Origin of the sequence: Halpernia humi, assembly GCF_900108025.1 — a bacterium.
Lineage (GTDB): Bacteria > Bacteroidota > Bacteroidia > Flavobacteriales > Weeksellaceae > Halpernia > Halpernia humi.
Map to the genome: position 1 here is coordinate 980,144 of NZ_FNUS01000001.1, position 56,819 is coordinate 1,036,962.

The 56,819-nt window shown below is 33.2% G+C and carries 66 protein-coding genes and 1 riboswitch (2 of these 67 running past the window's edge); of the genes, 14 read left to right on the forward strand and 52 right to left on the reverse strand.

Going from position 1 to position 56,819, the window contains the following annotated elements; translation table 11 throughout:
• From C4S29_RS04520 to C4S29_RS04550, 6 genes are all read right to left on the reverse strand, one after another.
• Positions 1-457 carry the start of a homoserine O-acetyltransferase family protein gene (locus C4S29_RS04520; protein ID WP_233740479.1) on the reverse strand. It extends 491 nt beyond the left edge of the window, so only the first 457 of its 948 coding nucleotides appear in the window; the start codon lies at positions 455-457; its stop codon lies beyond the left edge, outside the window.
• 16 nt (positions 458-473) lie between these two features.
• Positions 474-1,769 carry an O-acetylhomoserine aminocarboxypropyltransferase/cysteine synthase family protein gene (locus tag C4S29_RS04525; protein WP_103912915.1) on the reverse strand — a complete coding sequence of 432 codons (1,296 nt, stop codon included), beginning with the start codon at positions 1,767-1,769 and terminating at the stop codon, positions 474-476.
• 135 nt (positions 1,770-1,904) lie between these two features.
• Positions 1,905-2,010: riboswitch (SAM riboswitch) on the reverse strand.
• 257 nt (positions 2,011-2,267) lie between these two features.
• Complete coding sequence (locus C4S29_RS04530; protein WP_103912916.1) at positions 2,268-3,182, reverse strand: dimethylarginine dimethylaminohydrolase family protein; 915 nt, start codon at positions 3,180-3,182, stop codon at positions 2,268-2,270.
• A 432-nt stretch (positions 3,183-3,614) separates the two neighbouring features.
• Positions 3,615-4,901, reverse strand: a complete 1,287-nt coding sequence (locus C4S29_RS04540) for a citrate synthase (protein ID WP_103912918.1) — start codon at positions 4,899-4,901, stop codon at positions 3,615-3,617.
• An 83-nt stretch (positions 4,902-4,984) separates the two neighbouring features.
• Positions 4,985-6,277: a phosphopyruvate hydratase gene (gene eno, locus C4S29_RS04545; protein ID WP_103912919.1), complete on the reverse strand. Its 1,293-nt coding sequence runs from the start codon at positions 6,275-6,277 to the stop codon at positions 4,985-4,987.
• 140 nt (positions 6,278-6,417) lie between these two features.
• Positions 6,418-7,248 carry a GLPGLI family protein gene (locus C4S29_RS04550; RefSeq protein WP_103912920.1) on the reverse strand — a complete coding sequence of 277 codons (831 nt, stop codon included), beginning with the start codon at positions 7,246-7,248 and terminating at the stop codon, positions 6,418-6,420.
• Between the two features lie 78 nt (positions 7,249-7,326).
• Between C4S29_RS04550 and C4S29_RS04555 the strand changes: the two genes are divergently transcribed.
• Entirely contained in the window at positions 7,327-7,686 is a 360-nt protein-coding gene (locus C4S29_RS04555; protein WP_103912921.1) for a hypothetical protein, read from the forward strand.
• Positions 7,687-7,705: 19 nt separating this feature from the next.
• Here the strand turns inward: C4S29_RS04555 and C4S29_RS04560 are convergent, their stop codons facing one another.
• Positions 7,706-8,677 carry a serine hydrolase domain-containing protein gene (locus C4S29_RS04560; protein WP_159969824.1) on the reverse strand — a complete coding sequence of 324 codons (972 nt, stop codon included), beginning with the start codon at positions 8,675-8,677 and terminating at the stop codon, positions 7,706-7,708.
• A gap of 335 nt (positions 8,678-9,012) precedes the next feature.
• On the opposite strand from C4S29_RS04560, the gene C4S29_RS14910 reads away from it, so the two are divergent.
• From C4S29_RS14910 to C4S29_RS04585, 5 genes are all read left to right on the forward strand, one after another.
• A complete protein-coding gene (locus tag C4S29_RS14910; RefSeq protein WP_233740480.1) occupies positions 9,013-11,064 on the forward strand; it encodes a sensor histidine kinase in 2,052 nt (683 codons plus the stop codon).
• Positions 11,065-11,110: 46 nt separating this feature from the next.
• Positions 11,111-14,764, forward strand: coding sequence for a sensor histidine kinase (locus C4S29_RS04570; RefSeq protein ID WP_103912923.1), 3,654 nt, complete (start codon positions 11,111-11,113; stop codon positions 14,762-14,764).
• A 96-nt stretch (positions 14,765-14,860) separates the two neighbouring features.
• A complete protein-coding gene (locus C4S29_RS04575) occupies positions 14,861-15,238 on the forward strand; it encodes a response regulator (RefSeq protein ID WP_103912924.1) in 378 nt (125 codons plus the stop codon).
• Complete coding sequence (locus tag C4S29_RS04580) at positions 15,235-16,266, forward strand: adenylate/guanylate cyclase domain-containing response regulator (protein ID WP_103912925.1); 1,032 nt, start codon at positions 15,235-15,237, stop codon at positions 16,264-16,266. Before C4S29_RS04575 ends, C4S29_RS04580 begins: the two co-directional genes overlap by 4 nt.
• A 12-nt stretch (positions 16,267-16,278) precedes the next feature.
• Positions 16,279-17,733 carry a YitT family protein gene (locus tag C4S29_RS04585; RefSeq protein WP_103912926.1) on the forward strand — a complete coding sequence of 485 codons (1,455 nt, stop codon included), beginning with the start codon at positions 16,279-16,281 and terminating at the stop codon, positions 17,731-17,733.
• 51 nt (positions 17,734-17,784) lie between these two features.
• Here C4S29_RS04585 and C4S29_RS04590 read toward each other — a convergent pair whose 3' ends face one another.
• The 35 genes from C4S29_RS04590 to C4S29_RS04760 all read right to left on the reverse strand — a co-directional run bounded on the left by C4S29_RS04590 (position 17,785) and on the right by C4S29_RS04760 (position 36,609).
• On the reverse strand, positions 17,785-18,306 hold the full coding sequence (locus C4S29_RS04590; protein ID WP_103912927.1) for a GNAT family N-acetyltransferase: 522 nt from the start codon (positions 18,304-18,306) through the stop codon (positions 17,785-17,787).
• A 120-nt stretch (positions 18,307-18,426) separates the two neighbouring features.
• Complete coding sequence (rplQ, locus tag C4S29_RS04595; RefSeq protein WP_103912928.1) at positions 18,427-19,020, reverse strand: 50S ribosomal protein L17; 594 nt, start codon at positions 19,018-19,020, stop codon at positions 18,427-18,429.
• A gap of 6 nt (positions 19,021-19,026) precedes the next feature.
• On the reverse strand, positions 19,027-20,022 hold the full coding sequence (locus C4S29_RS04600) for a DNA-directed RNA polymerase subunit alpha (protein WP_103912929.1): 996 nt from the start codon (positions 20,020-20,022) through the stop codon (positions 19,027-19,029).
• Positions 20,023-20,050: 28 nt separating this feature from the next.
• Positions 20,051-20,659, reverse strand: a complete 609-nt coding sequence (gene rpsD / locus C4S29_RS04605; protein WP_103912930.1) for a 30S ribosomal protein S4 — start codon at positions 20,657-20,659, stop codon at positions 20,051-20,053.
• Positions 20,660-20,756: 97 nt separating this feature from the next.
• Positions 20,757-21,146, reverse strand: a complete 390-nt coding sequence (gene rpsK, locus C4S29_RS04610) for a 30S ribosomal protein S11 (RefSeq protein ID WP_103912931.1) — start codon at positions 21,144-21,146, stop codon at positions 20,757-20,759.
• 12 nt (positions 21,147-21,158) lie between these two features.
• On the reverse strand, positions 21,159-21,536 hold the full coding sequence (rpsM, locus tag C4S29_RS04615) for a 30S ribosomal protein S13 (RefSeq protein WP_103912932.1): 378 nt from the start codon (positions 21,534-21,536) through the stop codon (positions 21,159-21,161).
• Between the two features lie 3 nt (positions 21,537-21,539).
• Positions 21,540-21,656, reverse strand: a complete 117-nt coding sequence (gene rpmJ, locus C4S29_RS04620; RefSeq protein WP_007839480.1) for a 50S ribosomal protein L36 — start codon at positions 21,654-21,656, stop codon at positions 21,540-21,542.
• Between the two features lie 187 nt (positions 21,657-21,843).
• A complete protein-coding gene (gene infA / locus C4S29_RS04625) occupies positions 21,844-22,059 on the reverse strand; it encodes a translation initiation factor IF-1 (RefSeq protein WP_103912933.1) in 216 nt (71 codons plus the stop codon).
• 3 nt (positions 22,060-22,062) lie between these two features.
• Positions 22,063-23,442, reverse strand: a complete 1,380-nt coding sequence (gene secY, locus C4S29_RS04630; RefSeq protein WP_103912934.1) for a preprotein translocase subunit SecY — start codon at positions 23,440-23,442, stop codon at positions 22,063-22,065.
• Between the two features lie 55 nt (positions 23,443-23,497).
• The gene (gene rplO / locus C4S29_RS04635) at positions 23,498-23,944 is read right to left on the reverse strand and encodes a 50S ribosomal protein L15 (RefSeq protein ID WP_103912935.1); all 447 of its coding nucleotides are present in this window, start codon (positions 23,942-23,944) and stop codon (positions 23,498-23,500) included.
• Between the two features lie 87 nt (positions 23,945-24,031).
• Entirely contained in the window at positions 24,032-24,208 is a 177-nt protein-coding gene (gene rpmD, locus C4S29_RS04640) for a 50S ribosomal protein L30 (protein WP_103912936.1), read from the reverse strand.
• A gap of 10 nt (positions 24,209-24,218) precedes the next feature.
• Positions 24,219-24,740 (reverse strand): 30S ribosomal protein S5, encoded by a 522-nt coding sequence (gene rpsE, locus C4S29_RS04645; protein ID WP_103912937.1) that lies wholly within the window; start codon positions 24,738-24,740, stop codon positions 24,219-24,221.
• Positions 24,741-24,752: 12 nt separating this feature from the next.
• Positions 24,753-25,106: a 50S ribosomal protein L18 gene (gene rplR / locus C4S29_RS04650; RefSeq protein WP_103912938.1), complete on the reverse strand. Its 354-nt coding sequence runs from the start codon at positions 25,104-25,106 to the stop codon at positions 24,753-24,755.
• 11 nt (positions 25,107-25,117) lie between these two features.
• On the reverse strand, positions 25,118-25,663 hold the full coding sequence (gene rplF, locus C4S29_RS04655) for a 50S ribosomal protein L6 (RefSeq protein ID WP_103912939.1): 546 nt from the start codon (positions 25,661-25,663) through the stop codon (positions 25,118-25,120).
• A 17-nt stretch (positions 25,664-25,680) separates the two neighbouring features.
• Entirely contained in the window at positions 25,681-26,079 is a 399-nt protein-coding gene (gene rpsH / locus C4S29_RS04660; protein ID WP_103912940.1) for a 30S ribosomal protein S8, read from the reverse strand.
• A 31-nt stretch (positions 26,080-26,110) separates the two neighbouring features.
• On the reverse strand, positions 26,111-26,380 hold the full coding sequence (rpsN, locus tag C4S29_RS04665; protein ID WP_103912941.1) for a 30S ribosomal protein S14: 270 nt from the start codon (positions 26,378-26,380) through the stop codon (positions 26,111-26,113).
• A 3-nt stretch (positions 26,381-26,383) separates the two neighbouring features.
• Positions 26,384-26,935 (reverse strand): 50S ribosomal protein L5, encoded by a 552-nt coding sequence (rplE, locus tag C4S29_RS04670; protein ID WP_103912942.1) that lies wholly within the window; start codon positions 26,933-26,935, stop codon positions 26,384-26,386.
• An 11-nt stretch (positions 26,936-26,946) separates the two neighbouring features.
• On the reverse strand, positions 26,947-27,276 hold the full coding sequence (gene rplX, locus C4S29_RS04675) for a 50S ribosomal protein L24 (protein ID WP_103912943.1): 330 nt from the start codon (positions 27,274-27,276) through the stop codon (positions 26,947-26,949).
• A 17-nt stretch (positions 27,277-27,293) separates the two neighbouring features.
• Positions 27,294-27,662: a 50S ribosomal protein L14 gene (gene rplN / locus C4S29_RS04680; protein WP_103912944.1), complete on the reverse strand. Its 369-nt coding sequence runs from the start codon at positions 27,660-27,662 to the stop codon at positions 27,294-27,296.
• Positions 27,662-27,919: a 30S ribosomal protein S17 gene (rpsQ, locus tag C4S29_RS04685; protein ID WP_090079670.1), complete on the reverse strand. Its 258-nt coding sequence runs from the start codon at positions 27,917-27,919 to the stop codon at positions 27,662-27,664. Before rpsQ ends, rplN begins: the two co-directional genes overlap by 1 nt.
• Before the next feature lie 11 nt (positions 27,920-27,930).
• Positions 27,931-28,119, reverse strand: coding sequence for a 50S ribosomal protein L29 (gene rpmC / locus C4S29_RS04690; protein ID WP_103912945.1), 189 nt, complete (start codon positions 28,117-28,119; stop codon positions 27,931-27,933).
• An 11-nt stretch (positions 28,120-28,130) separates the two neighbouring features.
• On the reverse strand, positions 28,131-28,556 hold the full coding sequence (gene rplP / locus C4S29_RS04695) for a 50S ribosomal protein L16 (protein WP_090079672.1): 426 nt from the start codon (positions 28,554-28,556) through the stop codon (positions 28,131-28,133).
• Between the two features lie 129 nt (positions 28,557-28,685).
• Positions 28,686-29,417, reverse strand: coding sequence for a 30S ribosomal protein S3 (gene rpsC / locus C4S29_RS04700; RefSeq protein ID WP_103912946.1), 732 nt, complete (start codon positions 29,415-29,417; stop codon positions 28,686-28,688).
• 7 nt (positions 29,418-29,424) lie between these two features.
• The gene (gene rplV, locus C4S29_RS04705; RefSeq protein ID WP_103912947.1) at positions 29,425-29,829 is read right to left on the reverse strand and encodes a 50S ribosomal protein L22; all 405 of its coding nucleotides are present in this window, start codon (positions 29,827-29,829) and stop codon (positions 29,425-29,427) included.
• A complete protein-coding gene (rpsS, locus tag C4S29_RS04710) occupies positions 29,829-30,107 on the reverse strand; it encodes a 30S ribosomal protein S19 (protein ID WP_103912948.1) in 279 nt (92 codons plus the stop codon). The genes rplV and rpsS overlap by 1 nt, the downstream gene beginning before the upstream one ends.
• Positions 30,108-30,109: 2 nt before the next feature.
• On the reverse strand, positions 30,110-30,931 hold the full coding sequence (gene rplB, locus C4S29_RS04715) for a 50S ribosomal protein L2 (protein ID WP_103912949.1): 822 nt from the start codon (positions 30,929-30,931) through the stop codon (positions 30,110-30,112).
• Positions 30,932-30,946: 15 nt separating this feature from the next.
• A complete protein-coding gene (gene rplW / locus C4S29_RS04720) occupies positions 30,947-31,237 on the reverse strand; it encodes a 50S ribosomal protein L23 (protein WP_103912950.1) in 291 nt (96 codons plus the stop codon).
• Positions 31,238-31,240: 3 nt separating this feature from the next.
• Positions 31,241-31,870, reverse strand: a complete 630-nt coding sequence (rplD, locus tag C4S29_RS04725) for a 50S ribosomal protein L4 (protein ID WP_103912951.1) — start codon at positions 31,868-31,870, stop codon at positions 31,241-31,243.
• The gene (rplC, locus tag C4S29_RS04730) at positions 31,861-32,487 is read right to left on the reverse strand and encodes a 50S ribosomal protein L3 (RefSeq protein WP_103912952.1); all 627 of its coding nucleotides are present in this window, start codon (positions 32,485-32,487) and stop codon (positions 31,861-31,863) included. Before rplC ends, rplD begins: the two co-directional genes overlap by 10 nt.
• Positions 32,488-32,733: 246 nt before the next feature.
• Complete coding sequence (locus C4S29_RS04735; protein ID WP_103912953.1) at positions 32,734-33,519, reverse strand: GLPGLI family protein; 786 nt, start codon at positions 33,517-33,519, stop codon at positions 32,734-32,736.
• A complete protein-coding gene (locus C4S29_RS04740; protein WP_159969825.1) occupies positions 33,507-34,208 on the reverse strand; it encodes a GLPGLI family protein in 702 nt (233 codons plus the stop codon). Before C4S29_RS04740 ends, C4S29_RS04735 begins: the two co-directional genes overlap by 13 nt.
• An 82-nt stretch (positions 34,209-34,290) precedes the next feature.
• The gene (locus C4S29_RS04745; protein WP_103912955.1) at positions 34,291-34,569 is read right to left on the reverse strand and encodes a hypothetical protein; all 279 of its coding nucleotides are present in this window, start codon (positions 34,567-34,569) and stop codon (positions 34,291-34,293) included.
• Positions 34,570-34,781: 212 nt separating this feature from the next.
• Complete coding sequence (locus tag C4S29_RS04750; RefSeq protein ID WP_317045066.1) at positions 34,782-35,693, reverse strand: GLPGLI family protein; 912 nt, start codon at positions 35,691-35,693, stop codon at positions 34,782-34,784.
• Entirely contained in the window at positions 35,593-36,303 is a 711-nt protein-coding gene (locus C4S29_RS04755) for a GLPGLI family protein (RefSeq protein ID WP_103912957.1), read from the reverse strand. Before C4S29_RS04755 ends, C4S29_RS04750 begins: the two co-directional genes overlap by 101 nt.
• Before the next feature lie 42 nt (positions 36,304-36,345).
• Positions 36,346-36,609, reverse strand: a complete 264-nt coding sequence (locus tag C4S29_RS04760; RefSeq protein WP_103912958.1) for a hypothetical protein — start codon at positions 36,607-36,609, stop codon at positions 36,346-36,348.
• 188 nt (positions 36,610-36,797) lie between these two features.
• Here C4S29_RS04760 and C4S29_RS04765 point away from each other — a divergent pair, with 188 nt between their 5' ends.
• Positions 36,798-37,736, forward strand: coding sequence for a hypothetical protein (locus C4S29_RS04765; protein WP_233740481.1), 939 nt, complete (start codon positions 36,798-36,800; stop codon positions 37,734-37,736).
• 61 nt (positions 37,737-37,797) lie between these two features.
• A complete protein-coding gene (locus C4S29_RS04770) occupies positions 37,798-40,287 on the forward strand; it encodes a hypothetical protein (RefSeq protein ID WP_103912960.1) in 2,490 nt (829 codons plus the stop codon).
• 73 nt (positions 40,288-40,360) lie between these two features.
• Here C4S29_RS04770 and C4S29_RS04775 read toward each other — a convergent pair whose 3' ends face one another.
• The 5 genes from C4S29_RS04775 to C4S29_RS04795 form a co-directional block, all read right to left on the reverse strand.
• Positions 40,361-42,574 (reverse strand): zinc-dependent metalloprotease, encoded by a 2,214-nt coding sequence (locus C4S29_RS04775; protein WP_103912961.1) that lies wholly within the window; start codon positions 42,572-42,574, stop codon positions 40,361-40,363.
• Between the two features lie 97 nt (positions 42,575-42,671).
• Positions 42,672-43,493 carry a GLPGLI family protein gene (locus tag C4S29_RS04780; RefSeq protein ID WP_103912962.1) on the reverse strand — a complete coding sequence of 274 codons (822 nt, stop codon included), beginning with the start codon at positions 43,491-43,493 and terminating at the stop codon, positions 42,672-42,674.
• 176 nt (positions 43,494-43,669) lie between these two features.
• Positions 43,670-44,893: a 3-phosphoshikimate 1-carboxyvinyltransferase gene (locus tag C4S29_RS04785; RefSeq protein WP_185116940.1), complete on the reverse strand. Its 1,224-nt coding sequence runs from the start codon at positions 44,891-44,893 to the stop codon at positions 43,670-43,672.
• A 123-nt stretch (positions 44,894-45,016) separates the two neighbouring features.
• A complete protein-coding gene (locus C4S29_RS04790) occupies positions 45,017-45,343 on the reverse strand; it encodes a nucleotide pyrophosphohydrolase (RefSeq protein WP_103912964.1) in 327 nt (108 codons plus the stop codon).
• Positions 45,344-45,404: 61 nt separating this feature from the next.
• Positions 45,405-46,811 carry a hypothetical protein gene (locus tag C4S29_RS04795; RefSeq protein WP_103912965.1) on the reverse strand — a complete coding sequence of 469 codons (1,407 nt, stop codon included), beginning with the start codon at positions 46,809-46,811 and terminating at the stop codon, positions 45,405-45,407.
• A gap of 348 nt (positions 46,812-47,159) precedes the next feature.
• On the opposite strand from C4S29_RS04795, the gene C4S29_RS04800 reads away from it, so the two are divergent.
• The 5 genes from C4S29_RS04800 (at position 47,160) to C4S29_RS04820 (ending at position 52,367) form a co-directional block, all read left to right on the forward strand.
• Positions 47,160-47,411 carry a type B 50S ribosomal protein L31 gene (locus tag C4S29_RS04800; RefSeq protein WP_103912966.1) on the forward strand — a complete coding sequence of 84 codons (252 nt, stop codon included), beginning with the start codon at positions 47,160-47,162 and terminating at the stop codon, positions 47,409-47,411.
• A gap of 276 nt (positions 47,412-47,687) precedes the next feature.
• Complete coding sequence (locus tag C4S29_RS04805; RefSeq protein WP_103912967.1) at positions 47,688-48,848, forward strand: GlmU family protein; 1,161 nt, start codon at positions 47,688-47,690, stop codon at positions 48,846-48,848.
• A gap of 2 nt (positions 48,849-48,850) precedes the next feature.
• A complete protein-coding gene (locus tag C4S29_RS04810) occupies positions 48,851-49,213 on the forward strand; it encodes a hypothetical protein (RefSeq protein WP_103912968.1) in 363 nt (120 codons plus the stop codon).
• A 1,071-nt stretch (positions 49,214-50,284) separates the two neighbouring features.
• The gene (gene trhO / locus C4S29_RS04815) at positions 50,285-51,637 is read left to right on the forward strand and encodes an oxygen-dependent tRNA uridine(34) hydroxylase TrhO (RefSeq protein WP_103912969.1); all 1,353 of its coding nucleotides are present in this window, start codon (positions 50,285-50,287) and stop codon (positions 51,635-51,637) included.
• A 127-nt stretch (positions 51,638-51,764) separates the two neighbouring features.
• On the forward strand, positions 51,765-52,367 hold the full coding sequence (locus C4S29_RS04820) for a 5-formyltetrahydrofolate cyclo-ligase (protein WP_103912970.1): 603 nt from the start codon (positions 51,765-51,767) through the stop codon (positions 52,365-52,367).
• Here C4S29_RS04820 and C4S29_RS04825 read toward each other — a convergent pair.
• Together C4S29_RS04825 and C4S29_RS04830 are read right to left on the reverse strand one after the other, a co-directional pair.
• A complete protein-coding gene (locus C4S29_RS04825; RefSeq protein WP_103912971.1) occupies positions 52,304-52,885 on the reverse strand; it encodes a hypothetical protein in 582 nt (193 codons plus the stop codon). The two genes, C4S29_RS04820 and C4S29_RS04825, sit on opposite strands and share 64 nt — an antisense overlap.
• Complete coding sequence (locus C4S29_RS04830; protein WP_103912972.1) at positions 52,869-54,008, reverse strand: hypothetical protein; 1,140 nt, start codon at positions 54,006-54,008, stop codon at positions 52,869-52,871. The genes C4S29_RS04825 and C4S29_RS04830 overlap by 17 nt, the downstream gene beginning before the upstream one ends.
• Positions 54,009-54,198: 190 nt before the next feature.
• On the opposite strand from C4S29_RS04830, the gene C4S29_RS04835 reads away from it, so the two are divergent.
• The gene (locus C4S29_RS04835; RefSeq protein ID WP_103912973.1) at positions 54,199-54,426 is read left to right on the forward strand and encodes a hypothetical protein; all 228 of its coding nucleotides are present in this window, start codon (positions 54,199-54,201) and stop codon (positions 54,424-54,426) included.
• Positions 54,427-54,494: 68 nt separating this feature from the next.
• Here C4S29_RS04835 and C4S29_RS04840 read toward each other — a convergent pair whose 3' ends face one another.
• The 3 genes from C4S29_RS04840 to C4S29_RS04850 all read right to left on the reverse strand — a co-directional run.
• The gene (locus tag C4S29_RS04840) at positions 54,495-55,262 is read right to left on the reverse strand and encodes a TrmH family RNA methyltransferase (protein WP_103912974.1); all 768 of its coding nucleotides are present in this window, start codon (positions 55,260-55,262) and stop codon (positions 54,495-54,497) included.
• 13 nt (positions 55,263-55,275) lie between these two features.
• On the reverse strand, positions 55,276-56,631 hold the full coding sequence (gene rmuC, locus C4S29_RS04845; RefSeq protein WP_103912975.1) for a DNA recombination protein RmuC: 1,356 nt from the start codon (positions 56,629-56,631) through the stop codon (positions 55,276-55,278).
• Between the two features lie 113 nt (positions 56,632-56,744).
• Positions 56,745-56,819 carry the end of an outer membrane beta-barrel protein gene (locus C4S29_RS04850; protein WP_103912976.1) on the reverse strand. 1,002 nt of this gene lie beyond the right edge of the window, so the window shows 75 of its 1,077 coding nt (coding positions 1,003-1,077); its start codon lies off the right edge, out of view — the gene reads right to left on this strand; its stop codon occupies positions 56,745-56,747.

The following is a 56,819-nucleotide window of genomic DNA, read 5'->3' on the forward strand; positions in this document are numbered from 1 at the left end:
AAGGCGAATGTTTTGCATTAGTGGCAATCACGAATAAATTTTTAATAAAATCTGGGTTTGTAACTGACCATTCCAAAGCCTGCATTCCGCCGAGAGAACCGCCAAGCAAAAAATCTATTTTAGATATTTCGAGAAAATCTGCTAATCTTTGGTGCATTTCTACCATATCCCGAATCGAAATAATTGGCAAATTTTCTTCTGATTTGAATGAAGTTCCGTAACATGAGCCCAAAATATTTGCACAAATAATGGTATATTTTTCAGAATTAAACAAGTTATTTTTTCCGAATAAACCATTCCACCAATCTTCTACATCTGAATTTGCCGTTAACGCATGGCAAACCCAAACAATTTTTTTTGAAGGTGAAAAGTCACCAAAAATTTGATAGGCGATATTGACATCAGATATTTTTGTACCAGATTCAAGAACAAAATCTTCTGTTTTAAAATGTTTCAAAACTTTCCTTTTAAAATTAAATTGCAGAAAATCCGCGTTTGATATCTTCTAAAATATCATCAATATGTTCAATTCCCACACTCAAACGAACTTGTCCTGGTTTGATTCCCGCGTTTAGTTGCTCTTCTTCAGAAAGTTGCTCGTGTGTTGTAGAAGCAGGATTGATGATTAAAGTTTTAGAATCGCCCACATTGGCAACGTGGCTAATTAATTCTAAACTATTAATAAATTTCACAGCAGAATCTTTTCCACCTTTAATTTCAAAACTTAAAACCCCACCAAATCCATTTTTAAAATATTTTTTGGCATTTTCATAATCCGGAAAACTTGCTAAACCAGGATACAAAACCTTTTCGACTTGTTCGTGATTTTCTAAAAATTCTGCTACTTTTTGCGCATTTTGAACGGTTCTTTCCAAACGAAGCGACAAAGTTTCTAAACCGTGAATTAAAAGAAAAGAATTAAAAGGTGAAATGGCTGGACCAAAATCCCGAAGTCCTTCTACTCTTGCTTTTATGATAAACGCAATATTTCCAAAACTTCCATTTACGCCAAAAACGTCAGAGAAAACCAAACCATGATAACTTTCTGAAGGTTCTGAAAACTGCGGGAATTTCCCACTTCCCCAATCGAAATTTCCGCCGTCAATGATAATTCCGCCGATTGAAGTTCCGTGACCGCCAATCCATTTTGTTGCAGATTCTACGACGATATTTGCGCCGTGTTTTAGTGGTTGAAATATAAACCCGCCTGCGCCAAAAGTATTATCAACAATTAAAGGCAGATTGTGTTTTTTTGCAACTGCGGCAATTGCCTCAAAATCTGGCACATTTAAACTTGGATTTCCGATGGTTTCAAGATAAATGGCTTTTGTATTTTCGTTAATTTGCGCTTCAAAATCTTGTGGATTATCGTCTTTTGCAAAACGGCACTCGATGCCTAGTTTTTTGAAAGACACTTTAAATTGGTTAAAACTTCCGCCATACAAGTAAGGCGAACTCACAAAATTGTCACCGGCTTGAAGAATATTTGTAATGGCAAGAAACTGCGCCGCGTGGCCAGAACTTGTTGCCAAAGCAGCGACTCCGCCATGTAATGCGGCTACTCTTTTTTCAAAAACATCTGTTGTAGGATTCATTAAACGGGTGTAAATATTCCCGAATTCTTTTAAACCAAAAAGATTGGCGGCATGTTCTGCATCGTTAAAAGTATAACAAGCGGTTTGGTAGAGCGGAACGGCTCTGGAATTGGTGGTTACATCTGGTGTTTGACCTGCGTGAAGCTGTAAAGTTTCAAATTTTAAATTGCTCATATTTTAAATAATTTTATTTTAAATTTTTGCAACTTATCTTTTGAAAAGTGTTACCAAAAGAGCATAAAAAAAACTCTTTCGATAAGTTGAAAGAGTTTGATATAAATATTGAGTAATATTTTAATTTCTAATTCTGACTTATCTTTCCCGCTAATGCGAGTTGAATTTTGCACCTTATTTATTTCTAAACAGGTTGCCAAAGTTTCACTGGGTCAATTCCCTCCACTTTTCTGAATAAGTTGCGATGTTTTTAAAGAACGTAATTTCTTCTGCAAAGATAGAAATGTTTTTTTAATCTCCAAATTAATTTTAAAAAATTGGTTTACGCCCGGAGATTTTGCGAATGGGGTAGATTATTTTCTAAATTATTGCAGCAGTTTATTTTTTGCGATACTTGCGCCCCGGCCTGAGTGAAGCTCTTTTTTGTGCAGCGCAGCGGAACAAAAAAAGCGGGAACGGAGGACGGAAAAGGCGCCCAAAAAAAAATTAAAAAAGTGATTATTCGCGAATTAGTGGCAAAGTTGAGCAGCGTAAAAGGCCGCCCATTTTAGAGATTTCGCGGTAAGAAATTTCTTCAACCGTCATTCCCCATTCATTTCTTAAGTGATTGTTTAGTCTTGTAAACGTTTTATCGGAGACGATTACGTCTGGTGAAATAGAGAAAATATTTGGGTTCATTTCGAACATTTCTTCACTGGTGACGTGAAAGCAGTTTTCTTCGCCGAAAATATCTACGATGAGTTGATAATCGTTTTCATCTACGAATCCATCTTTGTAAATGATACATTTATCTTTCCCAACAGGATTAAAAGTACAATCTAAATGCAAAATTCCGACTGATGGATCTTGGTCATTTTTTTTGAGTTCAAAATCTAAAATTCTCTTTTTTGGAAAGTATTCTTTCAGAATTTCTATGGCATATTGATTAGTGCGTGCGGTTTTAAAATTGCGGTAATCTTCGCTGTAACAAGTGCCTATGAAAATAAAATCATTCCAAACAATAACGTCGCCGCCCTCAATATGTGCGGTTTCCGGAAGATTAATAATGTCGCGCCATTTTACTTTTTCAAAAATTTTTCGGTATGCTTCCTGTTCATCAGATCTGTCGTGAATGACGTTTGAAATAATCATTTTGTCTTCAATGACAAAGGCGACATCACGGGCAAAAACTTGGTTATAATCTTCAATAATTTCTGGGCGAAAGACTTCTACATCATATTTTTTTAGTACTTTTTCAAACGCATCCATTTCTAAAATAATATCTTCTTCTAAAGGATAAATATTGTTCTGAACGCTATGATAAGATTTCGCATCATAACTTTCTTCTAAATTTGGTGCTTCCCCCATAGAATTTGGCTGGCCGAGAACTACAGATTTTAATGTTCCTGTTTCGTTTTTTATATTTAATTTCATATGTAGATTTTATTTTTAAAAGGTCATATGTTATCGCCTTAATCTTCGTTAGAGTTGGTTTGTAAACTTGTTAATGGCGATTTCATATAAAGCGATTAATTATCTTTCAAATGTCTCGTTCAATCGCTTAGTTTGCTGCGTGTTTTGTTGCAAAATTATTATGGCGATTTCAAATGTTGAGAATTACACAAATATACGGAAATTGGATGTTAGATTTGGAGATTTGATTGTGAAGATTTTGAATACTTTTTCACGTAAAATAACGCAATTTTTAATACAATGGTGCAATGAAAGGGAATTTATAATTTGGGGGAGAAATTTTGAATATTTTTTTTGCGAAGACATCAAATTTTGGATACTGAAAAATCTATCCATAAAAAATCCCCTTAAAATAAGGGGATTTTCGATCAAATTATTTAATAAATATTAAATTTATCTTTCTTCTATTTCCACGTAATTTCTTGGAGTAGCACCTTGATAAACTTGTCTTGGTCTGCCAATCGGGTCACCGTGAAGACGCATTTCTTTCCATTGAGAAATCCATCCTGGTAGTCTTCCTAATGCGAACATTACTGTAAACATTTCTGTTGGAATTCCTAGCGCGCGATAAATAATTCCGGAATAGAAATCTACATTTGGGTAGAGTTTTCTTTCGATGAAATATTCATCTTCTAAGGCTACTTTTTCTAATTGACGGGCAATATCTAGGGCTTTATCTTCAATTCCTAAAGCATCAAAAATATCGTCTGCTGCTTTTTTAATGATTTTTGCTCTTGGGTCAAAGTTTTTGTAAACTCTGTGACCAAAACCCATTAAACGGAAATTATCGTCTTTATTTTTGGCTTTTTCTACATATTTTGCAACATCACCGCCATCTTGAGCAATCATTTCCAACATTTCAATTACAGCTTGATTGGCACCGCCGTGAAGTGGCCCCCAAAGTGCAGAAATTCCAGCAGAAACGGATGCAAACAAACCAGTATGTGCGGAACCGACCATTCTTACAGTAGATGTAGAACAATTTTGCTCGTGATCTGCATGAAGAATTAATAATTTATTTAAAGCATTTACCACGGTCGGATTTAATTCAAATTCCTTGTTTGGTACGCGGAAAACCATTTTATAAAAATTTTCTACATAATTTAAACTGTTATCGCCGTGGTTAATTGGCAAGCCCATTTTTTTTCTATAAGTCCAGGCGCAAAGGTGTGAAAATTTTGCGATTAACATTTCTGCGGCGTGGTCTAAATCGTCTTTGGAATTAACGTCAACTGCTTTTGGGTTAAATGCCGTCAATGCAGAAGTGAGTGAAGATAAAACGCCCATTGGGTGTGCAGACCGAGGGAAAGCATCTATCAAACGCTTCATTTCATCGGCTACAAAATTATATTTTTTTATACCGTTTTCAAAAGATAAAAATTGCTCTTTTGTGGGCAATTCTCCATAAAGTAACAGATACATCACCTCTGAAAAATTAGATTTCTCTGCGATTTGTTCTATTGGATATCCGCGGTAAAATAATTCGCCTTTATCACCGTCTAAATAAGTTATTTCGCTGATTGTAGCGCCTGTGTTTTTATAACCTAAATCCAGTGTAATTAGACCTGTATCGCCTCTTAATTTAGAAATATCTATTCCTCTATCGCCCATAGTACTTTCTATGATGGGAAATTCGAAAGATTTTCCATCGTAGTTAAGCGTAACTTTATTATCTGACATATTCTTTAATAATTTTTTTTAAATTTAGGTAAAAATACTACGGAATGCAAAAGATTTTGAAATAATATAATGCATTTTATCTATTATCGATTTATTTTAAAAGCATCAAGACCCAGGAAAATTGCTGTTTCTCCTAAAGCCTCTTCGATTCTTAAAAGTTGGTTGTATTTAGCCATACGATCTGAGCGTGAAGCGGAACCCGTTTTTATTTGTCCGCAATTCATTGCTACGGCTAAATCTGCGATGGTAGAATCTTCCGTTTCACCTGATCTGTGAGACATTACTGTCGTGTACTTATTATTCTGCGCCATTTGCACGGCTGCCATAGTTTCACTTAAAGTACCAATTTGGTTTACTTTAATTAAGATAGAATTGGCAATTTCGTTTTTAATTCCTTTGGCTAAAATTTCAGTATTGGTTACAAATAAATCATCGCCCACAATTTGAACTGTTTTTCCTAGTCTTTCTGTTAAAAGTTTCCAACCTTCCCAATCGTTTTCATCCATACCATCTTCGATAGAAATAATTGGATATTTTGAGGCTAATTCTGCTAAATAATCTACTTGCTCTTCACGAGTTCTTACAGCGCCATTTTCACCTTCAAATTTTCTATAATCATATTTTCCATCAACATAAAATTCTGAAGAAGCAGCATCTAAAGCAAACATTATGTCATCACCTGCTTTGTAGCCAGCGTTTGCAATTGCTTGTGTTAAAGTATCAAGTGCGTCTTCAGTGCCGTCAAAAGTTGGTGCAAAACCGCCTTCATCGCCAACTGCTGTAGAAAGCCCGCGTTTTTTCAAAATTGCTTTTAATTCGTGAAAAATCTCTGCTCCTTTTTGCAAAGCGTGAGAAAAAGAATCTGCTTTCACAGGCATTACCATAAATTCTTGAAACGCAATTGGTGCATCAGAATGCGAACCACCGTTAATAACGTTCATCATCGGAACTGGAAGCGTGTTTGCGTTAACACCACCGATATATTTATATAAAGGAATTTTTAAATCTAAAGCTGCTGCTTTTGCAACCGCCAAAGAAACGCCCAATATTGCATTTGCACCAAGGTTGGCTTTGTTTGGAGTTCCGTCTAGCTCTATCATTAATTGATCGATATAATTTTGCTCAAAAACTGAAATACCAATGATTTCCGGAGCAATAACTTCTCTTACATTTTCTACGGCTTTCAAAACCCCTTTTCCACCAAATTCTTTTGCGTTATCGCGCAATTCTACAGCCTCATGCTCTCCCGTTGAAGCACCGGAAGGAACTGCGGCCCTACCCATAGAGCCATTTTCTGTGTGAACATCTACTTCAATGGTAGGATTACCACGTGAATCTAAAATTTGTCTGGCTTCAATGTAAGAAATGTAACTCATCGTTTTATATTGTTTTAATTTTGTTGATTATAAAGTGATAGCAAATTTACGGAATATTTGGGGAAAATAAAAAAGTTGATTTTTTGATAAAATTTAGAAAAAATATCTCCGGAATTCTTGTTATTTAAGATGTTTAAAACTTAATTTTTCAGTAAGTCTATTTCTAAAATATTATTGTCTTTTGCGATTTCTTCTTCGGACATCTTTTCCACTTCTTTTCGGAACTTTGCTTGGCTTACCAATTTTCCACTTTCATCTTTGTAATCTGGGATATCGACGGCTAAATTTCCAGCAGGATTTTGGCGGTAATTTTGATAAATTTTTACATATTGTGGATAAGAAATTTTTACGTCTTGATTTCCATTTTTCAGTTTAGGATAAGTGAAATTTTCTTGTCCTTTTCTGATTGCTTTTAACTCAAAAATATGGTATTTTTCAGAATCTTCAATTTTAAGAATCAATCCTGGAAGGTTAGAAAATTTATAAGGCCCGTCTTGTATCGGGATTTCTTTTGTAAACCAAGCTACCCATTTTCTTCCAGCAAAATAAGTTGTCGCTTTCTGAACTTTGTAGCCTAAAATTGTCTCAAACTCATTTTTTAATTGCCATTTTAAATCAATTTCTTGGCTTACATCATATTTATCTCGTAGAACTTGCGTTATAAATTCAATGTTTTTAGAATTTATATGTTTTATCACACGATTGCTATTCATTTTCTTTTGCGGTGGCGGTGGCGGAGCAATTCCCACGGCTTTTTGTGATTCAGCGAGATTAATAGAATCCATTTGAAATTTTTCTAAAGAATAAAATTCAGATTTATCTTTATTAATATTAAGAACCATCATTTCAGTTTTAATATTTTGCTTGTTCGTAGAATCTGGGATTGACTTGTATTCGTATAAAAACACTTTGTTTTGGCAAAAAATCACATTTGAAATTAAAACAAAAAGTAAAATTTGAAGCTTTTTCATCTTTAAATTAATAATATTTGCTAAAAGTAGTAATTCCCCAAATTAAAATATCTTAACTTTATCATAAATTAAATTGTTATGAAAAAATCTGTTTTTATTGCCGCAATTCTTGGCTTAAGTTTAATGGCTTGCAAAAAAGAAAACAAAACCAACGCAGAAAATGATGCTCCAAATTTAAATTCATTAAAAATGGATGAAAATAAAAGTTATACTTATCTCGCAACCAATAGCGACCGAGCAAATCTTAGTTTTCAAAACGACGGGGACAATCATACAATCACCATTAAAGCCAATAATATGAAGTATGTTTTGGACAAAAAGGATGCTGATTCTGCCTCGATGGTTTTCGAAAGAAACGGTGTTTCTGCAAAATTGACGAAAGATTCTTTGAATATTATGCAGGGTGACAAAGTGATTCCGCTGGTAAGAACAAATTAAAATATAGTTTATTAACGCTTCATTTCATAATTTCTCGCCACATTTCGCGGTGAAATTTTATGGGAACTGCATTTGCATCTGGTGCTTCCCCAAACCGAACGATAATTAAATTTTCACTCGGAACGACATCCAAAAACTGCCCGTTTTTTCCCAAAGCGGCACATAAATCTTTTGGGGCAAAAGGATCTAAAGATTGTTTAAAACTCTGTGTAAGCCCAGGAAATGTGATGGAAGATTTGCCGTTTAACCACCAAAGATAGCCGTAAGATGGATTAATATTTTGGGAAGATTGCAGCATTTTTGTAAAATAATCGTCCCAATTAAAAATAAATTTGCCTTCAAATTTGCCTTTTTCTAAAATTAGTTTTCCAAAGTTTAAAAAACTTTTTGCATTGCTGAAATAGATATTTGCACCTTTATAATTCACCCATTTCCCATACATTTTTATTTTATTCCCGAGTTCTTGTTGGGTGAATTCATCTAAAGATTTATTGGTCGCTTTTTCTAAAATTTTGTGCAAAAGATAGTAAGCATCAGAATTGTAAAACCAAACTTTTCCTGGTTCGTCTTTATATTTTAAACAATTGGCAGCGTTGCAATTTTTATCAGAAATATAATCTAAGCCCGAATCCATAGACAAAAGATGGATGATTTTGATTTTGTTTTCCTGCGTTTCAGGCATCGCACTCCAATGTTGTCCCAAATATTTTGAAACGGGATCTTGCACATTTAAAAACCCTTTTTGCTGCGCAATTCCAAGTAAAACCGCACACAGAGATTTACTTGCTGAAGCCCAATACCAAGGCGAATACTCATCAAAATCTTTTCGTTTGCTAATGGTTTTTCCAAAATATTTTTCATTAATTATTTTGCCATTTTGATAAATGATGAACGCGCGAGAGTTATGATTGTCTAAAACAGTGTTTAATTCTGAAATTTTTTCTGGTGTAAAATGAATATTTTGCGCTGAACTTATACGAAAGAATATCAAAAAAAATAAGAGTGAATTTAAAACCCGCATAATAGTTTTATTTAATTTAAAAATAAGATAATTTATAACCAGAAAAGTTAAATCAAGAAATTGAAACTAACTTCCACGAAAATAAATTAAATATTTCAGATAAAATATTTTAAATTTCTAACAATTCATCAATATAATTAATAATTCCTAACTTTTTTATTTAATTATTTACTAAATTTGGAATTAAATGGATATTAGTTTCCACCTAAAAACTACAAATTTCTAAATTCTAAATATTTCAACAAGGAAGATTAAAAAGGAAAAAGATAATTTGTAACCTGTTTACCGCACAAACAATGCTATTTATGGATGCTACAAAAGATAAATTTCTTGATGATTTAAAGCGTAAAAATGCGCAATTAGAAAATCTCTTAAAGGAATGCACAGCACAATTACTTGAAAAAAACCGGGAACTTGAAATTGAAACTTCTTTAGAAAAAGTGCGCTCTGTAGCACTTGAACTAAAGAAATCTGATGAATTATTAGATGTTGTAGAAGTGCTTTACCATCAATTATTTTTACTGGGTTTTACTAATATTAGAAATTCTATAATAGACATTCATACCGATGAAATTGGCGGTTTTTTAGATTATGATTATTCCCCAGAAATGGGCAAAACACTTACCCGAATGAACTATAACGACCATCCTGTCCTTAAAAAACAAGTAGAGCAAATAAATGCCTCGAAAGATGGTTTTTTTGAAATTATTCTTGAAGGTGAAGACCTCCAAGAATTAAAAGAATTGCGCATAAAAAACGGCGAAGAAGAAGACCCAAGATTGAACGAAATAAAGCAACTTACCTATAATTTATACTCTTTTGGCGAAGGTGAGATTGGCATTTCAAGTTTTGGTGTTTTAGAAGAAAAACAAAAAATTCTTCTAAAAAGATTTAGAAACGTATTTTCATTTGCCTACAAAAGATACAGTGAATTGAAAGATTCAGAAACGCGGTTTAGAGAAGCGCAAATTGAAGCGGCATTAGAAAAGGTGCGTTCCAAATCTATGGCTATGCAAAAATCCGAGGAATTTGCAGAAACATCAATGGTCGTTTTCACGCAACTTTTACATCTTGGTATAAAACCAACTCGCCTATTTATCGGTATTTTTAAAGATGGTAAAAGTGAAGTTGAAGCCTGGGCAACCAATGAAAATGCTACAAAAATTGGCCGGAAATTTACATTGAACACCAAAGAAAATGAAACTGTACAAAAAATGTATGATGGCTGGAAAGAAGAAAAAATATCCATCAACATTAATATGCAAGGGCAAGAATTGCAAAATTATTTTAATTATATATCTGGTAAAATTAATATTCCACTTAAAAGTGGACTCTCTCAAACGCGTCGCATTCAAACCATTGCTTATTTCAGCCAAGGCGTAATTGGCATGGCTTCAACAGAAGAGCAGCCAGAAGAAAGCATAGAATTATTAGAACGATTTGCAGCGGTTTTTAATTTAACTTACACTCGATTTAATGATTTAAAAATTTCTGAAGCCCAATCTTTAAAAGCCCAAAAAGATTTAGTAAAAATAAAACAAGCCAGAAAACAAGCCGAAGAATCGCTTTTAGAATTACAATCTACGCAAAAGCAACTAATACAATCTGAAAAAATGGCAAGTTTGGGCGAATTAACGGCGGGAATTGCGCACGAAATTCAAAACCCTTTAAACTTTGTGAATAATTTTTCGGAAATCAGTGTAGAATTATTAGAAGAAATGCGAGAAGAAATAGATGCAGGCAATTTCGAAGATGCGAAAGAATTGGCGCAAGATATTATCTCAAATCTAGAAAAAATCACACACCACGGAAAGCGTGCCGATGGGATCGTGAAAGGAATGCTGCAACATTCCAGAAGTAGTTCTGGCATAAAAGAAGCCACAGATTTGAACACCATTTGTGATGAATATCTGCGGCTTTCTTACCACGGCTTGCGCGCAAAAGACAAATCTTTCAACGCTATTTTAAATACTGATTTTGATGACACTATTGGCAAAGTAAATCTAATTCCACAGGACTTTGGAAGGGTGATTTTAAATTTATTAACCAATGCATTTTATGCCGTAAATGAAAGAAAACACTTAAATGAAGAAAATTATAAACCCACAGTTTCTATTGCAACCAAGAAAGAAAAAGATGAAATTATTATCCGCATTAGCGATAATGGAAACGGAATTCCGGAGGAAATAAAAGCAAAAATCTTCCAACCATTTTTTACTACCAAACCTACTGGAAAAGGAACTGGTTTGGGACTATCAATGAGTTACGATATCATAAAAAAAGGACATAATGGCGAACTTAAAGTAGAATCTAAAGAAAATGAAGGGACTATTTTTACGATATTATTACCTGTTTAATTATTATTTAATTTAAAATAAAAAAATTAAAGAAGACCAACATTAAATGATTAAAAAAATTATTTTAAAATCTTTTATTTATATCTGTATTCTTTTGCAGGTAATGGTTTCTTGTAATAGCGACAATTCTCAAAATCCATCCAATAAAACAACTACGGCTGATGCTTTTGCGCCACCAACTATTGTAGAAGCAAAAAAATTCAACGTTAATCTAGTAGATAAATTTCAAGCACCAGAAATTTCGAAATTATCTCAAAAACCTCCAGCAACTGAAATTCCTGCTGGGTATTTTGCTAATATGCAATATTTCAACACAGAAGAAGGACTCGCTCTAGGGACTTTACTTTCGGGTTTTAAAGACAAAACGGGCAATCTTTGGTTCGGAACTTCAGGCAATGGCGTAAGCAAATATGATGGGAAGACTTTCACTAATTTTAATTCAAATTACGGATTAATTCACAATCAAATTACTTGCATCACGCAAGACAGCAAAGGAAATATTTGGTTTGGGACAGAAGGCGGCGTCAGCAAATATGATGGCATAAGTTTCGAAAATTTTACGACAGAGCAAGGGCTTCCTTCTAATGCTATCAACAAAATCGTTGAAGATAAAAATGGAAATATTTGGATCGCAACTTCAATTGGTTTGAGTGAATATTCGCCACCAAAAAAAGGAGAAAAATCGCATCAAAAAACATTCAGAAATTTCACAGAAAAAGATGGTTCCATTGACGAAAACATATACGATCTGATTTTAGATAATGACGGATTTTTATGGTTTTGCGGTTCAAACAGCATCAAAAAATTAGCATTTAATGCAAATAACAAAATTACTTTTACAGATAAAACCCAATTTTTTGATTTAAAAAATAAAGAAATTACCAGTCTCTCTTTAGATAAAAATGGAAATATTTGGGCAGCAGCAAATGGTATTATAAGTAAATATATGCCTGCAAAAAATGGCATTTCTGAATCACATCAACTTTATACGACACGAGATGGACTTCTAAATACGCAATATATTAGCAGTTTCTGCGACAGTGAAGGAAAACTATGGTTCGGTTCTAAAGAAGGTGTTTTAAAATATGACGAAAAAACGAAGCTATTTCAAGAATTTACAGTTGCAGAAGGCTCGCCTGATAATGATGTAAGAAGCATCACAGAAGATAATTCTGGCAGTATTTGGTTTGGGACTTACGGGGGTGGACTTTGCAGATATGATGGCGAAAGTGTGATAAGTTACAGTAATAAACAAGGTCTTCCAGGAAAAGCAGTCTATGCTTCTGCGCAAGATAGTAAGGGCAATTTATGGTTCGCGCCCTCAGACGCAGGAATTGTAAAATTTGATATTAATACCTCTTCGAAACAACAAAAAATATTTACAAATTATACAACTAAACAAGGCCTAAAAAAAGGAGATATTTATGCAGCACTCGCAGATAATAGTGGAAATGTTTGGTTTGGTGGATATAATGGTATTTTTAAAATTAATGAAAACAATATTACTAATTACAGCACGAATCAAGGATTATCAAGCCAAAACATCAATTCTATAAACAAAGACAAAGCAGGAAATTTATGGATTGGTACTTATGATGCTGGTGTGAGTAAATTTAATGGTAAAGCTTTCACCAATTTTTCCACAAATGAGGGATTGGTTCATAAAACCGTTTGGAGTATTTTAGAAGATAGTGATGGAATTATTTGGATTGCAACAAGAGGTGGCCTAAGCAGATACGACCCAAAATTTAAAAATAAAGACGGAAGCGAAGGTTCTTTTATGAATTTTAAAAAAGAACAAGGACTTCCAGACAATAAACTTTCTACAGTGATGCAAGACCGCTTCGGCAATATTGTAATCGGAACTTGGGGTGGTGGTTTATCTGTAATTAAAAAAGAAAGGGCTAAAAAACTATTTTTACCAAGCAATTCAAAATCAAAAGAACCCATTTTCGAAAATTTTTCTTCGTCTAATGGCTTACCAAATGATATTATTTATGGCATTATAGAAGATAAACTCGGCAATCTTGTTGTTGGAACGAGTGAAGGCTTCACCGTTTTTAAAAACGGAATAAAAAACGGTTTTAAAACGATTAAAAATAACGATTTCGAGAATTTCAATACCAAAACAGGCTATCCAATAAAAGACATAAGCAATAACCACAGTATGTTTTGCGATGAAAAAGGGATAATTTGGGCAGGAACTGGCGACAAATTAGTAAGATTTGATTATTCAAAAGTGCATCAAAATAAAAAACCAATTCATGTAGAAATTCAGCAAATTACTATTAATAATGAAAAAATAAGTTGGCGAAGTCTTCATCATCAAAATGCGAATTCTATCTCAAAAAGCGATTTTCCAAATCCAGTTTCCACTTCCATAACCGATGAATTGCTTGTTTTTGGTAGAAAACTTTCTAAAACCGAGAAAGATTCACTTGCACAAAAATTTAAAGATATAAAATTTGATAGCGTTTCGGCATTTAATAATTTGCCAGAAAATTTATCATTACCTTATAAAAACAACAATATTAGTTTTGATTTTAACGGCATCGTCACTACAAGACCTTCGCTTGTAAACTATCAATATAAATTAGAAGGTTATGATAAAGAATGGTCTCCGGCAACACATAAAACCACCGCAAATTTTGGAAATATAAAAGAAGGAAATTACACCTTTCTTGTAAAAGCACAGAATGGCACAAATTCTTGGAGCAAACCCACAGCTTTTCATTTTACAATAAGACCTCCATTACAACGAACTTGGGGCGCCTATTTTATTTATTTTTTATTGGTTCTTGGTGTCATTTACGCCATTGATAAATACCAACGAAACCGCATTCTGATAAAAGAACGCCAACGAAATATGCAAAAAGATTTGGATCATGCTAAAGAAATTGAAACCGCATACATCAATCTAAAAGCCACACAAAACCAACTTGTACATTCAGAAAAAATGGCAAGTTTGGGAGAATTAACGGCGGGCGTTGCACACGAAATACAAAATCCTCTGAATTTTGTGATGAATTTTTCCGAAGTTAGCGCCGATCTCTTGGCAGAAATGCAAGAAGAAATAAAAAAAGGCAACTTTGAAGATGCCGAAGATATTTTTAATGATATAAAACAAAATCTCAATAAAATAAAGCACCACGGCAAACGTGCGGATGATATTGTGAAAGGAATGCTGCAACATTCTAGAAGCAGCACCGGAACAAAACAACCGACCAATTTGAACCAAATATGCGATGAATATTTAAGACTTTCCTACCACGGTTTGCGCGCAAAAGACAAATCCTTCAACGCCACATTGAATTCTGATTTTGATGAAACGATAGGAGAAATCAATCTTAACGCACAAGATTTCGGTAGAGTTATCTTAAATTTGCTTACCAACGCTTTTTACGCCGTAAATGAAAAAAGACAACAAAGTGCAGAAAACTACATGCCAACAGTTTCTATAAGCACAAAAAATGAAAATCAAAAAATATTAATTACGGTAAGCGACAATGGAAATGGAATGCCACAAGAGATTATCGACAAAATTTTTCAACCATTTTTTACCACAAAACCTTCGGGGAAAGGAACTGGTTTGGGACTATCCATCAGTTTTGATATCATCACCAAAGGGCATAATGGGGAACTAAAAGTAGAATCAAAAGAAAATGAAGGAACTAAATTCACTATAATTTTACCTAATTAAAAAAATTATGAAATGAGAATGACCTAAAATAAGTTGCAAAACGCAATGTATGTGTTCGAATGAAATGCGATACTTAACACCAATAAATACCAACAGATGAAAATATTAGTAGTAGATGACGAGATGGACGTAAAAACACTTTTTGAACAGCGATTTCGGAAAGAAATTAAAAAGGCAGAAATAGACTTTCAATTTGCATTTTCTGGTGAAGAAGCCATCACCTTTTTAAAAAACCACCAGCAAGAAGCCGTTTTGATTTTGTCTGATATCAATATGCCTGGGATGAGCGGTTTGACTTTATTAAAACACATAAAAGAACATTTTGAAAAACCGCCACCAATAGTGATGATGATTACTGCCTACGGAGATTCAGAAAATTATATCGAAGCAATGAAACTTGGTGCTGACGATTTTATGACCAAGCCAGTAGATTTTATTAAATTAAAAGAAAAATTAAAACATTTCATGGCATGACAAAAATTTTAGTGGCCGATGATGAAGCCGATTTAGAAACGCTAATCCGTCAAAAATTTAGACAAAAAATTAGAGAAAAAACCTATGTATTTGTTTTTGCTGAAAACGGCCGCGTCGCATTAGAAAAAATTGTTGCAGAAAACGATATCGATATTGTTTTGTGCGACATCAATATGCCCGAAATGGACGGTCTGACACTGCTTTCAAAAATCGGAGAACAACATCCACTAATGAAAACCGTCATGGTTTCTGCTTACGGCGATATGGAAAACATTAGAGTTGCGATGAATTGTGGTGCATTTGATTTCATCACAAAACCCGTTAATTTCGATGATCTAGAAGTAACGATTGAAAAAACAATTGAGCAGGTTTTACAAATAAAAACTACGCTAAAAGCCATTAAAGAAAATAATATTCTGAAAATGTATGTAGATAAAAACGTGTTAAGTTTTATGGAAACACGGGAGTACGAATCATCTTTTACCGCCAATGAAATGATAGAAGCAACAGTGGCTTTTATAGATATTTGTGGCTTCACATCCATCAGCGAAAAAGAATCACCAGATGCGGTAGTGAATTTATTAAACGATTATTTTGATGTGATGGTGAAGGAAATTATCAATCAAAATGGCATTATAGATAAATTTATGGGCGATTGTGTGATGGCTGTTTTCAAAGGTGATTACCATTTAGATAGAGCAATAGATGCAAGTATTGCTATTAAAAATCATATTAATAATTTGCCTAAAAATAATGGCTTCTCGCCTGAAGTTTCTATCGGCATTAACTCGGGTGAAATGATTTCTGGCAATATTGGCTCTGCCACTTTAAAAAGATTAGATTTTACGGTAATTGGCGATGTTGTGAATGTATCGCAACGCCTCCAAAGTGCCGCCAAAAAAGGACAAATTTTAATTCCTGAAGCTTGTTATGAAAAAGTAAAAAGTTCTTTTCAGTGTGAAAAAATTGGATCGATAAATTTAAAGAATAAAAGTGATGACATCGTGATATATGAAGTAATTAGTTAATAAAAATAATTTATGCAATACAAAGAACTCTACCAATTTGTAATACCTGAACTTGAAAATAATTTACCAGATAATCTAATTTATCACAAAGTAGAACACACCAAAACGGTGATTGAAAACGCAGTTTATATTGCTGAAAAAGAAGGTATTTCTGCGGAAGAACTACTGATTTTAAAAACCGCAGCCTTGCTTCACGATATCGGTTTTCTATCCACTTATAGCGGGCATGAAGTTTCGGGCTGCGATTTTGCGCGAAAAAATTTACCAAATTTTAATTATACTCCAGAACAAATTGAAGCCATTTGCGAAATGATTATGGCTACCAAAATACCGCAAAATCCAAAAAATAAATTGAGCGAAATTTTGTGTGATGCCGATGTTTTTTACCTCGGAGGAGATCATTTCGACCACTATTCCGAAAAAATATTTTCAGAATTAAAAATAAATGGGTTTATAAAAAACAAAGTAGAGTTTAATAAAATGCAAATTGATTTCTTAAACGCACACCATTTCTTTACAAAAACAGCAAACGAAGAAAGGAATCAAAATAAACAAGAAAACAAAGCCAAATTGGAAACAACAAACCCAAACAAGAAACCTAAAAAAAATTATTCCAACGAAAATATTCAAGATTTTATTTCCGTTGTTTTTGGAGTCATAATTGCCGCTTTTGCCCTAAAATCTTTTCTCGTTCCCAATCAATTTTTCGATGGCGGCGTTACAGGAATGTCTTTATTAGTGCACGAAGTTTATCATTTTAATTTGGCGATTGTGATTGTGCTTTTAAATTTACCTTTAATCATTATCAGTTATTTCACCGTTGGGAAACGTTTTGCTTATAAAACTTTTATGAGTGTTGTTTTTCTAGGGCTTTGTCTCTGGCAAATTCCATCGGTTGATATTACAAACGATAAATTAATCGTCTCTATTTTTGGCGGTGCATTTTTGGGAATCGGCGTAGGTTTAGTAATGCGCGCCGGAGCGGCTTTAGATGGCATTGAAGTTTTAGCATTATATACTTTGAAAAAAACTTCATTCACAATTACTGAAATTATTTTGGGTATTAATATTATTATTTTTGGCATCGCTGCTTTAAAATTTGGCGTCGAAACTTCCTTATATTCGGTTCTCACCTATTTTGCAGCGACAAGAACTATTGATTATGTAGTTGAAGGAATCCAAGCATTTACGGGCGTTACCATTATTTCTGCTAAAAGCGAAGAAATTAAAAACCAATTGGTGAATAGATTGGGACGCGGAATTACCATTTACAAAGGCGAGCGCGGCTTTCTTCCCGGAAAATTTGATGTGAGTTCAGATTGTGATATTATTTACACCGTTATTACGCGTTTGGAAATGCGAAGATTAAAAAATCTAATTTATGACATCGATCCGGAAGCTTTTGTTTTTGCGAATACCATAAAAGAAGCGTCTGGCGGAATTATAAAAAGCAGAAAAAAGCATTAAAATTATTTATTGTCAAGATCAAACCTTCAAGGTTTTAAAAACCTTGAAGGTTTAGATTAATAAAAGTTTCATCAAAATATCTTGTTGCTCATCTTTCCCCAACATAAAAATATAATTTCCAAATTCGCTAAAATTATTTCTTTTGTAGAATTTGATGGCTCTTAAATTCTCTGTCCAAACGCCCAGCCAGACATACGCTTTATCTGCATTTTTAGCAATTTCAATGGCTTTCTCTAAAAGAAATTGCCCCACATTTTTGTTTTGATACTCTTTCGAAATATAAAGCCGTTCTATTTGAATCGCGCCGTGATCTTGCAAATGTGATTGCGATTCGCGAAAATTTAGTTTTAAATAACCAATCACTTTCTGCTCAAACACCGCGAAATAAATATCAGAATTTTGGTCATTCAGTTCTAAAATTAATTTTTCAGTAGAAAAATTACGGGCTAAATAAGTTTGCATATCTTCATCTGTATTTTCCGCTGAAAAGGTTTCGAAAAAGGTTTCGGAAGCAATCTTTTGCAATTGTGGAAGATCTGTAAGATTTGCTTTTTCAATGGAAATTTTTAACATTTACTACCTTCTATTTTAATATTTAAAAATAGCTAATATTTTTTCATAAATCGCTAAAAACAAAAAAATCCGTCCCGAAAAATATTTGGGACGGATTTTTATATCTAAAACTTCAGAAAATTATTCTGCAGTTTTTTCTTCTGTTGTATCTGCAGCATCCACTTCTGGTGCATCTACAGTTGGTTCTTCAACTACTGCATCTGTTACAGTTTCTTCAACTTTTGCTTCCACTTTTTCAGATTTAGTATCTAATTTTGCATCTGCAAGTGTTGCCACTTTTTCGGTTGCTTTTGGCGCTGCTGATCTTCTACTTCTTCTAGTAGTTTTCTTTTCAACTTCATTAGGATTGTACATTTCATTGAAATCTACTAATTCTATCATTGCCATATCTGCTGCATCACCAAGTCTGAAGCCAGTTTTGATGATTCTTGTATAACCGCCAGGTCTGTCTGCAATTTTTGGAGCAACAGTTCTGAATAATTCAGTAACCGCTTCTTTGCTTTGAAGATACGAGAAAACTGTACGTCTGTTATGGGTAGAATCTTCTTTGGATTTCGTTAAAATTGGTTCTACAAAAACTCTTAATGCTTTCGCTTTCGCAACTGTGGTGTTAATTCTTTTATGCTCAATAAGTGAACACGCCATATTAGAAAGCATTGCGCTTCTATGAGATGTAGTTCTGCTTAAGTGATTAAATTTTTTACCGTGTCTCATTGTAATTTATTTATCTGCGTCTAATTTATATTTCGCTACATCAAAGCCAAAGTTTAGCCCCTTTGCGTGCACTAATTCTTCTAGTTCTGTCAGAGATTTTTTACCAAAATTTCTGAATTTCATCAAATCAGACTTCGAATAAGAAACAAGTTCTCCTAAAGTTTCTACTTCTGCTGCTTTCAAACAATTTAGCGCTCTTACGGAAAGATCCATATCTGCTAATTTAGATTTTAAAAGTTGGCGTGTGTGAAGTGTTTCTTCGTCATACTGAATGGAGGCTTTCACGGCTTCTGTTTCCAAAGTAATTCTCTCATCGGAAAATAACATGAAATGATAAATTAAAATTTTAGAAGCTTCTGTTAAAGCATTTTGAGGAGAGATGGAACCATCAGTCTCAATATCCAAGATCAGTTTTTCGTAGTCTGTTTTTTGCTCTACACGGTAATTTTCAACAGTGTATTGTACTTTTTTGATAGGTGTGAAGATAGAATCTATTGCAATTGTACCAAGTGGCGCATTTGCAGATTTGTTTTGATCTGAAGGAACGTAACCTCTACCTTTTTCTATATTAAAAGTCATTTCAAAAGTAACTGCTTTTGTAAGATTGCAGATCACTAATTCTGGGTTTAAAACCTCAAAACCGCTTATTGAACTGCTAAAGTCTCCAGCTGTAATTACTTCTTTACCAGAAAGTTTTACAGAAACTTGTTCTGCAGAAGCGTTTTCAGTAGTTGCTTTAAGTCTTAATTGTTTAAGATTTAAAACTATTTCTGTAACATCTTCTATAACACCTTTGATAGTTGAAAATTCGTGCTCTACACCTTCTATTTTGATAGAAGAAATAGCATATCCTTCAAGAGAAGAAAGTAAAACTCTTCTCAAAGCATTACCGATTGTAAGTCCAAAACCAGACTCTAATGGTCTGAATTCGAACTGTCCTTTAAAATCATCAGATTTTATTAGTATTACTTTATCGGGTTTTATGAATGTTAAAATTGCCATATAATTGGGTTGAGCAAAAATTTGATTATTATTTAGAGTAAAGTTCGACGATCAACTGTTCTTTGATATCTTCAGGAATCTGAATTCTTTCAGGTGCTGAAGTAAAAGTACCAGTTTTAGTTTCGTCGTTGAAATGTAACCACTCATAATTAGATTTATAAGCGAGAGAATCTGCGATGATCTCAAGAGATTTTGATTTCTCTCTAACCGCGATTTGATCTCCTGCTTTTACTGTGTAAGAAGGTATGTTTACCAATTCACCATTCACAGTAATGTGACGGTGAGAAACAAGTTGTCTTGCTCCAGCTCTACTTTTAGCAAAACCGAATCTATAAACCACATTATCTAGACGGGATTCACAAAGTTGAAGTAAAACTTCACCTGTGATACCTTTGCTGCTGTGTGCTTTATCAAAAAGGTTAGAAAATTGTCTTTCCAAAATACCATAAGTATATTTCGCTTTTTGCTTTTCCATTAATTGGATTGCGTACTCGGATTTTTTAGCACCTCTTCTTCTGTTCGGGCCGTGTACTCCGGGCGGTTGGTTTTTTCTTTTTTCGAAGCTTTTATCATCTCCGTAGATTGCAGCGCCAAATTTGCGTGCAATTTTTGTTTTTGGTCCAATATATCTTGCCATTGTTTTAGATTTTAGATTCTAGATTTTAGATTTTAGATTTTAATAAATATGCGAAACGCCATTTAAAATTTAAAATTTAAAAATTTAAAATTATAGATTATACTCTTCTTCTTTTTGGTGGTCTACATCCGTTGTGCGGCATTGGCGTAACGTCAATGATTTCGCTCACTTCAATTCCTGAATTGTGAATGGTTCTGATTGCAGATTCTCTACCTGCACCAGGTCCTTTTACAAACACTTTTACTCTACGAAGTCCCAAATCGTGGGCCACTTGTGAGCAATTTTCTGCAGCCATCTGAGCCGCGAAGGGAGTATTCTTTTTAGAACCTCTAAATCCCATTTTACCAGCTGAAGCCCAAGAAATAACTTCTCCTGCTTTATTGGTTAAAGAAATAATGATATTATTGAAGGTCGCTTGGATATGAGCCTCGCCGATTGCTTCAACTTTTACTTTTCTTTTTTTTGTTACTTTAGTCTGTTTTGCCATAATTCTTACCGATTATTTACTTGCTTTTTTCTTGTTAGCAACCGTTTTTCTTTTTCCTTTTCGGGTTCTAGAATTATTTTTAGTTCTTTGTCCTCTTAAAGGTAATCCAAGTCTGTGACGTATTCCTCGTTGGCAACCAATGTCCATCAATCGCTTGATGTTCAGTTGTGTTTCAGAACGCAATTCACCTTCTACTTTGATGTTTTCAGTGATGTAGTTTCTGATTAATGCCAATTCATCGTCATTCCATTCGTTGACTTTCTTGTCTTCGCTGATCCCAGCTTTTTTCAAGATTTCGGCTGCTGTGCTTCTTCCTATTCCGAAGATGTAAGTAAGCCCAATAACGCCTCTTTTGTTTTTTGGTAAATCAATACCGGAGATTCTCGCCATAATTTAGCCTTGTCTTTGTTTAAATTTTGGGTTCTTTTTGTTGATCACGAAAAGCACGCCTTTGCGGCGAACGATTTTGCAATCAGCACTTCTTTTTTTAATAGATGCTCTAACTTTCATTTGTTTTCTTTTAATTTTTTTTAAAAGCTAAATGTAATCTTACGATTTCATTCTTTTTGTTTAATTTTCCAACGGTTAAATGCTCTCATTTTGATAACATCCCCTATCGTTTAAATATTTAAATGACAAACAAAATCCTAGGATTTCATTTTGTTTCCTTTTATAATAGTTTCAGAATAATCTGAAATTAATATCGAAATGTGATTCTGCCTTTAGATAAATCATAAGGAGAAAGTTCTAAGCGAACTTTGTCTCCAGGCAAAAGTTTAATGTAATGCATTCTCATTTTGCCAGAAATATGCGCAATAAGCATGTGCCCATTTTCTAACTCTACGCGAAACTGCGCATTTGAAAGTGCTTCGGTAATTAAACCGTCTTGTTCTATATGTTTCTGTTTAGCCATAAATTAATTGTTCGACGTTCTTGATAATTTAGATTGCATCAAACCGTCATAATGGTGATTTAATAGATAAGTATTAATTTGTTGAACTGTATCTAAAACCACTCCCACCATAATCAAAAGTGAAGTACCGCCAAAAAATAGAGCAAATCCATCTGTTGAAACCAAAGTACCATGCACTAGTGCCGGAAGGATTGCAAAAATAGCTAAAAATATTGAACCGGGCAAGGTAATTTTTGACAAAATATTATCCAAATAATCAGCGGTTTCTTTCCCAGGTCTGACCTTTGGAACTAAGCCTCCATTTCTCTTTAAATCATCTGCCATTTGATTTACAGGAATCGTAATTGCTGTGTAGAAAAATGTAAATACGATGATTAAAAGGGCAAATAAAAGATTATATTGCCAAGAAAAAACATTTTTAAAGCCTGCCAGAAAAGTGTTTGATTCGTCTAAACCGGTTAATAATCCTGGTACAAACATTAATGCTTGTGCAAAAATAATTGGCATTACACCTGCTGCATTTACTTTTAGCGGAATCCATTGTCTCGCGCCTTCCATTAAATTACGATTAACGCCACCTCTTGCTTGCGCGCGACTTACGTATTGAATTGGAATTTTGCGAACCGCTACAGATAATACGATTGCTAATAAAATAACAACTAGCCAAAATAGGACTTCGATTAAAAGTACGATTGCACCAGATCCTCCTGTAGTGGTTTTAGTGGTGAATTCCTGAATAAATGATTCTGGAAGTCTCGCTAAAATTCCGACCATAATCAAGATAGAGATACCATTTCCTATTCCTTTATCTGTAATTTTCTCTCCTAACCACATTGCAAAAACCGAGCCTGCAACGAGGATTACTATACTTGGTAACCAAAACATAACTGAGTTGGGATCTACAAAATAAGCGGATTGAAATTGCTGATAAGGTAAAAATACTTTTGTAATAGAAGTAAGATAAGACGGCGCTTGCACAAGACAAACCCCAATTGTTAACCATCTTGTAATTTGGTTTAATGTATTTCTACCACTTTCGCCATCATTTTGTAATTTCTTTAAGTAAGGTATAGCCATTCCCATAAGCTGCACAATAATAGAGGCAGAAATGTAAGGCATAATTCCCAATGCCATTACAGAAGCACGGCTAAACGCTCCACCCGTAAATGAGGAAAGCAAACCAAGCAGACCTGCGCCTTGTTTGCTACCACCTTGGCTTTGATATTTATCTAAAAGATCACCTACTTCGGCCATATTTATGGCAGGTAAAGAAATAAAAGATGCGAATCTATACACTAAAATTAAAGATAAAGTAAGCAAAATTTTGTCTCTTAATTCCTTAAGACTCCAAATGTTTTTGAGTGTTTGTATAAATTCTTTCATTTGATATTTGTCTGTTTTTTAGGACAAATGTAATCTTTCGATTTCATTTTAAATATTAAAGAGTAACCGCTTTGCCACCAGCTTTAGCAATAGCTTCTTCAGCAGATTTCGTAAATTTGTGTGCAGAAATTGAAATACCAGTTTTCAATTCTCCTCTTCCCATAATTTTCACGATTTCGCTTTTTTTAGCTAATCCGTTTTGTACCAATACATCTTGGTTAATTTCGGTAATATTTTGGGTATCAGCCAATATTTGCAAGGTATCAATATTGATTCCTCGATACTCTTTTCTATTTACATTGGTAAAACCAAATTTTGGTAATCTTCTTTGAATTGGCATTTGTCCACCTTCAAAACCGATTTTTCTAGAGTATCCAGAACGAGATTTCTGCCCTTTATGTCCTTTTGCAGAAGTACCGCCTTTGCCACTTCCTTGGCCACGACCCAATCTCTTGGAGTTGTGTGTTGCGCCTTTTGCAGGTTTAATTGTATTTAAGTTCATTGCTTTTAATGATTTAAAGATTAAAAAATTAAAAGATTAAAAAAATATTTACTAAAATTTTAATCTTTTAATATTCAAATTTTTTATTTATTTAGTAACTTCTAAAAGATGTCCCACTGCGTTTACCATACCCATAATGGCTGGTGAATCGTCGTGCTCTACTACTTGGTGAAGTTTTTTTAAGCCTAATGCTTCAAGCGTTCTTTTTTGAGTTTTGTTTCTCCCAATAGCGCTTCTTACTTGTTTTATTTTAATTTTTGCCATTGTTTTATTATTAACCGTTAAACACTTTATCTAAAGAAACTCCTCTCATTCTTGCAATTTCTTCTGGTTTTCTTACCTCTAATAATGCTTTGAAAGTTGCCTTTACTACATTGTGAGGGTTAGAAGAACCTTTAGATTTTGAAAGTATATCTTTAATACCTGCACTTTCTACTACGACACGTACTACACCACCCGCGATAACACCGGTACCTGCAGACGCTGGTCTTAAGAAAATATTTGCACCGCCATATCTTGCAGATGTTTGGTGAGGTATTGTACTATTAATTACAGGAACTTTTACTAAATTTTTCTTTGCATCATCTACCGCTTTTGAAATAGCTGAAGCTACTTCTTTAGATTTCCCTAAACCAAAACCGATGATACCATCATTATTTCCCACTACCACAATAGCGGAAAAGCCGAAGGCTCTACCACCTTTGGTAACTTTCGTTACTCTGTTTACAGAAACCAAACGATCGGCTAGTTCTAGGCCACCTGGTTTTACTCTTTCTATATTGTCAAATCCTAACATAATTCTTTAATTTTAAAATTTCAAACCACCTTCTCTTGCACCGTCTGCTAAAGCTTTCACTCTACCGTGATACACGAAACCGTTTCTATCAAACACTATATTTTCTATACCAGCGGCTTTTGCTTTTTTAGCAATTTTTTTACCTACAGCGGCAGAAATTTCAATCTTTGTACCTTTAACATCTACACCTTTCTCTCTAGAGGAAGCTGAAGCTAAAGTTTTACCTTCTAAATCATCTACCAATTGAGCGTAGATTTCTTTATTACTTTTATATACAGACAATCTTGGTAATTCAGCAGTTCCGGAGATCTTACCTCTTACTCTATTTTTGATTCTGTTTCTTTTTTGGGTCTTTGTTAATGCCATTTCTTTAAATTTTATGCAGATTTACCGGCTTTTCTTCTTACGATTTCTCCTACGAATCTCACACCTTTTCCTTTGTATGGTTCTGGTTTTCTGAAAGATTTAATCTTTGCAGCAACCATTCCTAAAAGTTGCTTATCATAAGAATTTAAAGTAATGATTGGGTTCTTCCCTTTTTCAGTCAATGTTTCTACTGTTACTTCTTTTGGAAGATCTATTACGATACCATGTGAGAAGCCTAAAGACAAATCTAATCTGTTACCTTGATTAGAGGCTCTATAACCTACACCTACTAATTCTAATTGTTTTGTGAAACCTGTTGCGGTTCCTACAATCATATTATTTATCAACGCTCTATAAAGACCGTGCAATGCTTTGTGTTGTTTAGATTCAGACGGACGGTTCATTGTGATGACACCATCTTTCTGCTCTAAAGTAATACCTTCCGTAAGAGTCTGCGTGAGTTCTCCTTTGGGACCTTTAACTGTTACTACGTCATCTTTTACGCTAACTGTAACACCGGCAGGAATTTCTATAATGGATTTACCAATTCTTGACATTTCTTCCTTTTTTACAATTAATAAACATAGCAAATTACTTCACCACCTACTTTTTCTTTACGAGCAGTTTTATCTGTCATTAACCCTTTTGAGGTTGAGATAATTGCTACTCCAAGACCGTTTAGTACTCTTGGGAGTTCTTCTGAACCTTTGTACTGTCTTAAACCTGGTCTCGAAGCTCTTTGTATAGACTTGATGGCCGGTTTGCTCGTCTGCTTGTCATATTTAAGAGCGATTTTGATAGTCCCTTGAACAGCGTTATCCTCAAACTTATAGTTTAAGATATAACCTTGATCAAATAAGATTTTCGTAATCTCCTTTTTAATATTCGATGCAGGAATTTCTACCACTTTGTGGCCTGCGCTTTGTGCGTTCCTTACTCTAGTTAGGAAATCTGAAATTGGATCTGTTACCATTTTTTGATTTTCTTATTAATATTTATTGTTATTACCAGCTTGCTTTTTTCACACCTGGGATTAGTCCTTTGTTCGCCATTTCTCTAAAAGTTACTCTAGATATACCAAAAGTTCTCATGTAACCTCTTGGTCTTCCTGTAAGTTTACATCTGTTGTGTAATCTTACTGGTGAAGCGTCTTTTGGTAATTTTTGAAGTCCTTCAAAATCACCTGCTTCTTTTAGCGCTTTTCTTTTTTCTGCGTATTTGGCTACTGTAGCCTCTCTTTTGCGCTCACGCGCTTTCATTGATTCTTTTGCCATTTCTTAGTTCTTTTTAAAAGGTAATCCGAAATGAGCAAGTAAAGATTTTGCTTCTTTATCGGTTTTCGCTGATGTTACAAAAGTGATATCCATACCTTGGATTTTCTTTACTTTATCAATTGCTATCTCTGGGAAGATGATTTGCTCTGTGATCCCAAGATTATAGTTTCCTCTACCATCAAAACCATCGGCTTTGATTCCAGAAAAATCTCTGATTCTTGGTAGTGCAGAAGAAGTTAAACGATCTAGAAATTCATACATTTTATCTGATCTTAGTGTAACTCTTGCGCCTACAGGCATTCCTTTTCTTAATTTAAAAGCAGCCTCATCTTTCTTGGAGATAGTACCTACGGCTTTTTGCCCTGTAATCTGTGTCATTTCTTCTACAGCGTAATCTACAATTTTTTTATCGGCCGTTGCTTCACCTAAACCTTGAGAAAGGCAAATTTTAACTAATTTTGGAACTTGCATTACAGATTTGTATCCAAATTCTTCCATCATTGCAGGAACGATTTTTTCTTTATAGTTTAGCTTTGGTCTTGCTATATATTCCATCTTCTTAATTATTATAAAGTGTTACCTGATGATTTTGAGATTCTTACTTTCTTGTCACCTTCTATTTTGTAACCTACTTTTGTTCCTTTTTTAGTTTTGGGATCTAATAGCATTACGTTAGAAATGTGCACTGAAGCTTCTTTTTCTACAATACCGCCTTGTGGGTTTCCCGCAGATGGTTTTGTGTGTCTTTTCACGATGTTTAAACCGGCAACAATTACTCTAGCGTCCTTGTTTTCTTTTCTTATCACTTCTATAACTTCACCTGTTTTACCTTTGATTTCTTTTCTTCCGGTAGTGATGATAACGTTATCTCCTCTTTTGATTTTTAACTTTGTCATTTTTTTAAATTTAAAATTTATAAAACCTCAGGGGCCAATGAAATGATTTTCATATATTCTTTATCTCGCAATTCTCTGGCAACTGGGCCAAAAACGCGAGTTCCTCTCATTTCTCCGGTAGTATTAAGAAGTACACATGCATTATCATCAAATTTGATGTAAGATCCGTCTTTTCTTCTTACCGCTTTTTTGGTGCGGATTACTACTGCTTTAGAAACTTGTCCTTTTTTTGCAGTTCCTGATGGGCTAGATTCTTTGATGGTTACTACCACTTTATCACCTACTGAAGCATATCTTCTTCTTGTTCCACCGAGAACTCTGATTACCAATACTTCTTTTGCACCGGTGTTATCAGCTACTTTTATTCTTGATTCTGTCTGTAACATTATTTAGCTTTTTCAATGATTCTTACTAGTCTCCATCTCTTGCTCTTGCTCAAAGGTCTTGTTTCAGTAATTTCTACTGTATCACCTTCGTTGCATTCGTTATTTTCATCGTGGGCGGTATATTTTTTCGTTTTTAATACGAATTTACCGTACATTGGATGTTTTACTCTAGTGGTCTCACTCACAACAATGGTTTTTTCCATTTTATTGCTGGAAACTACTCCAATTCTTTCTTTTCTTAAATTTCTATCCATGATAAAATGAAATTCTATTGTTGTTTAGTGGTTAATTCCGTTTGAAGTCTTGCGATTGTTCTTCTCAAGTCTTTAATTTGAATAGGATTTTCCAGTGGACTGATGCTGTGCGATAATTTTAATTTATTAAAATCTGCTTTCACTTCAGCCAATTTGTTCTGAATATCCTCTACGCTTAAATTTTTGATGTCAGCTTGTTTCATTTCTAAATTAATTATTGAGGTTTAACGAAATCATTCGCTACTACAAATCTTGTAGTTACAGGAAGTTTTTGAGCAGCAAGACGCAATGCTTCTTTTGCTACGTCATAAGGAACACCTCCTACTTCGAACATTATTTTACCAGGTTTTACTACAGATACCCAATATTCCACAGCACCTTTACCTTTCCCCATACGTACTTCCGCAGGTTTTTTAGTAATTGGCTTGTCTGGAAATATTTTGATCCAAAGTTGACCTTCTCTTTTCATGTATCTTGTTGCAGCAATACGTGCTGCTTCAATTTGTCTTGCAGTAACCCAAGCGCCTTCATTGGCTTTGATACCGAAAGTTCCATAAGCAAGTTGATTTCCTCTTTGGGCAATCCCCTTCATTTTCATCTTATGAACTTTCCGGAACTTGGTTCTTTTTGGTTGTAACATAATTTAAATTTTAGATTTAATTTACTCACGAATTCTTATTTTAATTTTGAGTTCGTGAATGCTTCGCATTTTAGATTTTAGATTTTAAAAAAGTAACGGTCGTTTAAAATGGTTGTCTAAAATTTTGAATTATTTTCTGTCTCTTGATGGTCTTCTTTCTCTACGGTCATTGTCTCTATTTCCTCCAGCAGATGGTCCTTTTTTCTGTTGCCCAACTAATGGTGTGAGATCTCTTTTACCATAAACTTCGCCTTTCATAATCCATACTTTAACCCCCAATTTACCATAGGTAGTGTTGGCTTCAGCAATGTGATAATCGATATCTGCTCTAAATGTAGATAAAGGAATTCTACCTTCTTTAAAGTTTTCAGATCTTGCCATCTCTGCTCCGTTTAATCTACCAGAAATTTGCACTTTAATCCCTTCCGCGCCCATTCTCATAGTACTTGCGATAGACATTTTTACTGCTCTTCTGTAAGAAATACGGTTTTCGATTTGTTTTGCGATACTATCTGCCACTAAAACGGCATCAAGCTCTGGTCTTTTGATTTCAAAAATATTGATTTGAATATCTTTACCAGTTAATTTCTTTAATTCTTCTTTCAGTTTATCTACTTCAGAACCACCTTTCCCAATAATTAGACCCGGTCTTGCGGTAGTAATAGTAACTGTAACAAGTTTTAAAGTTCTTTCTATATAAATTTTAGAAATTCCACCTTTAGACAATCTTGCCTCAAGGTATCTTCTGATTTTATAGTCTTCTGCGATTCTGTCTCCATAATCTTTCCCACCATACCAGTTAGAATCCCATCCTTTGATGATTCCTAATCTATTACCAATTGGATTTGTTTTTTGTCCCATACCTTGATTATTGATTTACTGTTTTATCACCTAAAATTAAGGTAATGTGGTTAGATCTTTTTCTAATTCTATGGCCTCTACCTTGTGGTGCAGGGCGCAATCTTTTCAATTGTCTTGCGCTATCTACCATAATTTCTTTTACGATAAGATTTGCTGCTTCAATATCTTGTCCTTCGTTTTTAGATTGCCAGTTAGCCATTGCAGAAAGCAATACTTTTTCCAATTTAATAGAAGCACCTTTTTTTGAGAATTTTAGAATAGATAAAGCTTTATCTACTTCTACTCCTCGGATGATATCTGCAACTAATCGCATTTTTCTTGGAGAAGAAGGGCAATCATTATATAAGGATTTTGCCACATCTTGATTTGCTATTTTACGTGCTAATGCACTTTCTCTTTTTCTTGATCCCATTATCTGCTTCCTTTATTTTTGTTACCACCATGACCTCTAAAAGATCTTGTAGGTGAGAATTCTCCTAATTTATGACCAACCATATTTTCTGTAACATAAACAGGGATAAAAGATTTCCCGTTGTGCACTGCGAAAGTTTGCCCTACAAAGTCTGGAGATATCATTGATGCTCGAGACCAAGTTTTTATAACTGTCTTTTTATTAGACTCTATATTTGCTGCGACCTTTTTCTCTAATGTATAGTGAATAAATGGTCCTTTTTTAAGTGATCTAGACATAATTATTTTCTTTTAGATAAAATGAAACGGTTAGACGCTTTGTTTTTAGTTCTAGTTTTGAAACCTTTAGAAGGTTGCCCGTTTCTAGATCTTGGGTGTCCACCAGAAGATTTACCTTCACCACCACCCATTGGGTGATCTACAGGGTTCATTACTACTGGTCTTGTTCTTGGTCTTCTACCTAGCCATCTGCTTCTACCTGCTTTACCAGATACTGTAAGTTGATGATCGCCATTGGAAACCGAACCTACCATTGCGATACATTCTACTAAAATCATTCTAGATTCACCAGAAGGCAATTTTACGATAGCATATCTTCCATCTCTGGAAGTAAGTTGTGCGGATGAACCTGCACTTCTCGCCATAATTGCGCCTTGCCCAGGTTTAAGTTCAATACAAGAAATTGTTGTTCCCAAAGGAATATTTTTCAATTTCATTGCGTTCCCCACTTCTGGTTCTACGCTTTCTCCTGAAACTACTTTTTGATCTACTTTAATACCATGTGGAGCGATAATATATCTTTTCTCTCCGTCTGCATATTCTAGCAAAGCAATAAACGCAGTTCTGTTTGGATCATACTCTACAGATTTTACTGTCGCTTCAACATTGAATTTATTTCTTTTGAAGTCGATAATTCTGTATTTCTTTTTGTGTCCACCTCCGGTGTAACGCATGGTCATTTTACCAGTATTGTTACGACCACCTGATTTACTAAGACCAACGGTTAGAGATTTCTCTGGTTTGTTGGTAGTAATTTCCTCAAAGTTGTTTACAACTCTGAATCTCTGTCCCGGGGTGATAGGTTTTAATTTTCTAACAGACATTACAATTGTTATTTATTAATTAGTTGCAAAAATGTCAATAACTTCTCCTCCAGCGAGGGAAACTACTGCTTTTTTCAATTTGTTGGTTTTCCCAACCTGAAGTCCTTTTTTTGTTTGTTTCGCAGTAACTTTCGGCGCATAAATCATAGTTCTTACGTCTGTTACTTTTACTCCGTAGGCTGCTTCTACCGCATTTCTGATTTGGATTTTATTCGCTTTTGGGTTCACCAAAAAAGAATAAGCACCTCTCAAATCTTGCAGATAATTGGCCTTTTCTGAAATAATTGGTTTAATGATAATCGACATGATTTATTTCTTTAAGTTATCTTGAAATTTCTCTATTGCACCTTCCATGAAGATTACTTCACCAGCATGAACGATGTCGTAAGAACTAATTTCGTTATAGTTCATTACTTTCGTTTTAGGCAAATTTCTTGAGGATAAATACACATTTTTATTAGCTTCTGGAAGAATAAACAATGCTTTTTTACCAGTCAACTCAAAAGCGGATAACAACTTAATGAAATCTTTGGTTTTTGGTGCATCGAAAGATAAATCTTCCATTACTCTTATGCTGTTTTCTCTCATTTTTTGGGAGATTACAGATTTTTTTGCTAATCTTTTTAGAGATTTATTTAGTTTGAATCTATAGTCTCTTGGTTTCGGTCCGAATACACGACCACCACCTTTAAAGACAGGAGATTTTATATCACCGTATCTTGCAGATCCGGATCCTTTTTGTTTTTTCAACTTTTTAGTTGATCCAACTATTTCACTTCTTTCTTTAGACTTGTGAGTCCCTTGTCTCTGTGCAGCAAGATATTGCTTCACTTCTAAGTAAACCGCGTGCTGGTTTGGCTCAATACCAAAAATGGCATCATCAAACTCTACTTTTCTTCCGGTTTCTTTTCCTGATGTATTTAAAACTACTAATTCCATTTTCTAACTATTACATAAGAATTTTTTGCTCCCGGAATCGCGCCTTTTACTATTAAAAGGTTTTGCTCTTCGTCTACTTTTAACACTTGAAGATTTTGAACAGTTACTTTTTCACCGCCCATTCTTCCTGCCATTCTCATTCCTTTAAATACTCTTGAAGGATCGGAACCTGCACCGATAGAACCTGGGGCTCTTAATCTGTTGTGCTGCCCGTGAGAGGCTTGCATTACGCCTCCAAAATTGTGTCTTTTCACAACACCTTGGAAACCTTTTCCTTTTGAAGTTCCTGTAACATCTACATATTCACCTTCAGCGAATAAATTTACTTTCACTTCGTCTCCTACTTTTAGCTTGTCAACAAATTCATGATAGAATTCTACTAACTTCGCTTTAGGAGTAGAACCTGCCTTTTTAAAATGGCCGGCTAACGCTTTACCAACGTTCTTTTCACTCTTGTCATCGAAACCAAGTTGGGCCGCTTTGTACCCATCTTTTTCTACGGTTCTGACCTGTAAAACCGAGCAAGGACCTGCCTGGATAACGGTGCACGGCATATTTTTGCCGTTTGCGTCAAACAGAGAAGTCATCCCGATTTTTTTTCCAATAATACCTGACATTATTTATATATATCTATTTATATTCTGGTTGCCTCACTTAAGTTTCGGTGATTTCTACATTTGAAATAGGCACACTTCTTCCTTAAATTGAGTGTGCAAATGTAAGAATATATTTTTAATTGACAATGAGGGAATTAAAAATTTTTTAATAAATTTTTGGGGGTTGAAAAAGAAAAACATCTCCTTACTAAAGAGGTGTTATTTAATTAAACAGCAATTTTGAAAATCGGGGTTCGGTATCAGTTTCTATTTTATCCATATTACTCCTTTTTCAATAGGATTATCATGTGCATTCATCCATTCCCAAAAATTTTCATTAATGCTTTCAATAATTTCTTTATCAGAACTTTGCCTTCCATTAAATGATACTGATACTTTTAAGTTCCCCTGCGCCAGATTTTGTTTATATTGAGAAGCTGGTTCCTTTATTAGATTTCGCTTGAAGGTTTTTTCTTTTTCTAAATCCCCCATCGGAATTGCCTGAAATGCTTTTACTTCGTCAGATTTTTTTTCAATACTTCTGGCAAAAAATTCATAATCATTATCTTTTGAACGTATTTCCAATATCAGACCTGGAAGCCCTGAAAATTTATATGGCCCGTCTTGGATAGGGATTTCCGCTGTGTACCAAGCCGTCCATTGTCTCCCACCGAATGAAATAGAAGCATTTTCACATACATGTCCCAAGATTTCTTTCTTTTGCTTTAAAAGTTCCCAATTTGCAGTAAATAAGTAATCAGAAGAATAGAATTTATATAAAATCATTTCATACTTTTTAAAAATGTTTTTTGAATTATTTTTAAAAATATTTGAATTAAAGTCGCTGTGATTTAAGTCTTGAAATTTAAAGAATGACTCTTTTGTTTCGGTGTTTATGTTTAAAAGGTATTTTTCAGATACTTTGGCACTATCGTCAACTTTTGGTCGGTATTTTACATCGTATCCAATGGTGTAATTTTGAGAAAATATAAAATTCCCACTGAAAACAATTAAAAAAAAAAGAAATTTTATCTTGTAATTTATTTTTCCCATTCAAATTCTGTTTCTAAACCATTTCTTTCTTGCTCGAAAACTTGGTTATTAGGGATTTTCTCCAATTCTTTCTTTAATTCTGGTGTGATACCATATCTTAAAATTGGATATTGATGAAAAGACACAATCTCGCCTTTATAGGAATCAAATGGATTTTTTATTTCCTCTGAATTTTCATTGAAATTAAGTAAAGACCATTTAAAGTTATTTGCATCGTCATAAACTTCATAAATGAGTCCTGGTGTATTTTTAAATTTCCACGGACCTACTGGTATTTTGACCTTTTCATCATACCATGCAAAGTAATGACGTCCTCTAAAATCTGTTTCGGCTTTACGTAATTTTATTTTATTTACTATTTTAAATTCTGACGATAAAATCCAACTCATCTCATAATCGTCGTTCAAGACATAATCTTTCTCTTTTACATTCGGAATATTTTCAAAAATGAGGGTTTTCTCACCTGGCTTTGAATAAATATAATATAAAGGTGTTTTTTTAGAAATAAAATATGTTTCAGGTGTACCTTCATTTGGTTTGATACCAAATTGAACTTTGTAAAACTTTATTTTAGTTTTTATTTCAAACTTTAAATTAGCGGGGAATACAAATGTTTTTCTTAAGTCTTTATTATAAACATTGAAATTATAATTTGCGTTAAAAGTTTGAGAACGACATCCGAAACTCATTACGCAAAATATTATATAAAAGTAATTCTTCATAGAAAGGTAAATAACAAATTGGCTTTTAAAAATGCCAATTTGTTTTAAATTAAATATATTTATACTGTCCTGCTAATTGAGCATCCATCAACACGATTTGCGCATGTAATCTACAAAATTTTTCATCGGGTTGAAGACTAACATCTGTTTTAACTACCGTTTGACTTCCATCTGCATAAATACGGTAAATTGTAGTAACACATAATAAATTTACTTGGTGATTAGTGCTCGTTAGAAGACTCTGATTTGAGGTAGAGTTTTGTGACGTGGTTTTAGCACTCATCATTCCCGCAACTCCAAAGGCTGCTAATAATAAAACTTTTTTCATAATACATTGTTTTTATTGGTTAATGTTTTACGAACCTAAAACTAAAACTACGCAAGTTATTTTATAAACTTTAACAAAATAATCGCAATTTGTAAACAATTAAAATAATTTCTCCAAAGTTATTTCCCTTTTATTTTAATAAATTTGAAAATAAAAAATCTCCTTGAAAGGAGATCTAACAAAATGTTGATTACATCCAAAATTTTTAATGATTATTGAATCCAACTTATCCCTTTTTCAATGGGATTATTATGATTATTCTGAAAATTTCTGAATTCATTTGTGACTCTTTTGTAAAGATCATTGGCACTCATGTCGCTGCCACTGGTGTCTTTCATTTTAACGTTTTTATACTTTAAGAATGTTTCACGGGTAAACATTGCGGGATCTTGTACCAGTTTATCTACAAGTTTAATATATTTCTCCGAAGTTGTCGAAATCAGATTTCCTGGCAGAATTATTTTGTTGGTGTTTTTTTCGATACCTTTTGCCCAAAAAGTATAATCACCTTTAGAATCTGAAATTTCTAAAATTAAACCGGGCAAACCATAAAATTTATATGGACCTTCACTAATTGGGATTTCTGGCGCATACCATGCTGTCCAACTTCTTCCGCCAAAATTCACAACTGCTTTTTTAACGCTATAATTGAAAATTGTTTTTTCGGAATCCATAAATTTCCATTTTAATTTAGGTTTAGGAATTTCAAAAGCAAAATTTTTACCTGCGATATTGCTAATTTCAGTGAACTTTTCTTTTTTGAAATCTTTAAAAATACCAAATTTTAATTCATATTTCATGGAAACACTCGGAGAAACTCCTGTTTTAGCATATTGTGCAGTTACTTGGTCATAAATAGAATCTAATTTAAATTTTGTTAAATTATAAAAATAAGATGTGCCATTATCAATTGACAACATCATTTCTTCAGTATTAAAATACATTTTTGTTGAGTCAGGTTTATATTTCACTTCATAAGAAATCTTTATCTGAGAAGAAAAAAAAGAAGAACTCAATAAAATGCTAATAAATAACACCCTCATCGTGAAGTTTAGGATAAATTTTTTCAATTTTGGTAATTTTGAATATATTCCCGCCATCCTTTGAACAATTGCAACTCTCATCTTTAATAAATGTATCAATGTCATTTTTATAAACTTCCGCGTAGTCACTCCAGGTTTGGAAAGTATTATTTTTAAAAATCTCGTTTATGTAAGCCATATCTAATTTTTGATATTTTTCATTATTAATTTTTGTTGCTGTGAACTCATAATCATCATCTACGCTTTTCACGTACAAAACAAGCCCATCTAGACCTCTGAATTTCCACGGACCCAAATCTGTTTTTATTTGTTCCGTATAAAAAGCAATATAATTTCTACCCCTGAAATTTGTTGAAGCAGATTTGCATTTATATCCTAAAATTTCTTTTGTTTCACTTCCTTTTTGCCAAATCATAATTTCGCTATCCAATGTAAAAATTCTTTTACTTAATGTCTTGTCATTTGCAAAAACTTTATTGTCTTTTACTACAAAAAAATCTGTTTTTTTATTACCGCGAACCGTATCCCCCTTTGCATCTACTTTTTTTCTCCATTGTGACATGTTATCCTTCTGATCGATTACCAACTGATAATCTAAAACTGCATCATTGTTTCTAAATTTATAATCTACAACTTGCGTAAAAGATTTGCTAAATAAAAATACTGATAAAAATACTATTAAATTCTTCATATTAATCTAAAAAAATCTGCCCTTAAAAAGGGCAGAATGTTATTAATGCTGTCCTGGATCTTCTTCTAAACCACAGGCTTTTCTCAATTTAGCCGCCGCACAATCATACGCTTCTTGATATGTAGTCCTACAACAAGTTACCGAAACATTGTCTCCATCTTCGTCTTGAGACGATTGTGTGTTGCATTCTGTTGCAACTATTTCTTCACCACTAATATTTAATAAAGTTGATGTACAAATTTCTGCACTCTTCGCACTGATCATTCCTGCAACTCCAAAGGCTGCTAATAATAATACTTTTTTCATAATACATTTTGGTTAATGTATCACGAAATTAAAACTAAAAATAAAATTAAAACTACGCAAGTTATTTGATAAACTTTAACAAAATAATCGCAATTTGTAAACAATTAAAATAATTTCTCCAAAGTTATTTCCCTTTTATTTTAATAAATTTGAAAATGAAAAAATTGTTTCTTTTTTTATTACTAATAATGCTCTTTTCCTGCGACAAAATAAATCCGCACGAGCATACTTTCTATTATTGGCGCACTAATTTAAGTTTAAACCAAGCAGAAAAAAAAGCACTTTCAACGGCTAAAATCCCGCTTTTATATACGCGCTTTTTTGATATTGATAAAATTAATGGCAAATTTCAGCCAGTGGCTGTCGTTACAAAAGATTCAAGTTTTGTAACCGATAAAAAAATAGTGCCGGTTGTTTTCATTAAAAACGAGGTTTTGTATGATGTTACACCAGATGAAATTAATTTTTTGGCAAAAAGCATCGATAATTTAATTACCAGAAAAAGTAAGGAACTGCAACTTCAGATCACTGATGAAATTCAGATCGACTGCGATTGGACGGCAGGAACCAACGAAGAGTACTTCGATTTTCTAAAGGTTTTGAAAGACATTTCACATAAAAATATCACCTGCACTTTAAGACTGCACCAAGTGAAAGACCGTTCACTCATCGGTGAACCGCCGGTGGATAAAGTTTATCTGATGTGTTACGTGACTTCTTCGCCATTAGAAAATTCTACAAAAAATTCAATTTTAGATGTTCCAACCTTAAAAAATTATCTCGTTCGCCTCAACAAATATCCTATAAAAATGGATGTTGCGTTACCAATTTATTCTTGGGGAATTGTAACCAATCATTTAGGTAAACATAAATTAATCAACGCTTTAAGTTTGTCGGATTTAGAAAATAATATTAATTTTAAAAAAATATCTAAAGACAATTTTGTAGTTCTAAAAGATGGCTTTTACTACGGAATATATCTTAGCAAAGGCTTTAATGTAAAAATAGAAACCGTTTCGCAGCAAGACTTAAACGAAACTTTAGATTTTATTAATGAAAAACTTACTTTTTATAACATTATATATTACCAACTCGATAGCCGTTTTATAAAAAATTACAAATTATAAAATCACAATTGAAGTGAAAATTACGACTGATTTTGAACAAAATAAATACAAATAAATACCAATGAAAAAATTAATAATCCTCGCCATAATAATATTTTACGGAAACACAAAAGCCTGCTCGTGGTATGATGCAGATTACGAATATTTTAATCTTTTCACGCAAAGTTTAATTCCGAATAAAGCATATTTGCCTTTTTTGCTAACCTACTCCAATGCCTTTTATGAAAACAAAAACATTCAAATTCCGGATGAAAACATCAAAGCGTGGCAAAGTTTTTTTAAAAATGAACTGTCTTATGACGAAACCGAAGCTTTGGTGAACAAAATAGACATCAAACATCTAAATAATTTAAAAGCTGGAAAAATTACTAACGATTTATTTAAAAAATTGGGCCTTGGTTTTTACACAAAAAATAAAGAAGCGCTAGATTATTTAATAGAAGCGAAATATTTGCAACCTTATATGCGCATTAGTTTTGAAGGAGACCCCGATTCTTTTTACGAAACCGAACCTTCAACTTTAAAAAATGCCACGCAACTCAATTATCAAAAAACAAATGCGGCGCTGCAAAATCTCTATAAAGCAGCGAAAAACCCAGAAATAAAATTGCGTTACGCCTACCAAATTGTGCGTTTTAACCATTACACAAGACATTTTAGCCAAGCGATAAAAGCCTTCACAACTTATGTGGAACCTTTGAAAAACGACACGCCCATTTATTGGTATGCTTTAGACCAAAAAGCGGGTGCAGAAAGAGGTTTAAAAATGTTTAATGAGGCGAATTGGGATTTTTTTCAGGTATTTATTCATTCTAAAAATAAAAAAGAAAGCGCTTATAAATCTATGTTTTTAGCAACAGATAAAGATTTTAATTGGCTTCTTCAAAAATCTAAAACATCTGAAGAAAAAAATATGGCCTATTTTCTTTTGGCTTATGCCGATTACAGCAACCCAGTTCCTTTAATGGAAAAAATGCTCGCGAATAATGCCGACTCGGATATTTTGAAAGTCTTGGTTTCTCGCGCTATAAATCAATTAGAGCGGTCTTATTTGCCTATTTATATAACTTGTGACGATCCAAATTGCAAGGACAAAGACAAGCGACTTCCTGTTTATTCGGAAACTTATTTACTTGATGACGGAAAAAGCAAAGATTTTGCCGCGCAATTAAGCGATTTCATTGCAAAAGCGCGTGCGGAATCTGACGGTGATTTTTGGCAAATGGCAGATGCTTATGTTCAGTTTTTAAATAAAAATTATTCTAAAAGCCAAGACATTTTAAGCAAAATAAAAACAACAGATGCCCAATTTTTAGCAGAAATAAAAAAAATGAAAATGCTGAACGACATCGTTTCTCAACCAAAAATTGACGCCGCTTTTGAAACTAAAATGATGCAAAACTATGCGGATTTTTTTAATACAGCCAAAAAGAAAAACACAGACTCTTATATGGATTTGCCCGATACGGAAGATTTTCTAAGAGATATTCTCGCAAACCGCTATTTTTTGCAAGCAGAAGACGGAAAATCTTTTTTAATGAACAATCAACTTTCTGATTTGCAATATAATCCTAATTCTAACTTGGTGAAAAAAGTAGAAGAATTCTATAGAAAACCAAATAAAAATGACTTTGAAAAATATATCGCAAAAAACCTCAACGACGTTGGTGATACAGATGCTTTCTTTAATGTAATTTATGGTGATTTTGCCATGCGACAAGCGGATTTTGAATTGGCTAAAAATTATTATGAAAAATCTAAAAACTTTAGCGGAATCCCTCGCGTGAATTATGATTGGTCTGAAGATACGCGAACTGAAAGTCCTTTAAAATATAAACCTTCTCAATACGACGGTTTTCATAATATTTCTAGTTCGATTTTCGGCCATAATGTTTGGGAAAGTTTTCAGAGCCCAGAGAAAGTTTCAATGCAAGCCGAAAAAATGAGCGATTTTTCCTTCATAAAAAATAATATGAATAAATTAGAATTGGCAGAAAATGCCATTCAACTTAATGCTATTGCACAAGAAAATTCAGAAAAAAGTGCAATAGCCAACCAACTTCTCGGGAATTTGATTTACAACACTTCTATTTTGGGTTATTATCGGCAAACTTTTGTGATGGATATTAATAATGAAAACGGTCCTAAATTTCACTTTGGTAATTCTGAAAATACCTTTCATTTTTATTATAAAAATTTCTCTCAAAGCAGTTTTATCGAACCCGATAATTTTGATCTCTCCATCAATTATTATAAAAAAGCATTGGCTTTAAATAAAAACAAAGAAGACCAGGCCAGAATTTTATTTCAAATGGCGAGTGCAGAACAGGGAAAATATTACCAATATGAAGCAAAAGGTGAACTCCCAATCAACTACGACGATCCAAAATGGGACGAAAAAGAAAAGCAAAGACAAGCAAAATTTGATCAAATAAAAAATGCGCAGTTCAGAACTTATTTTGCCAATTTAAAGAAAGATTACGCAGACACTAAAACCGTGAAAGGTTTAAGAAGTAGCTGTTTGTATTTTGATTATTATATGAAAAAGTAACTACGAAAATTGCAATAAAAAAGGATGTTTCAAATCGTTTGAAACATCCTTTTTATTAATTAATTATTTGAAATTATTCTTTAATAAATTTAGATTGTTGTGCTTTTCCGTCTGTGTTCAGAGTAATAACATAAACACCTTTTGGCAAATTGTTTACTTTAATTTCTGTTCCATTTAAGTTTCCGGAAGCAACTAATTTACCCGTCGTGTCATAAATTTTATAGGTAGATTTCGCAGATATATTTTTGACATTTAATACATCTTTCGCGGGATTTGGATAAAGTTGTAATTTATTTACTTTTGTTTCGCTAGTTTTCAAGGTAGCGGCAGTCAGCGTTACTTTATTTACGGCAAAAAAAACGTTTCCAATAGCAGAAACCCTCACGTAAGGCGTAGAAGCACCTAAAGTATCTGGGAAAGTGACGCTCGCTGTTCCATTGTTTGCGGTAGAATTGCTCAAAACCGTCCAAGTTGCACCATCATCATTTGTATAATCTATTTTCACATTTGCAACATTATAAGGCGAAGCTGTTGTGCCAGAAACTGCCCAATTAATATCAATAGGAGAACCGGCTTCACCAGACGCAGCATCAACGGTAAATGCAGCAGCAGAGCCTACTGTAATTGTGTTAGAAGCAAAAGCGGTTTGTTGTTGTGTTACATCTGGATTATTATCTCTTACGGTTAATCTAAAATTCATAGTTCTTGCAACAGTAGAAGCCGCTTCCCAATCAGAAGTGCTTTTTAAACTTCCAGATAAAACTGTACTTAATTTTGGAAAATATCTAGTCGGTGAAGTAGTTGGTGTCCAAACTCTAAAGTCTGCTCCATTGGTTTTATTTCCTAGATTTGCTATGGTACTTTTACTAGTCGCATCATTGGTTTGTTCCCAAATGTAAGTTAGCGGGTCGCCTTCTGCATCTGTAGCGCTTCCAGTTAAAACGAAGGCTGTTGATTTCGGAATGGTATAATTTGTTAATGCTGCCACAACTGGCGGATTATTGGTGATAGCGGTTTCAACATCACAAGTTTTTGATCCTAAAGCTAAGTTTGTTTGAATTTGAGAAATATTTAAAGTGTGAAACAATGCGTCTGAATGCGCTTGCACGTCTGTTGCGCCAGTAATACCTGCGTATCCCATAATAGTGGAACCAGAGCCAGGCTCTGCTTGCACTGTTGAACCACTTTCTATTCCGAATGACCAAGTATGATTCGCTCCCAATTGGTGTCCCATTTCATGAACGACATAGTCAATGTCAAAATTATCACCAAATGGTTTACCATCAGCTGGAGAAGTAAAGCCACTTCCTTTGTAAGAATTTGTAGCACCTCCACCAGTAGATAAAGTATTGTTACAAACGCAACCAATACAACCTGCGTTTCCACCGCCACCCGAAGCTCCAAAAAGATGCCCAATATCAAAATTAGCATCACCAACAACAGAGTGTAAAGTATTCATTAACTCCGTGTTCCATGCACCTCCCGCTCCTGTTGATGCAGCTGAGTAAGGGTCCGTAGAAGGATTTGTGTAAATAATAGTAGTATTATTGATCATATTCAAATGTAGTCCCAAATCTTTTTCTAGAACCCCATTTACTCTGGTCATTGTAGCATTCATTTGTGTTAGAGCACCTGCAACACCTCCAAAATATTGGGTATATTCTCCCGTTACTGATAATGCCAAACGCATAGTTCGGTATTTCTTATCTGAACTTTGTGCTTTGAACAAATCTCCGTTCACATAATTATTACCTTTTTGTAACAAATTATCAATTTCTTTTTGTGAATTTATGGGTTCATCAGTAGAGCAGAAAAAACCTTTTGTACCAGATTTGTCTGTTTTTAAATGTATGCCATATACGGTTTTACCTAAATTCGCAGGTTCTATAAATTCTAAACCACTCGTTCTAAAAACCGTAGATTGAAAATCGTTTGGCGCCACACTAAAACGCACTGTTGCAGTAGGATCTGTTTTACTTACACCATAATACGATCCTAATTGATATTGGCTTGCCAAAGTTTCATCCATTACAGGGAAACTATAAACTTCAAATTTCTCCATTTTACCCTCTATATTTGGTAAAGAGATTTCAACTGGCGCATTTTTGCTACTCATTCTCTTCGCTGTAGATAATTGCGACCGCAATTGCGACAAATCCAAAGAATAATAGGCTTTATCTTTTACCGTTTCGCTTACCAATTTGCCATGAAATGAAGTTTTGCGCCATTGCGCAAATGAGAACGAAACCATAGAAAGACATAGTAAAGTTGTAAAAATATTTTTCATATATTGATTAATTAATGTTAATTTGCGAAATTAATTTAAAATTTTTAAATAAATACATTTTTAATTCAAATAATTCAAAACTTAGATTAAAATTAATTTAGTTTTCAGGATACTTCAACGCCTTATCGCGCTCTATCACATTATTATTTTTACGGATGTATTTTTGATAACTTTTTGTAGCATCATTTATTTGATCTTTAGAAGTGATGCGAACGTTCATTAATTTTATAGTTTCATCTGGTTTATAGACGAAATTTTCTCTAATCTCGTGATAAGGATCATTATAAAAATCCAGTTTAATTTTATCTAAAGTTGCTTTGGTTACTAATAATGGCTTTTTATCCATTTGTGTTTCCAAAAAATCCATCGTTTTGTACGTTGAAGCTAATTGGTAACTTTTTATTAATTTAAAAATAAATTGCTGTTGCGAATCTGAAATTTCAAAAATTAAACCCGGAAGCCCTCGAAATTTATACGGCCCTTCATTAAGGGGTATTTCTGGATTAAACCACGCCGTCCAATTTCTGCCACCAAAATTGCTTGTGGCTTTCTGCAAATTATATTGGCCAACTTTTTTAGTTTCTGGTGAAAGTTTCCAATCAATTTTATCTATTGATTTGTATGCAAAATAATCGTTTAGAAGTTCAAAATTTAGATTTTCATTAGAATTTTTCTTCCTAACAATTGCGGGCGTGTCGTTCCAAATATAGTTTTTATAATCTCTAAGTTTGTTGATGGAATCATTTTTTGCATAATCATAATCATAAAACTTCACATCTACTGGGTTGATATCTAAAACCATATTCGTTTTTTCATAATCGGCCGAAGTAGAATCTGTTTTAAACTGGTATTCATAAATAAAACGATGCGTTTGCGCCGAAAATAAAAAAGGCAGAACAAGAAAAACTAATCTTTTCATTAGGTAATTTTTAATAAAAATAGAAAAAAATCATAAAAACGTTGGCTTTAATTCTGTTTGCAAGACAAAATCTTTAGCGCATTTGCTCCAAAAAGATATTATTTATGACTCAAAAGCCACAATATTATCATCATAAAAAAAAATGAAATGTTTTCGTTTTGGAATTTCATTCAAGTTTATTCCGTCACCAGACTAAAATCTTCCCAAAATTGCGGATAAGATTTTTCTACCACTTCCGGATTTTCGATATTAATTTCTTTCACTAAAGCAAACGGTGCAAAACTCATCGCCATTCGGTGATCGTTATAGGTTTTAATTAAAATAGTTTCGTCTGGCGTGAAAAATTTTGTAGATTTTATTTCATCTTCCGTGATTTCTGTAACGCAACCAATTTTAAATAATTCATTTTTCAAGGCTTCTAAACGGTCGGTTTCTTTCACTTTTAGAGTTGCCAAACCTGTTAAATGAAAAGGAATTTGCATTGCAGTTGCCGTCACACAAATGGTTTGTGCAATATCTGGAGAATCGTTTAAATCGAGAACAATTTCAGAGGGTTTCTCGTAATTATAATTAGGCAAAAGTGAAATTTTATGCTCTCCACTTTCTGAAATGGTATTGATGCCAAAATATTTCCAGAAAATATTTTGCAATACGGAATCACCCTGAATGGAATCTGATAAAAATTTCTGCAACACTATAGTTTCTCGCCCAATTGCGGCTAGAGAATAAAAATAAGACGCCGAAGACCAATCGCTTTCTACGGTGAAATGCTCAGTTGCGAGGTTTTCTCCTTTATTAGAAAAATTTTTAACGCTAATTAAAGTATCAGAAATTTCACATTCTATTCCGAGTTCTGTTAAAATTTCTCGTGTCATCTCCAAATACGGACGAGACGTGATTTTGCCTTCTAAATTGATGCGAATTCCGTTTTCTAATTTGGCACCGATCAACATTAATGATGTGATAAATTGGCTAGAAACCTTTGCATTAATGGAAACAGAATTTTTTACAATTTTTTTACCCGTAATTTTCAAAGGTGGAAATCCTTCGTTTTCCATATATTCTATCTCTGCGCCCAAACTTTTCAAAGCCGTTACCAAATCTTTTATGGGCCGCTGTTTCATTCGTTCAGAGCCTGTTAAAATTGTGGTTTTTCCTTCTTTTATAGATAAATAAGAAGTTAAAAAACGCATCGCTGTTCCGGCGTGATGAATGTCTAAAATATCACTTTCAGACTCTAACGCTTTTTTTAAAAGCTCTGTATCCTGCGAATTAGAAAGATTGTGAATTTTAAAATGGGCAAAAAGATGATTTAATATTAACAAACGGTTAGAAATACTTTTCGAACCGCTTATTTTTATGGTTTTGTTTGCTAATAATTTTCTTTTTTCTAATTTCATAAAGGGAATAATTTATGTCTGAAAGACGCAAAGATTTTCACGCTAAGTTTGCAAAGATTTATCTTAATGTTCTGTCAAAAGTATATTTTTAAGATTGTATTTAATTTATTTGTATTAAAAATTTCATTTCAACTTCTTATTATTTTGATGTCTTTCAAAATCGCGTTCCGTATTTTTCTTCATCTTTTTATTAAAAGCATCTTGCAAATCAACACCAGTTTGGTTGGCTAAACATAAAGTAACGAATAAAACATCTGCTAATTCTTCGCCTAAATCTTTGTTTTTATCAGATTCTTTTTCAGATTGTTCGCCGTATCTTCTGGCAATAATTCTTGCTACTTCGCCCGTTTCTTCGGTTAAAATTGCCATATTCGTCAGTTCGTTGTAATAGCGAACGCCAAAAGTTTTTATCCAAAGATCAACTTGTTTTTGAAGTGCGGTGATTTCCATTTTTTTTAAAATAAATGATAATTAATTTTTAAAAAGTGCTAAATCAATTATCAAACAATACTTATTGATAAGCGCCTAAAGTGGGATTTGTAGTTCTAGAATTTTTCTGAATATCTAAAGGCACAGAAGCCGCTGCGGTAGGGTTTCCTTTGCCTCGAACTGGCGAATCTGTTTTTACACGAAGATTTAATTTTTGTGTGTAATAATTTTCAAATAATGGGTTTTCGTTTTTTATAGAATTTATAATATTACCGTTGGTATCAAAATTAAATCCAGCGGAAGAAGTATTATATTTCAACAAAGAATTTAAAATAGTATAAGTAAAACTTTGCCCAGAAATAGGTTTTAAAACCATTGCATTATCACTTTGCCCATAAAGAATAGAGTTTTTAATACTTAAAGTTAAAGCGCCATTTTCTGTTCCACCCGCAGCATTTTGATATTCGTTTGTGGCGAAAATCGACAAAAACGGAAGCGAACTAGAGTCGAAATTTTCAAAAGCGGCCAAAGTAGAATGGGTTAAATTATAAATTCCGCCTTTAAAAATCCCGAAATCTGCTTGTCCACAATTGTTCATCACCAGATTTTCTGCTGTTATATTAGAATTTACGGCATAAATACCAAAATCTTGAAAGGTGTGAATAATTGAATTTTTAATATTCGCCGTTCCATTATTAAACTCTAAACCAGAAGTTCCGCCAAAGACTTTCGCATAATTCATATTCAATTTTGCTTGGTCTAAAAAATTAATAGAATTCCAATTCACAGGAATGGTGTCGTATTTCGTATCGCTTCTATCCCCTCGGAAAGTGACTTCTGCACCCAAATCTCCGTTTACGTTAAGAATAGAATTTTTCCCAATCGTCATTCCACTGTTTTTATGAAAATAGATTTTCGTCCCTTTTTCTATATTTAAAGTTTTGCCGTCGGCTAAAGACAAATCTCCGAAAATCACTTTCACTTTATCATTAGTCCAAGTTGTATTATTTGCCAAAACATTCGGATTGGTCTTGGTTTGAATAAAATATTCTGCATCTTGCACCACAGAAAAAAGTGTAATATGCTGATTTCCCGCAGGAGATTCTATTTTGATTTGGTCCTCTGCAATCGCTTCGGGCGCATTTGCAATGGGCGCAATTTCTACAAAAATGTACAAACTGTCTTTTTTTCTTAAAGTAACGTTGCTGAAATCTGTTCCTGGTTTTCCGTCCACATTAATTCTATATAAGGAAGCCGCGCCATTTCCCAAATAAATTCTTGGGATTTGGATGTCTTTATCTTCGTTATTATAAATTTTCACGTCGTAAGTTTCGGACCGCGCTTGGCTGTAAACCGTGTCGCAGAAGACGGTATCTTTAGAAAAACGAAGCATTTGGCTTGGCGAATCAAAGGTAATTTCGTCTCTATTGCACGAGATTAGGATTAATGCAAGCCAAAAACAAAGGGCAGTTAATATTTTAAATTTCACGTGTATTTATTTATTATTTTTAATTGTCACGTGTTATCGCCTCTTCTCGCAAGTATTTCTAAGGAAATTTAGAACGGGCGATTTCACGTGTATTTATTTATTATTTTTAATTGTCACATATTTTCGCCTATTTTCGCAGTATTTGCGAACTATATTATAAAAGGCGATTTCAGTTCATTATTTATAAATTCAAATTTAATTAAAATAGTTGAATTGTAAAGTTAAAATATCCAAAACAAGTCTTTGCAGATTAAATAATATTTCTTACTTTTGCGGTCTAAAATTTACCAGAAAAATAGCCATTACTATTTTTCAAAATAATTTTTATTAAATATTTATAAAATTCTTATGAAAAAAGATATCCACCCAAGTAATTACAGACTTGTTGCTTTTAAAGATATGAGTAACGACGAAATGTTTATCTGCAAATCTACCGCAGAAACAAAAGATACAATCGAGCATGAAGGAATTGAATATCCACTAGTAAAAATGGAGATTTCTTCTACATCTCACCCTTTCTACACTGGGAAAACCAAATTGGTTGATACCGCAGGTAGAGTTGATAAATTCATGAACAAATACAAGAAATTCGCGAAATAATTTTCGGATTTTTAAGATATAAGAAAGTCTTTCATTTTATGGAAGACTTTTTTAGTGCTTTTTAACCGCAAAAGAGTCAAAAGTGCCATCCAAAAACAAGTAATTTTAAAGGTGGCAAAATGTGATGTTTTGAATTTTACATTTTGCACTCTTTGTTAAACTTTAATTTGCAAAAATCTTTTGTTTCTTTTGCCGCTAAAATAATAAAGTCATTTTTTTTGATTAATTTTCCGCTGAAATCAATCATTTTTTATCAACAATCAATTATATAAAGATATGCAACTCGTTTTTTCTGACGCTCAATTTTGGGAAAATTTTCTTCCACTTACATACACAAGACCAACCGCAGAACTACGTTGCGGGATTTTAACCTTTTCAGAAAGATGGCAAAAATTATTAGAAAGTTCTGAAGTTTCTTTTATTACAGAAGATTATTTACAAGAAAAATTTCCAAAACCTGAGAAAGTAGAATCTTTATTTTTAGTTCCCAATTTTCTGCCGAGCGAATCGGTTTTAGATCAAATTAAGGGTTTAAAATTGGGTGAAGCCTTGGTTTACGAAGATGAATTGCTAGCCGCAAAAGTCGATATGCAAGATTTTTCTTTAAAACAAATTGAGAAAATGACGGATATTACGGAAGAATTAATTTTCTTTAAAAATGCAACCGATTTATTTTCTTTAAATGAAAAAGCCATCAATTTTGATTTTGAATTGTTGACTAAAAATAAAACGTCGCAGAAATTATCTTCAACGAATGGATTTTTGGGCGATGAAAAAGATTTATTCATAGAAGAAGGCGCGGAAATAGAATTTGCAACCATCAATTGCAAAACCGGAAAAATCTATATTGGGAAAAACGCAGAGATCATGGAAGGTTCCAACGTTCGCGGCCCATTGTCTTTAGGTGAAAATTCCAAAATAAATATGGGCGCAAAAATTTATGGCGCAACTACAATCGGTCCGCAATGTAAAGTGGGCGGCGAAGTGAATAATATCGTAATTTTTGGTTTTTCAAATAAAGGTCACGAAGGATTTTTAGGAAATTCTGTGCTTGGTGAATGGTGCAATATCGGTGCAGATACGAATTCTTCAAACCTAAAAAATAATTACGCAATGGTAAAATTATGGAATTATAAAACTAAAAAATTCCAGAATACAGGTTTGCAATTTTGTGGTTTAATTATGGGCGATCATTCTAAAGCAGCTATTAATACACAATTTAACACTGGAACTGTTGTCGGCGTTGGTGCGAATATTTTTAAAAGTGGTTTTCCACCAAATTTAATTGAAAATTTTTCTTGGGGCGGCATGAAAGGCGATTCGAAATTTAATTTAGAAAAAGCCTACGAAGTGGCGGAAAAAGCGATGGAAAGACGAAAATTGCCTTTAACGGAAATTGATAAAGGTATTTTGAAGTTTGTTTATAGTAATTATTAAATATGAAAATATTTTTTTTATTTGCATTTTTTCTATCAAATTATTGTTTGAGTCAAGTAAAAATTAATAATTTTGAAATTAAAGATTTAAGTGATAGCATAAAAACAAGCAATTATTTACATAAAGTGAATAATTGTGATTTATTACTTTTTGCGAATAAAAACTATAAGTTTTTCGCAGATCCAAATAACACTAAAAAGACTCAATTGATTTTTTCTGAAATATCTAAAAGGACCAAACAAGATATTTTTATTTTGGTTCGTTCAAGATTTGGAAATGAATTTATTAAAACTTTAAGAGAAAAAAATCTAAAGGAACAAATTGAATTCTTAATTAAGCACAATAAATGTTCTAAAAAAGTATAAAAGCAACATCATTTTTTTTAAAACCCTGAAAGGGTGAAATTTTTATAAACCAACCATCCTGCGTGTCCTTAAAACCCTGAAAGGGTGACACAAAAACAATTCCACCCCTTCGGGATTCATTTCTTAATGATTCTGGTTTTATAACAATTTCATCCCTTCGGGATTCATTTTTTAATGATTTTGGTTTTATAATAATTCCATCCCTTCGGGATTCATTTTTTATGATTCTGATTTTACAACAATTTCATCCCTTCGGGATTTATTTCTTAATGATTCTGGTTTTATAATAATTTCATCCCTTCGGGATTTTCCCTTATCTCATTAAGGTTTTATAATAATTTCATCCCTTCGGGATTTTCCCTTATCTCATTAAGGTTTTATAACAATTTCATCCCTTCGGGATTCACGCCGTCATAATAACTGCTAAAAAACAATTACATTCAATTTAATCAGTTTTTAAATTGATGTTAAGTAAACCCTGAAAGGGTGAAATTTTTATAAACCGACCATCCTGCGTGTCCTTAAAACCCTGAAAGGGTGACACAAAAACAATTCCACCCCTTCGGGATTCATTTCTTAATGATTCTGGTTTTATAATAATTTTATCCCTTCGGGATTTTCCCTTATCTCATTAAGGTTTTATAACAATTTCATCCCTTCGGGATTCACGCCGTCATAATAACTGCAAAAAACAATTACATTCAATTTAATCAGGTTCTAAATTGATTTTAGATAAACCCTGAAAGGGTGAAATTTTTATCATAAAAATAATTTCATCCCTCCGGGAATCTTGCCATAAAGAGTATTTTTTTATAACAATTTCATGCCTTCGGGATATGAAAAACTTGCTTGATTAAAGATAAACTTTAATTTTTGCGAAATTTGCAGCCCGACTTGAGTGGAGCTCTTTTTTTGTGGAGCGCAGCGGAACAAAAAAAAGCGGGAACGGAAGGCGGAAAATGCTGCCCAAAAAATTCGTCATAAAACAATAGATTGCTACGCTTTACTCGCAATGACGTTAGAATTTCTTATCTTTGCCGAAATATTTTTCTCACTTAAAACGTTGATAGCATGCAACTGTATAACAAATTAAGCGCAGAAGAAAGAGCCAAACTTATTGATGAAGCCGGAAAACAGCGGCTCACATTGTCTTTCTACGCGTACGCCAAAATCTTAGATCCCAAAAAATTTCGCGATGAATTATTTATAGCCTGGAATGCACTCGATGCACTCGGTAGAATTTACGTGGCCAATGAAGGCATTAACGCGCAAATGAGTATTCCTGCGGATCAATTTGAAGAATTTCGCGAGACTTTGGAAGTTTATGATTTTATGAAAGGAATTCGCCTAAATGTCGCGGTAGAACAAGATGATCATTCTTTTTTAAAACTAACGATAAAAGTTCGACACAAAATTGTTGCCGATGGTTTAATTGATGAAACTTTTGACGTCACAAATAAAGGAATTCACGTTAAAGCGCAAGAATTCAATGAATTACTAGAAAATCCGAACACAATTGTGGTTGATTTTAGAAATCATTATGAAAGTGAAGTTGGGCATTTTCAAGGTGCAATTACGCCAGATGTGGAAACTTTTAGAGAAAGTTTGCCGATAATTAATGAACAATTGCAAGATTTCAAGGAAGATAAAAATCTTTTGATGTATTGCACAGGCGGAATTCGCTGTGAGAAAGCGAGTGCTTATTTTAAACATCAAGGTTTTAAAAATGTGTTCCAGTTAGAAGGCGGCATTATTGAATATGCGCGCCAAATAAAGGAAGAAGCAATCCCAAGTAAATTTATCGGGAAAAACTTTGTATTCGACAATAGATTGGGCGAAAGAATTACAGATGATATCATTGCGCAATGCCACCAATGTGGGAAACCTTGTGATAATCACACCAATTGCGCAAATGATGCGTGCCATTTATTATTTATACAATGCGATGATTGCAAAGCAGTTATGGAAAATTGTTGCTCTAGCAAATGTTTAGAAACCATTCATTTGCCCGAAGAAGAGCAAGTGAAATTGAGAAGAGGTTTACAAGTTGGTAACAAAGTGTTTAGAAAAGGAAAATCTGAAGATTTGAAATTTAAGCATTCTGGCGATTTACCGGAACAAGCTTTAGCAAAAGTAAATTCAAAGAATATTCGCAAAAAAACTAGGGTTAAAAAAGTGTTGGTCGGCAAAGCGGAACATTATTTTACAAAATCTAAAATTGCACAGTTTTTGGTTGAAAAAGAAATATCAGTTGGAGATAAAATTTTAATTTCTGGGCCAACAACTGGAGAGCAAGAATTAATTTTAACGGAAATTTTTGCTAATGGAAAGTCTTGCGAAACGGGGAAAAAGGGAGATCAAATCACATTTGAAACTCCATTTAGAATTCGTTTGAGTGATAAATTGTATAAAATTTTAGACTAATACTTTTATTAATACTAAAATTGAAAACCGTCTTCATTATGTGAACGCGAAAAGGAAGCCGTTTCATAACTTTATGAAACGGCTTCTTTAAGGTAAGGAAAATAGTTTCATTAAAAAGCCACTAAATATGTTCTCTAATACTTCGACTAAAGAAATTCTGCGGAAAGTTTATTTAAAGGAAAGAATGGCTTTTTCAGATGAAGAATTGGAAGATTATTCGAAATTAATTTTTGAAAATTTCAAAAAAGGTTTTGAAGTTTCCGCAGGCATTAATATTTCAATTTTTCTCCCGATTAAAAAATTTAATGAAATAAACACGCGATACTTTATAGATTTTTTATGGGAAAATAAGGTAAATGTTTTTGTGCCGAAAATTTTTAATGGAGAAATGATTTCTGTAAAAATAGAACCATCAACAGAATTAGTAAAAAATTCTTGGGGTGTTTTGGAGCCAAAAACTAATGATGATTTTTCTGATAATTATTTTGATATTGTGTTTACACCATTATTGTATTGCGACCACAACGGAAACAGAATTGGCTATGGAAAGGGCTTTTATGATCGTTTTTTCAAAAAAATAAATAGAGATACACTAAAAATTGGTCTTAATATCTTTACACCAAATGAGGAGATTTCTGATATCACTGCCGAAGATGAACGATTAGATTATCTGCTAACGCCTACAGAAACACTATCTTTCTTTACAGGAACATCAAAATTTACAAAATAAAATTTGAATTCTTTTTTAAATTTAACGGGGTAAGCTTTTAGAATATATTGCGCGTTTTTATCAAAACTGCCGATTAATTTATTGTCTTTATCATAGTACTCCACATTAAATTTTGCAAAATCTAAAGTGTCTTTCTTATTAAGTTCTTTAGAAACTTCTATATTGCCAACTTTCACTGTTTTTACTTTAAAACTATCTAATTGTTGCAATATTGGTTTTAATTTTAGAGAATCTGGTGTAAGAAAATAACCATTCATTTGCGCATATATTACAGAATCAATTTCAGTATCTCGGTGCCCAGAAGTATAAAGGGTAGAAAGATCAAACAGTTCTTGTATTTTTTGTTTTGTGATAAAGGATATGGCTTGCGCACTATCCATCTTGGCAACAGGATAACTTATTTTATTATTGTTTTTTCGAAGTGTATCTAAATCGCTTATATTAGAATTTTCCTTTTTACAAGAAAAAACCATCATGGTTAGTAATAATCCGAAAAATACGTTAGTTAGAATTTTCATCTTTTCCTATTTTAAATTTTATCATATCTATTTTCCCCTGGCTATTGGTTTTGGTATCTATCACATCCAATTTTTCTAAGGAGTTAGAAGGCAAAGTAACCAAGTTAATATATCTTTGTTTGTCCATCGTTTCTACACCATATGTCTCATTATCATATACTTGGTAAATTAAGGCATTGTCGCTAATCAAATAATTTAATCTTTCTCTTTTTTTCTTTAAATCTTTTAGAGATTTAGAATAATAAAAAAGCATAAAAGCATAATCATTCGGTTTTAGTTCAATATTTTCTGTCCGCTGCGCCGTTTCTAGATTTCTTTGGATGGTATCCGTTTTATAATAAGGCGAAGAAACGACCATTGTTAAAGTTTTAGATTTTGTAGTGTACACAAAAGGAACATTTGGTTTTGCCACATACAAAATGGGCGACTCGTCATCTTTTAGTATTTGAACTTGTAATTCTGCATTTATTTTCGAATTTCTATCTGCATCAATAAAACTAAAATAATATTCTCTACTAAAAATTTCATCTTTAAATCCTAAAATTCCCACCACAATAAGTAAAAGTGAAGAAATTCCTAACCAAAGATATTTTTTTACAAAAGAAAATTTAGTGTTAGAATGCGGAACACTTTCCAAACTCAAATTTGATTCAACTACTTGGTTAACAGAATTATTATTTTGTAAAACAGATTTTTCCGCACTTTTAAAACTAGATTTTTCAGTCCTTTTAAGATTATAATCACTTTCCTCTGAAATATCTAAATTTTCATCTGAAATGTTTTTCATCTCAGAATCATTTTCTTCATTTTCCTTTAGTATTTCGTCGGCAAAAAGATGGGCTTTTTTAAAAGCATACCAAGTTTCGTATCCTGCATAAACAGAAAGAAGATTGAGCATATCTATTCTGGGCAATTTACTTACTGGAGCGTTTTTAAAATAGGTATAAAAAGACTTCTCGCTAATGTTACCTTTTGCGATTTTTCGCAGGTCTTCTTGGAAGTAAATAATATCAATACCCTTCCATTTTGAAATATCATCAAAGGAAGGTGTGTGATTTTCGATATATTTGGCCTGAACTTTAGATTTCAGTTGCTCAAAATGCAATAATTCTAAATCTGTCAAAATACTATATTGCGGTTAATTGTTTGATTATCAGTAATAATTATTTGTAAAACTGTTTTACAAAGATATTACAATTAATTTTCTAATAAAATTTTTTTTAGGGTTCTATCTTTGTCCCGTTGAAATGATATAACAATCGCTACAACAGAACAATTTAAAAACAAAGTAAAACAATTTAATTTAATTTATTATGAAAAAATCATTATTCGTAGCTGCTATTGCTGCTATTTCTTTAGTTGCTTGTAAAAAAACTGAAACAGTTGATACAGCAAACGCTACAGATTCTACTGCTTCTGCAATGACAGATTCTACTGCTGCTCCTGTAACTGATTCTACTGCTTCTGCAGTTGATTCTACTGCAGCTGTAACTCCTGAAGCTAAAGGTGCAGTAAAAGATTCTACAGCTACAAAAAAATAATTTATCACCAAGATAAATTGAAACCCACTCTCGAGTGGGTTTTTTTGTGTTTAAAAACCAGAAAATATTTAAATATTTCTTTGTCTAACTATTTCGTAACAGGAAATCGCAACTGCATTGCTTAAATTTAAAGAATCTATACTTCCCGCCATTGGGATTAGCACATTTTCGCCTTTCTCGTCCCAAAACTGCGAAAGACCGCTATGTTCCGTACCGAACAACAACGCGCTTTTTTTTGTGAAATCAATTTGTGAAATATCTTTGGCGTTTTGATGCATATTTGTTGTGAAAATTTGAAATTTATTCTTTTGTAGAAAATTATAAGCGGTTTCATTATCACTTTGAAAAACATTCATTCCGAAAAGACATCCGACGCTAGAACGAATGACATTCGGGTTATAAATATCAACCTTGGTATCGGTAATAATTAGCATTTCAATTCCGAAAGCTTCGCAACTTCTTAAAATAGCGCCAAGATTTCCTGGCTTTTCTACACTTTCAATAATAATTGCGGTGGCGTTTTCGCTTGGTGAATAGTTGTTTATATTTTTGCCTTTGGTTTCGTAAATACCAATTACACCTTCAGAAGATCCACGGTAGGCTAATTTTTCGTAAACTTTTTCGGAGACCAAAGTGATTTTTCCTTTCGGAAAATCTTCATTAAATATACTTTCACAGATAAAGAATTCTTGCGAAAGATATCCAAATTTAATTGCTCTTTCGTTTTCTTGTTTGCCTTCAACTACAAATAATCCAGATTTTTTACGAAAACGATTGTCTGTAATTAATCGGGCTAAATTTTTCACCTTCTCGTTTTGGGTACTTTCTATAAGCATATTTTGTTTGGTTTTAGGCTTCTAATTCATCAGAATTAGCTCTCAAAATAATATTTTCTGGTAAGGACTTCTTTGCTTTTGCACCCATTTTTTTCAATTTTTCTACGCTTGTGATTAGGTTTCCACGGCCATCCACCAATTTATTCATCGCATTATCGTATTCCGCTTTTGAGTCTTTTATTTTGTTGCCTATTTTTACTAAATCTGTAACAAATCCTTCAAATTTATCGTATAAAGCGCCGGCTTGCCTTGCAATTTCAAAGGCATTCTCTTGTTGTTTTTGGTTCGTCCACATACTATCAATCGTTCGCAAAGTGGCTAGAAGCGTAGATGGCGTAACGATTACAATATTTTTTTCAAAGGCTTTATTATAAAGATAGGTGTCTTCATTTAAAGCAATGGCGAAAGCAGGCTCTATTGGAATGAAAAGCAGCACAAAATCTGGGCTTTCCATCGCGTATAAATTTTGGTAATTTTTATTACCGAGTTGCTCCACGTGTCTTTTTATAGAAGAAATATGCTCTTTTAAATAATAACTTTTTTGTTCGTCTTCCTCCTCGTTTGTATATTTTTCATATGCATTAAGTGAAACTTTAGAATCTATTATCATTTTTTTGCCATCGGGCAAATTAATCACTACATCGGGAAGCACTCTGTTTCCATCTTCGTTGATGTGGCTTTTTTGCACCTCATATTCCCTGCCTTTTTCTAAACCAGACTTTTCTAAAACCCTTTCCAAAACTAGTTCTCCCCAATTTCCTTGTATTTTGCTATCTCCTTTTAATGCTTTTGTAAGATTCACGGTTTCTTTGCTCATTTGGAGATTCAAATCTTTTAAACCAATAATTTGCTGCCGAAGCGCGGCATGATAATCAATACTTTCTTTGTGTGTGGTCTCCACTTTTTTCTCGAAATTGTTTATTTTTTCTTGAAGTGGATTTAGAATATTTTTTAAATTTAATTGGTTTTGTTCCGTGAATTTCAAACTCTTTTTCTCTAAAATTTCATTGGCTAAGTTTTCAAATTGAAGTTTTGCATCTTCTTGCAGTTTTTTTAAATCTTCTTTTTGTGTATCTAAAAGAAGTTGTAAATTTTCATTTTGGGCAGAGAAGTTAGAATTCGCAGCAATTAATTTATTTAATTCTAAATTCTTCTGAATATTGATTTCTTTTTCAGAGTTTAAAGAAACGTTTAACTCTTCAATTTTCTTTTGAGCATTTTCTAAATCCGAATTGGATTTAATAAAATTACTATTCAATTCATCAAAATCTTTCCTTAAAACATGGGATGATTTTAATATTAAATAAATAATTATCGCGCCTAAAACGGCGCCTAAAATTGTAGAAATGATTGTATAAGTGATTTCCATTTTTCAAAATTACAAAAAGATTAATTCTGAAACTTGTTTTTTGGAAAAGTTATATAAATAAAAAACTTCCAGAAAATTTTCTGGAAGTTTCCCAATATTAATAAATATGGTCTTTAAAAACTATAAAGGGCGGCAATAAGAAAGTTGCCAGAACTTTTCAACGGTTTTCCATGTACATCAGCATAAAT

Excerpts from the sequence above, each read along its gene's own strand:
- C4S29_RS04805 (WP_103912967.1), top strand. The coding sequence starts at position 47,688 with ATGCAACTCGTTTTTTCTGACGCTCAATTTTGGGAAAATTTTCTTCCA.
- rplQ (WP_103912928.1), bottom strand. The coding sequence starts at position 19,020 with ATGAGACACGGTAAAAAATTTAATCACTTAAGCAGAACTACATCTCAT.
- C4S29_RS04765 (WP_233740481.1), top strand. The coding sequence starts at position 36,798 with ATGCTCTTTTCCTGCGACAAAATAAATCCGCACGAGCATACTTTCTAT.
- C4S29_RS04735 (WP_103912953.1), bottom strand. The coding sequence starts at position 33,519 with ATGGGAAAAATAAATTACAAGATAAAATTTCTTTTTTTTTTAATTGTT.
- C4S29_RS04750 (WP_317045066.1), bottom strand. The coding sequence starts at position 35,693 with ATGAGAGTTGCAATTGTTCAAAGGATGGCGGGAATATATTCAAAATTA.
- rplN (WP_103912944.1), bottom strand. The coding sequence starts at position 27,662 with ATGTTACAGACAGAATCAAGAATAAAAGTAGCTGATAACACCGGTGCA.
- C4S29_RS04540 (WP_103912918.1), bottom strand. The coding sequence starts at position 4,901 with ATGTCAGATAATAAAGTTACGCTTAACTACGATGGAAAATCTTTCGAA.
- C4S29_RS04825 (WP_103912971.1), bottom strand. The coding sequence starts at position 52,885 with ATGAAAATTCTAACTAACGTATTTTTCGGATTATTACTAACCATGATG.
- rpmD (WP_103912936.1), bottom strand. The coding sequence starts at position 24,208 with ATGGCAAAAATTAAAATAAAACAAGTAAGAAGCGCTATTGGGAGAAAC.
- secY (WP_103912934.1), bottom strand. The coding sequence starts at position 23,442 with ATGAAAGAATTTATACAAACACTCAAAAACATTTGGAGTCTTAAGGAA.
- C4S29_RS04745 (WP_103912955.1), bottom strand. The coding sequence starts at position 34,569 with ATGAAAAAAGTTTTATTATTAGCAGCCTTTGGAGTTGCGGGAATGATG.
- C4S29_RS04835 (WP_103912973.1), top strand. The coding sequence starts at position 54,199 with ATGAAAAAATCATTATTCGTAGCTGCTATTGCTGCTATTTCTTTAGTT.
- C4S29_RS04820 (WP_103912970.1), top strand. The coding sequence starts at position 51,765 with ATGTTCTCTAATACTTCGACTAAAGAAATTCTGCGGAAAGTTTATTTA.
- C4S29_RS04530 (WP_103912916.1), bottom strand. The coding sequence starts at position 3,182 with ATGAAATTAAATATAAAAAACGAAACAGGAACATTAAAATCTGTAGTT.
- C4S29_RS04760 (WP_103912958.1), bottom strand. The coding sequence starts at position 36,609 with ATGAAAAAAGTATTATTATTAGCAGCCTTTGGAGTTGCAGGAATGATC.
- rplO (WP_103912935.1), bottom strand. The coding sequence starts at position 23,944 with ATGAACTTAAATACAATTAAACCTGCAAAAGGCGCAACACACAACTCC.
- C4S29_RS04550 (WP_103912920.1), bottom strand. The coding sequence starts at position 7,248 with ATGAAAAAGCTTCAAATTTTACTTTTTGTTTTAATTTCAAATGTGATT.
- eno (WP_103912919.1), bottom strand. The coding sequence starts at position 6,277 with ATGAGTTACATTTCTTACATTGAAGCCAGACAAATTTTAGATTCACGT.
- C4S29_RS04575 (WP_103912924.1), top strand. The coding sequence starts at position 14,861 with ATGAAAATATTAGTAGTAGATGACGAGATGGACGTAAAAACACTTTTT.
- rpmC (WP_103912945.1), bottom strand. The coding sequence starts at position 28,119 with ATGAAACAAGCTGACATCAAAAATTTAAGCGTAGAGGATATTCAGAAC.
- rplD (WP_103912951.1), bottom strand. The coding sequence starts at position 31,870 with ATGGAATTAGTAGTTTTAAATACATCAGGAAAAGAAACCGGAAGAAAA.
- rplP (WP_090079672.1), bottom strand. The coding sequence starts at position 28,556 with ATGTTACAACCAAAAAGAACCAAGTTCCGGAAAGTTCATAAGATGAAA.
- C4S29_RS04585 (WP_103912926.1), top strand. The coding sequence starts at position 16,279 with ATGCAATACAAAGAACTCTACCAATTTGTAATACCTGAACTTGAAAAT.
- rplR (WP_103912938.1), bottom strand. The coding sequence starts at position 25,106 with ATGGCATTAACAAAGACCCAAAAAAGAAACAGAATCAAAAATAGAGTA.
- rpsM (WP_103912932.1), bottom strand. The coding sequence starts at position 21,536 with ATGGCGAGAATCTCCGGTATTGATTTACCAAAAAACAAAAGAGGCGTT.
- rpsD (WP_103912930.1), bottom strand. The coding sequence starts at position 20,659 with ATGGCAAGATATATTGGACCAAAAACAAAAATTGCACGCAAATTTGGC.
- C4S29_RS04810 (WP_103912968.1), top strand. The coding sequence starts at position 48,851 with ATGAAAATATTTTTTTTATTTGCATTTTTTCTATCAAATTATTGTTTG.
- rplE (WP_103912942.1), bottom strand. The coding sequence starts at position 26,935 with ATGGAATATATAGCAAGACCAAAGCTAAACTATAAAGAAAAAATCGTT.
- rpsS (WP_103912948.1), bottom strand. The coding sequence starts at position 30,107 with ATGTCTAGATCACTTAAAAAAGGACCATTTATTCACTATACATTAGAG.
- rplX (WP_103912943.1), bottom strand. The coding sequence starts at position 27,276 with ATGACAAAGTTAAAAATCAAAAGAGGAGATAACGTTATCATCACTACC.
- C4S29_RS14910 (WP_233740480.1), top strand. The coding sequence starts at position 9,013 with ATGGATGCTACAAAAGATAAATTTCTTGATGATTTAAAGCGTAAAAAT.
- rpsK (WP_103912931.1), bottom strand. The coding sequence starts at position 21,146 with ATGGCAAAACAGACTAAAGTAACAAAAAAAAGAAAAGTAAAAGTTGAA.
- C4S29_RS04555 (WP_103912921.1), top strand. The coding sequence starts at position 7,327 with ATGAAAAAATCTGTTTTTATTGCCGCAATTCTTGGCTTAAGTTTAATG.
- C4S29_RS04840 (WP_103912974.1), bottom strand. The coding sequence starts at position 55,262 with ATGCTTATAGAAAGTACCCAAAACGAGAAGGTGAAAAATTTAGCCCGA.
- C4S29_RS04780 (WP_103912962.1), bottom strand. The coding sequence starts at position 43,493 with ATGAAAAGATTAGTTTTTCTTGTTCTGCCTTTTTTATTTTCGGCGCAA.
- C4S29_RS04590 (WP_103912927.1), bottom strand. The coding sequence starts at position 18,306 with ATGTTAAAAATTTCCATTGAAAAAGCAAATCTTACAGATCTTCCACAA.
- C4S29_RS04580 (WP_103912925.1), top strand. The coding sequence starts at position 15,235 with ATGACAAAAATTTTAGTGGCCGATGATGAAGCCGATTTAGAAACGCTA.
- C4S29_RS04770 (WP_103912960.1), top strand. The coding sequence starts at position 37,798 with ATGAAAAAATTAATAATCCTCGCCATAATAATATTTTACGGAAACACA.
- rpsE (WP_103912937.1), bottom strand. The coding sequence starts at position 24,740 with ATGTTAGGATTTGACAATATAGAAAGAGTAAAACCAGGTGGCCTAGAA.
- trhO (WP_103912969.1), top strand. The coding sequence starts at position 50,285 with ATGCAACTGTATAACAAATTAAGCGCAGAAGAAAGAGCCAAACTTATT.
- C4S29_RS04525 (WP_103912915.1), bottom strand. The coding sequence starts at position 1,769 with ATGAGCAATTTAAAATTTGAAACTTTACAGCTTCACGCAGGTCAAACA.
- C4S29_RS04600 (WP_103912929.1), bottom strand. The coding sequence starts at position 20,022 with ATGGCAATTTTAACATTCATAAAACCCGATAAAGTAATACTAATAAAA.
- rplB (WP_103912949.1), bottom strand. The coding sequence starts at position 30,931 with ATGTCTGTTAGAAAATTAAAACCTATCACCCCGGGACAGAGATTCAGA.
- rpsH (WP_103912940.1), bottom strand. The coding sequence starts at position 26,079 with ATGGTAACAGATCCAATTTCAGATTTCCTAACTAGAGTAAGGAACGCA.
- C4S29_RS04800 (WP_103912966.1), top strand. The coding sequence starts at position 47,160 with ATGAAAAAAGATATCCACCCAAGTAATTACAGACTTGTTGCTTTTAAA.
- C4S29_RS04740 (WP_159969825.1), bottom strand. The coding sequence starts at position 34,208 with ATGAGTTTCGGATGTCGTTCTCAAACTTTTAACGCAAATTATAATTTC.
- rplC (WP_103912952.1), bottom strand. The coding sequence starts at position 32,487 with ATGTCAGGTATTATTGGAAAAAAAATCGGGATGACTTCTCTGTTTGAC.
- rplV (WP_103912947.1), bottom strand. The coding sequence starts at position 29,829 with ATGGGATCAAGAAAAAGAGAAAGTGCATTAGCACGTAAAATAGCAAAT.
- rplF (WP_103912939.1), bottom strand. The coding sequence starts at position 25,663 with ATGTCAAGAATTGGTAAATCCATTATAGAAATTCCTGCCGGTGTTACA.
- C4S29_RS04755 (WP_103912957.1), bottom strand. The coding sequence starts at position 36,303 with ATGAAGAATTTAATAGTATTTTTATCAGTATTTTTATTTAGCAAATCT.
- rpsN (WP_103912941.1), bottom strand. The coding sequence starts at position 26,380 with ATGGCAAAAGAATCAATGAAAGCGCGTGAGCGCAAAAGAGAGGCTACA.
- C4S29_RS04785 (WP_185116940.1), bottom strand. The coding sequence starts at position 44,893 with ATGAAATTAGAAAAAAGAAAATTATTAGCAAACAAAACCATAAAAATA.
- rmuC (WP_103912975.1), bottom strand. The coding sequence starts at position 56,631 with ATGGAAATCACTTATACAATCATTTCTACAATTTTAGGCGCCGTTTTA.
- infA (WP_103912933.1), bottom strand. The coding sequence starts at position 22,059 with ATGGCTAAACAGAAACATATAGAACAAGACGGTTTAATTACCGAAGCA.
- C4S29_RS04570 (WP_103912923.1), top strand. The coding sequence starts at position 11,111 with ATGATTAAAAAAATTATTTTAAAATCTTTTATTTATATCTGTATTCTT.
- rpsC (WP_103912946.1), bottom strand. The coding sequence starts at position 29,417 with ATGGGACAAAAAACAAATCCAATTGGTAATAGATTAGGAATCATCAAA.
- rpmJ (WP_007839480.1), bottom strand. The coding sequence starts at position 21,656 with ATGAAAGTTAGAGCATCTATTAAAAAAAGAAGTGCTGATTGCAAAATC.
- C4S29_RS04775 (WP_103912961.1), bottom strand. The coding sequence starts at position 42,574 with ATGAAAAATATTTTTACAACTTTACTATGTCTTTCTATGGTTTCGTTC.
- C4S29_RS04790 (WP_103912964.1), bottom strand. The coding sequence starts at position 45,343 with ATGGAAATCACCGCACTTCAAAAACAAGTTGATCTTTGGATAAAAACT.
- rplW (WP_103912950.1), bottom strand. The coding sequence starts at position 31,237 with ATGTCGATTATCATTAAACCAATTATTTCAGAAAAGGCCAATTATCTG.